The sequence below is a fragment of the Vibrio pacinii DSM 19139 genome (genome assembly GCF_000711795.1).
Classification (GTDB): domain Bacteria; phylum Pseudomonadota; class Gammaproteobacteria; order Enterobacterales; family Vibrionaceae; genus Vibrio; species Vibrio pacinii.
In genome coordinates this window covers 57672-114124 of the sequence record NZ_JONH01000014.1, presented here as the reverse complement: position 1 = coordinate 114124, position 56453 = coordinate 57672, and the positions used below count along the sequence as shown (strand labels likewise).

Here is a 56453-nt window from a genome sequence, read left to right as displayed (position 1 = left end):
GGACAGTGGTTAAGAGCCAATCGCAAGCACGCCCAATCTTTGATAAAGCCACCAAGAAACCGCTAGTTGACGCCGATGCGGAGATGGTAAAAGTACTTGAAGCAGACCACAAAGGCACGCGTGATTTTGTTAATCAACCGATTGGTAAAGCCAACGATGTGATGTACAGCTTCTTGGCCTTGGTGCAAGATGATCCAACGGTTCAGATCGTTAACTTAGCGCAAAAAGATTATGTCGAGCGCTTTATTCAGGGTGATCCTGACTTGGCCGATATCCCAGTGCTCTCCGCCGCCGCACCATTTAAAGCGGGCGGTCGTAAGAATGATCCAGGTAACTTTACCGAAGTTGAGTCTGGTCAGTTAACTTTCCGCAACGCTGCCGATCTTTACCTCTACCCGAACACGCTTGTGGCGATGAAGGTAACGGGTAAAGAAGTCAAAGAGTGGTTGGAATGCACCGCAGGTCAGTTCAAACAGATTGACGTGAACAGCAGCGCACCTCAACAACTGATTGATTGGGATGGTTTCCGTACGTACAACTTTGATGTTATCGATGGAGTCAACTATCAGATTGATGTCACTAAGCCTGCTAAGTACGATGGTAACTGTAAAGTCATCAACCAAGATGCCGAGCGTATTGTTGATCTGACTTACCAAGGTAAACCTATCGATATCAAGCAAGACTTCATTATTGCAACCAACAACTACCGCGCTTACAGCAACAAGTTCCCAGGAACTGGCTCTGACTTTGTCGCGTTCGACTCACCAGATGAAAACCGCTCCGTTATCGCAGCTTACATTAGTCGTGTTAGCCAAGAGAAAGGCCAAGTCACACCAAGTGCGGATAACAATTGGTCATTTGCACCGATCCAATCAGATAAGGCTCTCGATATTCGCTTTGAAACCTCACCGAGCGACAAAGCAGCACAATTTATCGAGCAAAAAGGCCAATATCCAATGAAGCGCGTCGCCACTGACGATGTCGGCTTTGCGGTCTACCAAATTGACTTACAAAAATAGTCTTTAAGTACGCCAAAAGCCGCGACTCTGTTCGCGGCTTTTTTATCTTTCTGCTGGCATAAAATCGGTTAGAATCAGTTCACCTTCCTCCAATCAGACTGCAACCATGTTAGACGGCTTTAAGCAGCAACTCTCAGAATACGGTTTTAACTCATGTGAAATAAACCAACTGTGCCAATCTGCCCAGCTTATTGAGCTCCCCACTCGCCACATTTTGCTTCATCAGGGACAAATGGCCCAAGAGATCTATTTCTTACTTGATGGAATTTGTCACTCCGCTTACCTGACCGAGAAAGGCAAAGAGTTCAGCAAAGAGTTCTATTGGGAAAACGATTGGATAATTGGTTTCGAAAGCTTAATCAAACAGCAGCCCTCCCCCTATTTACTTGAGTCTTTAACGCCCTGCTCGATGATCGCTTTACCACTTGAAACGTTACGAATTTGGCGCGCTGAAAAACAGAGCCTTTATCTTAAGTTACTCGAAACTCAATTAATGCATAAAGAGAACAAAGAACGCTTTATGTTGCTTTACAGTCCAGAGGAACGTTATGCACTGTTTTGTCAGCACTTTCCTCATCTACTCACTCGGCTCAATGACTATCAAATTGCCGCTTACTTGGGAATTACATCGATCAGCTTGAGTCGTATCAAAAAGCGCGCTCAAAGTTAACAATTGTTAATGTCGAACTTGAAGTGAGTTGCTACATTCGCGCTAAACACAGCAGTAAGGCAAAGCAAACATGATCGATTGGCAACTCATTCCTTTTTCACAGCTTGACACCACTCAGCTCTATCAGCTGCTAAAACTCAGGGTCGATGTTTTCGTCGTTGAGCAGACGTGCGCCTACCCTGAGCTTGATGATAAAGATCATCAAGCAGGGGTTTACCATCTTCTTGGCTACCAAAATCAACAATTAGTCGCATGTGCGCGTTTACTACCTAAAGGCGTTAGTTACCCTAGCAGCAGTATTGGTCGTGTCGCGACACTGGCGAGCAAACGCGGCGGCGGTTTAGGTCACCAACTCATCAAACAAGCCATCGCAAGCTGCCAAACACTGTGGCCAAATGAGAGCATTGAAATCGGCGCACAACAACACCTCGCTAACTTTTATCAACGGCATGGTTTTGTCCAAACGTCACAGATGTACCTTGAAGATGATATCCCCCACATCGACATGAAGCTTGAGAAATAGCGTGGTTGCCTCAGCGACTTATAGCGCCATTCTGCTATTGGTGGTGGGAAACTTGGCTGCATCACTGTCAGATGTAGCCGTTAAGTTGCTTGATGGCCAAGTCTCTACGTTTCAATATGTGTTTCTGCGCCAATTGATTTCCACAGCAGTGATTTTTCCTTTGTGGTGGCGACAAACACCAAGCAACAAGCGACTGCATAGCCCCAAACTTAATCTATTCCGCGCCCACCTGATCATCATCGGTAGCGCTTGTATGGTGGTGGCGATTACTCATCTAACGTTAGCGACCGCCAATGCAGTGTTCTATGCAGCGCCGCTATTGATGTTGCCGTTGGCCGTATTGCTACTGGATGAAAAAACGTCGCTAAAACGCTGGGTCGCCTCCATCTTTGGCTTTATCGGTGTGATTGTGGTCTTGCGTCCTTCAGAGTTCCATTGGGCCGCCCTATTTGCTTTGGGCACAACGCTGACGCTAGCACTGTTTAACCTGACCGCACGTAAACTACCCAGCGATCAGGGCGTGATCAGTACCCTTTTCTGGACATCGCTACTTTCATTGCCTGTGTCAGCCCTGCTGGCTTTTATCTATTGGACACCGATTTCACTCACTCATTTGACACTTATCGTCGCCAGTGCGAGCTTAATATTAGTTTACAACGGTCTGGCTGTAATGGCTTATCGAAAGGCGCCTGCTGGCCAGATTGCGATAGCAGAAAACTCAGGGCTAATCTTCATCGTGTTATTTGGCGTGATTGGGTTTGATGAGATTCCAGACTGGATGACGGCACTAGGGATAACAATGATCATTCTCCCCCTAATGCCTTGGCAATTTCTGCGTTACTTGCTGCGACCAAAACCGCCGTCTGACAAGCGGAAAAACATCACTGACTGATTGTTTTTTTCAAGCTGCAGAATATCGAGCTGACCATCATCCGCCAACTTAAATCGCACCAGCTGGCCTTGTTTGATGTAGCTTAACGGTTTATCAGAACCTTCAACTTTAACCAGTGCGTTTAAGTCTGCCATTGCTAATCCATTACTACGGAAAACCTGCGCTAAGGTATCGCCATTTTGCACTTGATACTCTTTCCACGTATCAGCTGAAGCCTGTGACTTTTTTTGATCACTGTTTTGCTCGCTCAAACTGCGGGTGTTGATATCCACATTGACACGCTGAGTCGCTAATGGCTCAGGAGAATTACTGGCAGCACCAGGTGTAGGTGCAGGAATTATCAGTAAAATAACCAATATCGGTATCAGAACCATTAATGCACGCTGATGAAGTTTTGGTAGTGTCTGCCACTTCTCTATGACACGCTGCTTGGTAGTTGACCAGTCAACTGAGTTGAGCTTTGCCTTTACCATCTCAACGTAATCCACTTTCTGTTGTCTGTTCTTCTTTCTGCGGTTCATCGCACCTTGTCTCCAAATGGGCGTTGTTCTAAGTATAAAAACCAAGCCGCTATCAGTATAGGAATTTTATTGATTGATAGTGATAGCGCGGTCAAATTTGGCCGAAACATGGTTAAAAAGAGAGACGGATCTCAGCCTGTAACACCCCACTCGAATGCCCAACGACCATTTCATCATAAGCCCATAACTGGTATCCTTGACACTTTATACACCATAAATAGAGAGACACCATGTCTGAAGTAAAATTTGACACTGTAGAGCAAAAAGCAAGCTACGGTATCGGTCTACAAATGGGTCAGCAACTGGCTGGTTCTGGTCTAGAAGGTCTTAACGTTGACGCTATCGCAGCAGGTATCGCAACCGCACTTGTTGGTGAACAGCCAGCAATTGAAGTGGATGAAATCAACGCTGCACTTCAAGAACTTCACACTCGTATGGAATCATCACGTCAAGAAGCCGCTAAAGTTGCAGCAGCTGACGGTGAAGCGTTCCTAAAAGACAATGCTCTACGTCCAGAAGTAACGGTTCTTGAGTCTGGCCTACAGTACGAAATGATCACTGAAGGTACTGGTGAAATCCCAACTTCAGACAAGCAAGTTCGCGTTCACTACCACGGCGAACTAACAGACGGCACTGTATTCGACAGCTCTGTTTCACGTGGTCAACCTGCTGAGTTCCCTGTAACAGGTGTTATCAAAGGTTGGGTTGAAGCACTTCAACTAATGCCTGTAGGTTCTAAATGGAAACTCTACATCCCGCAAGATCTTGCTTACGGTGAGCGCGGCGCAGGTGCAGCAATCCCTCCATTTGCAGCTCTTGTTTTCGAAGTAGAGCTACTAGACATTCTTTAATTTACTGATTAATTAAAGCAATAATCAACGGCGATACTTTTGTATCGCCGTTTTTTGTCTATGATACTCACAGATGTTGATAAAACGATAGGGACGAATAATGAATAAACGCATTTTACTGGGCAGTTGCCTCACTTTAGCTCTGCTCGGTTGTCAAAGCACTGGCACGCAAGGTGATACCACGCAAGCGAGCAACACTAACTACAATCAATTGGCAACAGCAGCGCTCACGGGTGCTTTACAAGTTTGGGGGCAACAGTCAGGGGCCGCTAGCACTGACTTAGCGTCGACGGTACAACAAGCGTCTGGCGTTACCTCAGAGCAAGCCGTTGGAGGGATTGGTTCGATGCTGGCGCTGGCACAAAGCTCATTAGGAAGTAGTCAAAGTAGCGAGCTCGCAAATCTTATACCAGGCTATGAGTTGCTTGAAAGCAGTGGACTCTCTTCAATGATAACCAATAGTGGCGCAGTAGACAGTGCCTTCGCAGCACTGGGAATGGATCCAGCAATGGTGAGTACCTTCGCACCACTGATCATCAACGCCCTTCAAAGCCAAGGAGCAAGCTCTGCGTTAATGCAGGGGCTATCGAGCATTTGGCAATAGTACATACGCTGTAATCGTGTAATAACGATGTTGCACTTTTCTACAGGCACAAAAAAACCGAGCTAATGCTCGGTTTTTTCGTTCATACGAACCTGATTACTCAGCAGCTTCTTCAGCAGCTGGGCGATCTACAAGCTCAATGTAAGCCATTGGAGCTTTATCGCCAGTACGGAAACCAGCTTTTAGGATACGAGTGTAACCGCCCTGACGAGCAGCAAAACGTGGACCTAGTTCGTTAAATAGTTTTGCAACTACTTCGTTGTCACGAGTACGTGCAAATGCTAGACGACGGTTAGCAACGCTGTCAGTCTTAGCTAGTGTAATCAAAGGCTCAACTACGCGACGTAGCTCTTTTGCTTTTGGCAATGTAGTCTTGATAACTTCATGACGTACTAGAGAGCTAGCCATGTTGCTAAACATCGCTTTACGATGTGAGCTGTTGCGGTTGAGTTGACGACCACTCTTACGATGGCGCATGACCTAATCCTTCTAACTATTATCGATTAATCTTCAGCGATAGACGCTGGTGGCCAGTTTTCTAGGCGCATACCCAGAGACAGACCACGTGATGCAAGTACGTCTTTAATCTCTGTAAGAGATTTTTTACCAAGGTTAGGCGTTTTAAGTAGCTCAACCTCAGTACGCTGTACAAGATCACCGATGTAGTGAATCGCTTCTGCTTTCAGACAGTTAGCAGAGCGAACTGTTAGTTCAAGATCGTCTACAGGACGCAGTAGGATCGGATCGAATTCTGGCTTCTCTTCCTTCTCCTCAGGTACACGTACATCACGAAGATCTACGAACGCATCCAATTGTTCAGCTAGGATAGTAGCTGCACGACGGATTGCTTCCTCAGGGTCTAGCGTACCGTTCGTTTCCATATCGATGACAAGCTTGTCTAAGTCTGTACGCTGCTCTACACGAGCCGCTTCAACAGAATAAGCAATTTTATCCACTGGGCTGTACGTAGCGTCAACCAGTAGGCGACCAATAGGACGCTCATCTTCTTCAGTATGGATACGAGCTGAAGCCGGAACATAACCACGACCACGTTCAACTTTGATACGCATTGCGATCTCAGCGTTGTCATTAGTTAGATGACAAATAACGTGTTCAGGGTTAGCGATCTCTACATCACCATCATGGGTGATGTCACCTGCAACCACAGGGCCCGAGCCTGATTTATTCAAAGTAATGAACACTTCATCTTTGCCTTCGGCAACGTGTACAGCCAAACCTTTAAGGTTTAGTAGGATTTCAAGAATATCTTCTTGAACGCCTTCTTTAGTGCTGTACTCATGAAGTACGCCTTCAATTTCTACTTCTGTTACAGCACAACCTGGCATAGAAGATAGAAGAATACGGCGAAGTGCATTACCAAGAGTATGGCCAAAACCACGCTCTAATGGCTCAAGAGTTACTTTTGCGTGAGTCGTGCTGACTTGTTCGATGTCAACAAGACGCGGCTTAAGAAATTCTGTTACAGAACCCTGCATTGTGTCCTCTCTTTAGTTTAACCTTACTTAGAGTAAAGCTCGACGATCAATTGTTCGTTGATGTCAGCAGACAGATCTGAACGCTCAGGCATACGCTTGAATGTTCCTTCCATCTTACTACCATCTACTTCAATCCAAGTTGGTTTTTCACGTTGTTCAGCAACTTCTAGAGCAGCCTTAATACGAGATTGCTGTTTAGCTTTCTCGCGGATAGAAACAACGTCATTAGCCGCAACTTTGAAAGAAGGAATGTTTACAACTTTACCGTTAACTAGGATAGCTTTATGGCTAACTAGCTGACGTGCTTCTGCGCGAGTTGCGCCAAAGCCCATGCGGTAAACCACGTTATCAAGACGACCTTCAAGAAGCTGAAGTAGGTTCTCACCCGTGTTGCCTTTAAGGCGCGCAGCATCTTTGTAGTAGTTACGGAATTGTTTTTCTAGAACGCCGTACATACGACGTACTTTTTGCTTCTCACGAAGCTGAACGCCATACTCAGATAGACGACCGCGACGAGCGCCGTGTACACCTGGTGCGTTATCAATTTTACACTTGGTATCGATCGCGCGTACACCAGACTTAAGGAATAAGTCAGTACCTTCGCGACGGCTAAGCTTCAGCTTAGGACCCAAATATCTTGCCATGATCTTTCTCCAGTGTTCTAAAAAACGTTATACGCGACGTTTCTTAGGTGGACGACAACCGTTATGAGGGATTGGTGTAGCATCAACGATGTTAGTGATGCGGAAACCAGCAGCGTTCAGTGCACGAACTGTAGATTCGCGACCTGGACCTGGACCCTTAACCATAACTTCCAAGTTCTTTAGACCGTATTCTTTAGCCATTTCAGCACAACGTTCAGCAGCAACCTGTGCAGCGAACGGAGTAGACTTACGAGAACCACGGAAACCTGAACCACCGGCAGTAGCCCATGCAAGAGCATTACCTTGACGGTCAGTGATGGTTACGATTGTGTTATTGAAAGAAGCATGGATGTGCGCTACGCCATCTGCTACTTGCTTGCGTACGCGCTTACGAGCGCGAGTTGGTTGTTTAGCCATTGTACTCTATACCTTCCCGATTATTTCTTGATCGGCTTACGCGGACCCTTGCGGGTGCGAGCATTGGTTTTAGTACGCTGTCCACGTAGTGGTAGACTGCGACGATGACGAAGACCACGGTAACAACCAAGGTCCATAAGGCGCTTGATGTTCATTGATACTTCACGACGTAGATCACCTTCTACAGTGTATTTAGCTACACCATCACGCAGTTGATCGATCTGCTCTTCAGTTAGTTCACTGATCTTAACATCTTCAGCAATACCCACTTCAGCTAGAATAGCTTGAGAGCGAGTTTTACCGATGCCGTAGATTGACGTTAGTGCAATCACAGCATGTTTTTGATCAGGAATGTTAATGCCTGCTATACGGGCCATTATTCACTCCATAGTGTTTCATAAAAGAATTAGCCGCAGCAAAGCCCGTTTAGGATACGCTGCGGAGTACTACTTCTTTTGCACGCAAAAGGTAGGCCGGGGAATATACTCGACACTACCTTATATTTCAAGTAAAAATTTCTGCTTATTAGCCTTGGCGCTGTTTATGCTTTGGCTCACTGCAAATCACGCGAACGACACCGTTACGCTTGATAACTTTACAGTTACGGCAGATTTTTTTAACGGAAGCACGAACTTTCATTGCTAAACTCCGTAGATGAAATCTGAGACTACTGTCGGATTAACGACCGTACCCTTTCAGATTTGCCTTCTTCAACACAGAATCATACTGTTGGGACATCAGATGAGTCTGTACCTGTGCCATAAAGTCCATAATAACAACCACTACGATAAGTAGTGATGTACCGCCGAAGTAGAAACGTACGTTCCACGCGACCATCATGAACTCAGGAATCAGACAGATAAAGGTAATGTAAAGCGCACCCGCTAGGGTTAAACGCGTCATTACTTTATCAATATACCTAGCTGTCTGTTCACCTGGGCGGATGCCGGGTACGAATGCACCTGACTTCTTCAAGTTATCTGCTGTTTCACGCGGGTTGAATACCAACGCCGTGTAAAAGAAACAGAAGAAAATAATCGCTGCTGCATAAAGCATTACATACAGAGGTTGACCTGGGCTAAGAGCCAAAGACACGTCAGTTAACCAACCGAACGCGCTGCTCTCACCATTTTGACCAAACCACTGCGCCAGTGTTCCTGGGAACAGGATAATGCTTGATGCAAAGATTGCTGGAATAACACCTGCCATATTAATTTTAAGTGGCAAGTGAGTGCTTTGCGCAGCAAATACTTTACGACCTTGTTGACGCTTTGCGTAGTTAACGACGATTCGACGTTGACCGCGCTCCATGAACACAACGAAGTAAATAACTGCAAAAGCAAGTACACCAATCAACAACAGAAGAAGTACATGCAATTCACCTTGACGCGCTTGCTCGATTGTTTGACCGATTGCAGATGGCAATCCAGCAACAATACCTGCAAAAATGAGTATCGAAATACCATTACCGATTCCGCGCTCTGTAATTTGTTCACCTAGCCACATTAGGAACATGGTACCGGTTACTAAACTTACGGTTGCAATAAGCGTAAACATGGTTTGGTTGATAACAACCAGATTATCGACCATGTTTGGTAGGCCTGTTGCAATACCAATCGCTTGGAATGTTGCAAGTACAAGCGTGCCGTAGCGTGTATATTGGCTTATCTTACGACGGCCTGCTTCACCCTCTTTTTTGAGTTCAGCTAACGCTGGATGAACTACAGTTAGCAGTTGGACAACAATAGATGCCGAAATATACGGCATGATGCCCAACGCTAATATAGATGCACGCTCAAGAGCACCACCGGAGAACATGTTAAACATTTCTACGATGGTACCTTTTTGCTGTTCGAACAAATCGGCAAGTACAGCTGCGTCAATACCAGGAATCGGCACGAAAGAGCCTGCTCGGAATACTAAAAGTGCACCAATTACGAATAATAAGCGCGACTTTAGCTCACTTAAGCCGCTCTGAGCACTACGAAAATCTTGTCCTGGTTTCTTAGCCATCTGTACCTCGTTCCTCGAGATTATTCCTCGATTTTGCCGCCTGCAGCTTCGATTGCAGCTTTAGCGCCTTTAGTCACACGTAGACCTTTAACAGTCACTGCTTTGTTAATTTCACCAGATAGAACAACTTTTGCAAATTCAATGTTCTTAGTGATAACGTTCGCAGCTTTAAGGCTGTTTAGATCTACAACGTCACCTGTTACTTTCGCTAGCTCAGCTAGACGAACTTCAGCAGACACTAGGCTCTTACGAGAAGTGAAACCGAATTTAGGTAGACGTTGTTTTAGAGGCATCTGACCGCCTTCAAAACCTGGACGGACAGAACCGCCAGAACGTGACTTTTGACCTTTGTGACCGCGGCCACCAGTTTTACCTAGGCCAGAGCCGATACCACGACCTACACGCTTAGCGGTAGTTTTAGCACCAGCTGCTGGTGATAGAGTATTCAAACGCATTCTGATTACTCCTCAACTTTAACCATGTAGTAAACCTTGTTGATCATGCCGCGTACACACGGAGTATCTTCAAGTTCTACTGTATGATTGATTTTACGAAGGCCTAAACCGCGCAAAGTAGCTTTGTGCTTAGGTAGGCGACCAATTGAGCTTTTAGTCTGAGTTACTTTAATAGTTGCCATGGTGTTCTTACTCCGAAATAGATTCAACAGTTAGACCACGTTTAGCAGCAACCATGTCAGGTGACTTCATGCTACCTAGAGCATCGATCGTAGCACGAACGATGTTGATAGGGTTCGTAGAACCGTATGCTTTAGATAGTACGTTGTGTACACCAGCAACTTCTAGTACTGCACGCATCGCACCACCTGCGATAACACCAGTACCTTCAGCAGCAGGCTGCATGTAAACTTTAGAGCCCGAATGGCGACCTTTCACTGGGTGGTGAAGGGTACCTTCGTTAAGCGCGATCGTAGTCATGTTACGACGTGCTTTTTCCATTGCTTTTTGGATCGCTGCAGGTACTTCACGAGCTTTGCCGTAACCGAAACCTACACGACCATTACCGTCACCAACTACTGTTAGTGCAGTGAAGCTCATGATTCGACCACCTTTAACCGTTTTAGAAACGCGGTTAACGGCGATTAGCTTTTCTTGCAAATCATTCGCTTGAACTTGTTGTTCTTTAGCCATCTTCCAACCCTACCTTAGAATTTCAGACCAGCTTCGCGAGCAGATTCTGCTAGCGCCGCCACTCGACCGTGGTATTGGAAACCAGAACGATCAAATGCAACTGCTTCTACGCCTTTTTCAAGAGCGCGCTCAGCAACGGCTTTACCCACTGCTTTAGCTGCATCGATGTTACCAGTGTTCTTAACTTGCTCACGGATCGCTTTTTCTACAGTAGAAGCTGCTGCGATAACCTCAGAGCCATTAGCTGCAATAACCTGAGCGTACACGTGACGAGGAGTACGGTGTACTACTAGGCGAGTTGCACCCAGTTCTGCAATCTTACGACGTGCGCGTGTAGCACGACGGATGCGAGATGCTTTCTTATCCATAGTGTTACCTTACTTCTTCTTAGCTTCTTTAGTACGCACATTTTCATCTGCGTAACGAACACCTTTACCTTTATAAGGCTCAGGCTCACGGTAAGAACGAATGTCAGCCGCAACCTGACCAACAAGTTGTTTGTCACAACCAGTGATCACGATTTCAGTTTGGCTTGGACATTCAGCTTTAATACCCGCTGGCAACTCGTGCTCAACTGGGTGTGAGAAGCCTAAAGTTAGGCCTACAGCGTTGCCTTTGATAGCAGCACGGTAACCAACACCCTTTAGGGTTAGCTTCTTAGTAAAGCCTTCAGTAACGCCAACAACCATGTTATTAACTAGAGCGCGAGCAGTACCTGCTTGTGCCCATGCGTTAGCAACACCTTCGCGTGGACCGAAAGTAAGATTGTTTTCTTCCTGAGCAACAACTACTGCGTCGTTAAGAACGCGAGATAGTTCGCCTTTAGCACCTTTTACAGTAACTTCTTGGCCGTTTAGTTTCACCTCTACGCCAGCTGGAATAGCGACAGGTGCTTTAGCAACACGAGACATAGTCTACTCCTTATTAAGCTACGTAACAGATGATTTCACCGCCAAGACCTGCTTTGCGTGCAGCTCGGTCTGACATCAGACCCTTGGAAGTTGAAACGACGGCAACACCAAGACCACCCATTACAGAAGGAAGTTGATCTTTCTTCTTGTAAACACGTAGACCTGGACGAGAAACACGTTTGATTTGCTCAATTACCGGTTTAGCTTGGAAGTACTTAAGAGTAACTTCTAGCTCAGGTTTTGCTTCGCCTTCAACAGCGAAGTCAACGATGTAACCTTCAGCTTTTAGTAGTGCAGCAATTGCAACTTTAAGCTTTGAAGAAGGCATTTTAACAGAGACTTTGTCTGCTGCTTGACCGTTACGAATGCGGGTCAGCATATCCGAAATCGGATCTTGCATGCTCATATGATTTACTCCAAATGATTAAGTGGCAATTACCAGCTAGCCTTACGAAGTCCAGGAATCTCGCCTTTCATGCAAGCTTCACGAACTTTAATACGGCTTAGACCGAACTTACGTAGGTAACCGTGTGGACGACCAGTTTGGTTGCAACGGTTGCGCTGACGTGATGCACTTGAATCACGTGGAAGAGATTGCAATTTAAGCACTGCATTCCAACGATCTTCTTCAGATGCGTTTACATCGCTAATGATAACTTTAAGCGCAGCACGCTTTTCAGCGAACTTAGCTACAAGTTTCGCGCGTTTTACTTCGCGCGCTTTCATTGAATTTTTAGCCATAACAGTAACCCTTCACCTTACTTACGGAATGGGAAGTTAAAGGCAGCCAGCAGAGCTCGGCCTTCCTCATCAGTACCAGCAGACGTCGTAATAGTGATGTCTAGACCGCGTACTTTATCAACTTTATCAAAGTCGATTTCCGGGAAGATGATTTGCTCGCGAACGCCCATGCTGTAGTTACCGCGACCGTCAAAAGACTTAGCGCTAACGCCACGGAAGTCACGTACTCGTGGAAGAGCGATATTAATTAAACGCTCAAGAAAATCCCACATACGTTCGCCACGCAAGGTTACTTTACAACCGATAGGGTAGCCTTCGCGGATTTTGAAACCTGCAACAGATTTACGCGCTTTAGTGATAAGTGGCTTTTGACCTGAGATCGTTGCCATATCACTTGCTGCGTTTTCTAGCAGTTTCTTGTCGTTGATTGCTTCACCAACACCCATGTTTAGGGTGATTTTCTCGATTCTAGGGACTTGCATGACGCTTGTGTAGCCGAACTCTTTGGCAAGTTCAGCGACTACAGACGACTTGTAGTAATCATGCAGTTTCGCCATAGTAGAACTCCAAATTACTTCTATTAGTTAGAAACGATTTCGTCGTTAGACTTAAAGAAACGAACTTTCTTACCATCTTCGAAACGGAAACCGATACGGTCAGCTTTACCAGTAGCTGCGTTGAAAATAGCAATGTTAGAAACGTCAATTGCTGCTTCCTGCTCAACGATACCGCCTTGGATACCTAGAGCTGGAACAGGTTTTTGATGTTTCTTAACAAGGTTAATACCTTCAACGATAACTTTACCGGTTGCTAGAACCTTAGTTACTTTACCTTTCTTGCCTTTATCTTTACCAGCAAGAACGATTACTTCGTCATTACGACGGATTTTAGCTGCCATCTTACGTGCTCCTTACAGAACTTCTGGAGCCAGTGAAACGATCTTCATGAACTTATCGCCACGAAGTTCGCGAGTCACAGGACCAAAGATACGTGTACCGATTGGTTGCTCAGTATTGTCATTCAACAATACGCAAGCATTACGGTCGAAGCGAATGACAGAACCGTCTGGACGACGTACGCCTTTACGGGTGCGAACTACCACCGCCTTCAGAACGTCACCTTTTTTAACTTTACCGCGAGGAATTGCTTCCTTAACAGTAACTTTAATGACGTCACCGATATGTGCATAACGGCGGTGAGAGCCACCCAGAACCTTAATACACATTACGCTGCGAGCGCCTGAGTTATCAGCTGCGTCCAGCATACTTTGCATTTGGATCATGTTAGTGCTCCGCTAATATATAAAAAAACTAGACCCTCACGGGTCGGGCTGCCTCTTTAAAAGGGACGCGAATTGTACCACCCTTTTTTATGATTGGGTAGTCAAAAAATAAACGGCCCCAAAAATATTTTTTGGAGCCGTTCTAGCTATAGAATAGAGAAGATTACATCTTCGCTTTTTCTAAAACTTTTACCAAAGTCCAAGACTTAGTCTTAGACAGTGGACGACACTCTGCGATTTCAACTTTGTCGCCTAGGCCACATTCGTTGTTCTCATCGTGTGCGTGTACTTTAGTCGTGCGTTTTACGAACTTACCGTAAATTGGGTGTTTTACGAAACGCTCGATAGCAACAGTGATAGACTTATCCATCTTGTCGCTAATAACACGACCTTGTTGAGTACGTTTTACTTCGCTCATTATGCGCCTGCCTTTTCAGTCAAAACAGTTTTCACACGTGCGATATCACGGCGTACAGCTTTCAGAGTATGAGTTTGCTGTAGTTGACCAGTCGCAGCTTGCATACGCAAGTTGAACTGTTCACGCAACAAATTCAATAGCTCAGAGTTAAGCTCTTCAACGCTCTTCTCGCGTAGATCTTGTGCTTTCATCACATCACCTGCTTAGTTACAAATGTAGTTTTGAATGGCAGTTTACGAGCCGCAAGGCGGAACGCTTCACGCGCCAATTCTTCAGGTACACCACCCATTTCGTACATTACCTTTCCAGGTTGGATTTGGGCTACCCAGTACTCAACGTTACCTTTACCCTTACCCTGACGAACTTCAAGTGGTTTTTCTGTGATAGGCTTATCTGGGAACACACGGATCCAGATTTTACCTTGACGCTTAACGTGGCGTGTCATTGCACGACGTGCCGCTTCGATTTGACGAGCAGTCAGACGACCACGGCCAATAGCTTTAAGACCGAATTCGCCGAAGCTTACATCAGTACCTTTAGCTAGACCACGGTTACGACCAGTCATAACCTTACGGAACTTAGTACGTTTAGGTTGTAGCATCTGTCGACTCCTTACTTACGGCCTTTGCGCTGCTTCTTAGGCTTGTCGCCTTTAGGCTCTACAGCGTTAGCTGCTGGCATGCCGCCTAGAATCTCACCTTTGAAGATCCAAACTTTAATGCCGATTACACCGTATTGGGTGTGAGCCGAAGAAGTTGCGTAATCAATGTCAGCACGTAGAGTGTGTAGAGGCACACGGCCTTCACGATACCACTCAGCACGTGCAATTTCAGCGCCGCCTAAACGACCACTTACTTGTACTTTGATACCCTTAGCACCTAGACGCATTGCGTTTTGTACCGCGCGCTTCATAGCACGACGGAACATCACACGACGTTCTAGTTGAGACGCGATGCTGTCGCCAACAAGCTGAGCATCTAGCTCTGGCTTGCGTACTTCAGCGATGTTGATCTGTGCTGGTACACCTGCAATTTTAGCTACAGCTGCGCGTAGTTTCTCTACGTCTTCACCTTTCTTACCGATAACAACACCTGGGCGAGCAGTGTGAATAGTCACACGGATGCTCTTAGCAGGACGCTCGATAATGATACGTGAAAGAGATGCTTTTTTCAGTTCGCTTGTAAGGAACTGACGTACCTTGAAGTCGCCGTCTAGGTTGTCAGCGAAATCTTTGGTGTTAGCAAACCATGTAGCATTCCAAGGCTTAACGATGCCTAGACGAATACCATTAGGATGTACTTTTTGACCCATTGCTTACTCTCCTAGTCTCAAGCGTCTGCTACAACAACAGTGATGTGGCTTGAACGCTTCAAGATACGATCCGCACGACCTTTAGCACGAGGCATAATACGCTTCATGATAGGGCCTTCATCTACGAAGATTTTTGCGACATTTAGATCGTCAATATCTGCACCTTCATTGTGCTCCGCGTTAGCGATAGCAGACTCTAGAACTTTCTTGATCAGGTCAGCAGCTTTTTTGTTGCTGAATGTCAGGATTTCTAGAGCTTGGTCTACAGATTTTCCACGAATTTGGTCCGCAACTAAGCGAGCTTTCTGAGGCGAAATGCGAGCAAAGTTATGTTTAGCTAGTGCTTCCATCATCTACTCCCTAACGCTTCTTAGCTTTCTTATCCACGACATGGCCGCGGTAAGTACGTGTTGGTGCGAATTCGCCCAGTTTGTGGCCGATCATTTCTTCGGTTACAAAAACTGGTACGTGCTGACGACCATTATGGACAGCGATGGTCAAACCGATCATCGTAGGGATGATCATTGAACGACGGGACCAAGTCTTAATAGGCTTTTTGTCTCCGCTTTCCACCGCTTTCTCTACCTTCTTCAGCAAGTGTAGGTCAATAAATGGACCTTTCTTGAGAGAACGTGGCATGGCGATTCCTCTTTATATAGATTACTTATTACGACGACGTACGATGTACTTGTCGGTGCGTTTGTTCTTACGAGTCTTGAAGCCTTTAGTAGGCTGACCCCAAGGTGATACTGGGTGACGACCACCAGAAGTGCGGCCTTCACCACCACCGTGTGGGTGATCTACTGGGTTCATTACCACACCGCGAACGGTAGGACGAACACCACGCCAGCGGTTTGCGCCAGCTTTACCAAGTTCACGTAGCATGTGCTCAGAGTTACCAACTTCGCCGATTGTTGCACGGCCTTCAGATAGAACTTTGCGCATTTCACCAGAACGTAGACGGATAGTTACGTATGAACCGTCGCGAGCAACGATTTGAGCATACGCACCAGCCGAACGGGCTAGCTGACCACCTTTACCAGGCTTAAGTTCAACGTTATGTACAGTTGAACCTACTGGGATGTTACGCATTGGAAGTGCGTTACCAGCTTTAATCGGTGCATCAGCACCTGACTGGATAGCATCACCCGCGTTAACACCTTTAGGTGCTAGGATGTAACGACGCTCACCGTCTGCGTACAGAACTAGAGCGATGTTAGCACTACGGTTTGGATCGTATTCTAGACGCTCAACTTTCGCTGGAACACCGTCTTTAGTACGTTTGAAGTCAATGACACGGTAGTGGTGCTTATGACCACCGCCGATGTGACGTACTGTAATACGACCGTTGTTGTTACGACCACCATTCTTAGAGTTTTTCTCTAGAAGAGGTGCGTATGGCTTACCCTTGTGTAGGTCAGCGTTAACAACTTTAACAACGTGACGACGACCAGGGGAAGTCGGCTTACATTTAACAATAGCCATTTCTCAACTACTCCTGTTATTCCGCGCCGCCAACGAAGTCAAGATCTTGACCTTCTTTCAAAGTAACGTACGCTTTCTTAACGTCGCTGCGGCGACCTTGGCGTAGACCTTGACGTTTGGTCTTACCCTTAGTGATAAGGGTATTTACTGACTTAACTTCAACTTCAAATAGCTTTTCTACAGCTGCTTTGATCTCTTTTTTAGTAGCATCTTGAGCTACTTTGAAAACGATAGTGTTCGCTTTCTCAGCGGCCATAGTCGCTTTTTCAGAGATGTGCGGTGCACGTAGAACTTTTAGGATACGCTCTTCAGTGATCATGCTAGCATCTCCTCAACTTGTTTAACTGCATCAGCAGTCATTACAATTTTGTCGAACGCGATTAGTGAAACTGGATCAATACCAGCTACGTCACGAGCGTCAACTTTGTATAGGTTACGAGCTGCTAGGAATAGATTCTCATCTACTTCGCTAGTCACGATAAGCGCATCAGTTAGCTCAAGCTCTTTCAGCTTAGCTACAAGCTCTTTCGTTTTTGGTCCTTCTACTGAGAAGTTATCAACAACGATTAAACGCTCTTGACGAACTAGCTCAGACAGAATGCTCTTCATAGCACCACGGTACATTTTTTTGTTTACTTTTTGGCTGTGATCTTGTGGTTTCGCAGCAAAAGTAACACCACCTGTACGCCAGATTGGGCTACGGATTGTACCAGCGCGCGCACGGCCAGTACCTTTTTGACGCCATGGCTTAGCGCCACCGCCAGAAACTTCTGAACGTGTTTTCTGAGCACGAGTACCTTGACGAGCACCTGCAGCAAACGCTACAACTACTTGGTGTACAAGAGCTTCGTTAAACTCACGTCCGAAAGTAGTTTCGGAAACAGTTAGTGCATCAGCACCTTTAACCATTAGTTCCATTACTTACTCCTGAGACGTTATGCTTTAACAGCTGGTTTAACGATCACGTTGCCACCTGTTGAGCCTGGTACTGCACCTTTAATAAGAAGCAGATTGCGCTCAGCGTCAACACGTACGATCTCTAGGTTTTGAGTCGTTACACGCTCAGCACCCATGTGACCTGCCATTTTCTTGCCTTTAAATACGCGACCTGGAGTTTGACATTGGCCAATTGAACCCGGAGCACGGTGAGACAATGAGTTACCGTGAGTCATATCTTGAGTACTGAAGTTCCAACGCTTGATAGCGCCTTGGAAACCCTTACCTTTAGATGTACCAGTAACGTCTACTTTCTTAGTTTCGTTGAATAGTTCTACTGTTAGTTCAGCACCAACTTCGAACTCTTCGCCGTTTTCCAAACGGAATTCCCAAAGACCGCGACCAGCTTCAACACCTGCTTTAGCAAAGTGACCTGCTTCTGGCTTAGTTACGCGGTTAGCTTTCTTAGCACCAGTAGTTACCTGGATTGCTGCGTAGCCGTCTGTATCAAGTGTTTTAACTTGAGAAACACGGTTAGCTTCAACCTCAACAACAGTTACTGGGATAGAAACGCCTTCTTCAGTAAATACGCGGGTCATGCCCACTTTACGACCGATTAGACCAATCATTCTTCTAATCTCCCTTAACCTAGGCTAATTTGAACGTCAACGCCCGCAGCAAGGTCTAGACGCATTAGAGCATCAACAGTTTTGTCTGTTGGCTCAACGATGTCGATTAGACGCTTGTGAGTACGAATTTCGTACTGGTCACGTGCTTTCTTGTTAACGTGCGGAGAGATAAGAACTGTGAAACGCTCTTTACGAGTAGGTAGTGGGATTGGACCACGAACCTGTGCGCCAGTGCGCTTAGCTGTTTCAACGATTTCCGCGGTAGAAGCATCGATTAGTTTGTAATCGAAAGCTTTTAGGCGGATACGGATACGTTGGTTCTGCATGAGACAGAGCTCCAAAATTAAATATTACACAAACAATATCGCCACTCAAACTCGTCAAGACGAGAGAATGCCGATTGATTTATGTGAAACCGTAGCATCCAAGATTAGGACGCATTGTCAGTTAATTTTCGATCAACTACCCCTATGTGGCAGAGTCACCTCTGGGAATAGTTATTCCGAAGAATAAGTAGCTAATTGTATTAACCGCGAACATAAGCTGAGTTTACATTACCTGAAAAATCAAAAAGATAATTCAGCTCCTCGTTACTCATTGGTTCACAACTGGCTTAACCAGTGCGCTGCATTATACAGATCACAGTTTTACTTGCAAGGGGCGGATGAAAAATAAACGGCGCGACTTTTGACGATAAACGCCGAAAAGCGGTAAGAAGTTGGCAACTTGAACTCGATATACTTTAAGTTGTCAGTTGCGATTGATTAAATTGATACTAGAAATTGTGCTGCTATTACAAAAAATAAAACGCAGATTGAGTCAGCAACCTGCGTTTTATTTTACGTTATCAAAGTGCAGTCGCGTTCGATTACGCCATACGCTGACGTACCGCTTCGAACAAACACACGCCCGATGCGACAGAAACATTCAAACTTGAAACTGAACCTGACATCGGGATCTTAATCAAATCATCACAGGTTTCGCGAGTAAGACGGCGCATACCATCGCCTTCTGCACCCATGACAATCGCCAGCGGTCCTGTCAGCTTAGCTTGATAAATATCGTGCGTTGCTTCGCCAGCCGTTCCGACAAACCAAATCCCCTGCTCTTGCAATGCGCGCATAGTACGAGCCAGATTAGTCACACGCACCAATGGAACGGTTTCCGCCGCGCCACAAGCCACTTTACTCACTGTGGCAGTAATATTGGCTGACTTATCTTTGGGTACGATTACCGCCGCGACTCCCGCCGCATCAGCATTTCGTAAACACGCACCGAGATTGTGTGGGTCTGTCACCCCGTCTAACACCAACAAAAGTGGTGATTCTTGTTGGGCAATGATGTCGTCTAGATCGTTTTCGTTAAGCTGCTTGGCCGGTTTAACTCGCGCCATGATCCCCTGATGATTAGCACCACGTGCTTTGTCGTCGAGAGTTTTGCGCGTCATCTGTTGAATCGACACACCACACGTTTGCAGATCATTTAAAATCGGCATTAAGCGGTCATCTTGACGACCTTTAAGTACGAACGCTTCAATAAAGCGTTCAGGTTCGCGTTCTAATACCGCTTTCACAGCGTGAATGCCGTAGATAAATTCGTTACTCATTAATCAAAACCTATTGGTTGTTCGCTACCGCTAATTACGCGTCGTCCGGACTGCGTTTGCTTGTTTTTGGCTTACTGTGCGGTTTCTTCTTGCGCGCTTTTTTGACCTTGGGCTTTTTCGCTTCACCTTGACCTGCGACTTTATCCGGTCGTTTAGTCGGTTCCACTTCCGGCGTAGCTCTTAAGGCCGCTTTGCCTCCTTTGCTCGCCGTACGCTTTTTTTCCTTGGCTTTGAGTTGCGCTTCTACCGCTCGTTTTTTGGCTGTTTTGCCTTTGCCGCGTAGCTTACGGCTTGTTCCAACTAATTCAAAGTCAATTTGACGATCATCTAAGTTGACGGACAGCACTTTAACTTTGACCGCATCGCCAAGACGATAGATAGCACCAAAGCTTTCGCCAATCAGTCTTTGTCCAATCGGATCAAACTGGTAGTAATCATTGTCTAACGCAGAGATATGCACTAAGCCATCAATGTGCAGTTCACTTAGACGAACAAAGAAACCAAAACCGGTGACATTGGCAATCACACCATCAAGCTCTTCACCGACATGATCTTGCATGTATTCACATTTAAGCCAATCCGACACTTCACGTGTTGCATCATCAGCACGGCGCTCAGTCATCGAACATTGCTCGCCGTAGAAGTCCATATCATCAAATGAGTAGTGGTAACCTCCGGTTGGCGTCCAACGATCTTGGTTACGCCCCTGCTCTTTTGCAATCAAATATTTAATTGCACGGTGAAGCAACAAGTCTGGATAACGACGAATCGGTGATGTGAAGTGGGCGTAGCGTTTCAGTGCCAAACCAAAGTGACCACAGTTATCTGCATTATACACCGCTTGTTTCATCGAACGCAGTAGCATGGTTTGGATCAGCTCTTTGTCTGCACGCTCACCAATCTGTTTAATGAGGTCGGCATAGTCAGTTGGTGAAGGCTCTAAACCACCATTGAGGTGCAGACCCAGCTCGCCTAAGAAGTCACGGAAACCTTGTAAACGCAGTTCACCGGGTGATTCATGAATACGGAACAGTGCTGGTTCTTTGGCTTTCTCGACCAAAGATGCCGACGCAATATTGGCTAAGATCATGCATTCTTCAATCAGCTTATGCGCATCGTTACGAATCACAGGTTCAATACTGTCGATTTTACGCTCAGCATTAAAGATAAACTTAGTTTCGATGGTTTCAAACTCAATTGCACCTCGATGTGCACGTGCTTTTTTCAGCACCTTGTACATATTGTGCAACTCTTCTAGGTGCGGTACCACGGGTTCATAACGGCTACGCAGTTCTTCATCCCCTTCAAGGATGTCATGCACCTTGTTATAAGTGAGTCGAGCATGCGAATTCATTACCGCTTCATAGTGCTTATAACCCGAGAGCTTGCCGCTGTCTGAGATGGTCATTTCACATACCATACACAGACGATCAACTTGTGGGTTTAACGAACACAGGCCATTCGACAATACTTCTGGCAGCATAGGGACAACCTGTGATGGGAAGTAAACCGAGTTACCACGGTTGATGGCTTCTTTATCGAGCGCTGTACCTGGGCGGACATAGTAGCTTACATCAGCAATCGCGACCCAAAGGCGCCAGCCGCCGCCTTTCTTCGCTTCACAGTAGACCGCATCATCAAAGTCGCGCGCATCTTCGCCATCAATAGTCACCAACGGCAATTGGCGTAAATCAACGCGGTCCACTTTAGCTTCTTCAGGAACTTCCTCGCCCAAATCGGCAATCTGCTTAGTCACTTCTTCCGGCCAATGATGCGGAATTTGGTGAGTACGGATCGCAATCTGCGTCTCCATACCAGGGGCCATGTTTTCCCCTAACACCTCGATAACCTTACCCATCATGCCACGTGAGCGTGAACCACGGTCGGTAATTTCAATCACCACCACATTGCCCATACGCGCACCGGCGCGGAGATCGTTCGGGATCAAAATATCTTGGTGAATACGCGAGTCATCTGGCACAACATACGAGTAGCCGTATTCCATAAAGAAGCGGCCAACGATTTGTGTTTGACGCTCTTCTAAAACGCGCACCAGTCGACCTTCCTTACGGCCACGCTTAGAATTATCAGTCGGTTGTACTAAAACAAAATCACCATGGATAATGTTTTTCATCTGGTGGTGTGGCAAAACAATATCGTTATCTTTGCCGACACTTCCTTCTGGACGAACCCAGCCATGACCATCTTTATGACCAATCACGTAGCCTTTAACCATCTCTAGTTTTTCTGGCAAGGCGTAACACTGACGACGAGTAAAGACTAATTGACCATCTCGCTCCATGGCGCGTAGACGACGGCGCAGACCTTCGTAGTGTTCCTCTCCTTCAAGCTTTAATGCTTCGAAGATATCGTTACGATTCATCGGTACGCCAGCTTGGTTTAGAAATTCTAAGATAAATTCTCGGCTCGGGATCGGATTTTCATAATTTTCCGATTCACGAGCGGCAAATGGGTCATTATGGGTATTGTCTGACATAGGCACGCCTATTAGTAGAAGGAAGGTAGTTAAAACTAGTATATCTGACTCATAGAGTAAGCTACAGGTAAGTCGAGTTAAAAACGAAATTTTTAATCGTTTTCATCACTTAGCATAATTCTATTGGTAGAAAAGTGTGTTAATAGAAAAGCAAAAATGCCCAGCATTCGCGTTGGGCATTAAGTCGAGTCGCTAATCAGAGTGCAGTATGGTTAGCGAAAGGTGTTACCAGAAAGTGTCGCGTTTTTTAGCGCGCGCAATGATGTTTTGCGGCATTCGGCGCTCTAAACCTTGGCGTAATACATTGATTCGTTTGTGCGTGCGTTGATCAGCCGTCACCGAATTATAAAGCCAACGATAGGCGTCTTCGTAATCAAGTGGACTACCATAGTCACGCAACAAAAGTTCGGCAAGATGAATGCGAGCATTGAGGTTACCCATTGCGGCGGCTTCGCGCAGATAAGGAATCGCGCGTTCTTTGTCTTGTTGGACTAACGTTCCGCGTGAATAATAACGACCAATTTGCTCAAGCGCTGCTGGCAAACCTTGGTGCGCAGCATTCTCCATATAATAGAGCCCGAGTTCGACATCTTGATCGACACACACGCCCCAAGCAAGCATATCACCGTAAAGAAACTCATACGCTGGCAAGCTGATGCGTGTCGCACGGGCAACAATGTCTTCGATCAACTGGCAATTGTCCGCTTTTACGCGTTCAAGATGTTGATTGTCATTAATCAGTTTAATTAGTTCGGCTTCGGTATAGATAGGTACAGGCTCACCGATTTCAGGCAAGGTATTCGCCTGTACCACTGAGGCACTCAACGCCAGTACCATCGAAGCTGCTAACTGTCTTAGCTTCATGTTCTGCACTCTTAACTTCGACTAAAGATACCTCGATACCACTCTCAATAAACGCTTAAACGTATCAGCCCTTATTGAGAGTAATATTGAGCAGCATCCTGATTTGCCACTAAAGCGGCAAGCTTGATACTAGTATCGGCAACGGCTGCTAACTCTTTAATCAAAATTGCCGTCACATGGCAAATTGTTGCCGTAACCGCATGAGATTTCAAGAAAAATGGTCATAAAAAAACCAGCGACTTAGCGCTGGCTTTATAACTATTTGAAATCAATCAGAGATTAAGATTCGAATGGATGAACCTTGATGATTGTTTCATTACGATCTGGGCCCGTTGAGATGATATCAACAGGTACACCCGTCAGATCTTCAATACGCTTGATGTAGTCAAGTGCCGCTTTTGGTAGCGCATCAATTGACGTCGCACCGAAGGTGTTTTCAGACCAACCAGGCATGGTTTCGTAAATTGGCGTCGCTTCTTCAAAGGCTTCAGCAGCCATTGGTGACACTTCTAGAATTGAGCCATCTTTCATCTTGTAACCAGTACAGATTTTTAGCTCTTCTAGACCGTCGAGAACGTCAAGTTTGGTCAGACAGAAACCAGAAAGCGAGTTGATTTGAATTGCACGACGCATCGCTACGGCATCAAACCAACCAGTACGGCGTAGACGACCTGTTGTCGCACCAAACTCATGACCAACAGTACCTAAGTGCTTACCTACTGGGTCTTGCTTGTCTAGACCATCGTAGAGTTCTGTCGGGAATGGACCTGAACCAACACGAGTACAGTAAGCTTTGGCAATGCCAAGGATGTAACCGATATGACGAGGACCAAAACCAGAACCTGCTGCAACACCACCTGCGGTAGTGTTAGAAGAAGTTACATACGGGTAAGTACCGTGGTCAATGTCAAGAAGCGTACCTTGTGCGCCTTCAAACATGATTTTATCGCCACGCTTACGTGCTGAATCTAGCTCGTCGGTCACGTCAATAACCATTGAAGTCAACAGTTCAGCATAACCTTTGGCTTGCTCTAGAACGTCATCGTAACTTACTGGCTCAGTTTTGTAGAAGTGCACTAGTTGGAAGTTATGGTATTCCATCACTTCTTTAAGTTTCTCAGCGAACGCTTCCATATCGAATAAGTCACCAACGCGTAGACCGCGACGAGCAACTTTATCTTCATAAGCAGGACCGATACCGCGACCAGTCGTACCAATTGCTTTGCTACCACGAGCAAGTTCGCGCGCTTGGTCCATCGCAATGTGGTATGGAAGAATCAGTGGACATGCTTCAGAAATGAAAAGACGCTCACGTACTGGAATGCCGCGCTCTTCAAGAGGCTTCATTTCTTTCATTAACGCTTCAGGTGAAAGTACAACACCGTTACCGATAATACATTTGATATTATCGCGCAGGATACCTGATGGAATTAAATGAAGAACGGTTTTTTCACCGTCAATGACTAGAGTGTGACCTGCGTTGTGACCGCCTTGGTAGCGAACCACATACTTTGCATCTTCAGTTAAAAGGTCAACAATTTTACCTTTACCTTCGTCACCCCATTGGGTGCCTAGAACGACTACGTTATTTCCCATCTTTCCAGTTCTGATTGCTAATTAAAAATGGATTCTAGCACTGAATCACACTTCTTGCAGTCATTTTTTAAACACACCAACCCTAGTCAAGACTAAATTATTGACTTAGCATAATTTAAGCGCAATTTTTCTACGATTATTCTATTCGTCGGCGTAAATTTTAATGCTTAGCTTGCCAGCAATATCGATACAGGCGCGATACATTCCAGAACTGTTCATCGCAAAGTGAACCTCACCTTGGCTATCAATCGCGATTAAACCGCCTTCGCCACCCATTGCTTTAAGCTCACCCTGGATAACACTTTCACTTGCTACATGAACATCTTGCTGTAAATAGCGCATCCGCGCAGCCACATCGCTCGCCACCGTTTTTCGAATAAAGAATTCGCCCATGCCTGTGGTCGACACCGCCACATTGCCATTTTCGGCATAAGTGCCAGCACCGATAATGGCTGAGTCACCGACACGGCCATATTGCTTATTGGTAATGCCACCAGTACTGGTCGCCGCAGCAAGGTTACCATCTTGGTCAAGAGCTACCGCACCGACAGTACCAAACTTTTTGTCGTCGGGGTATTTCGATTCAGAGAGCGCAAACAACCCCTTTTGTTTCATCGATTGCAGTTGCTCATAACGTCGGTCAGTAAAGAAATAGTCTTGCTCTGTAAATGCATGACCGTGCTCGAAAGCAAACGCCTCGGCACCTTCGCCAATCAGTAGCACATGATGACTTTGGTTCATCACATCACGGGCCAGTTCAATCGGGTTCTTAATATGGCGTACGCCAGCAACCGCACCGGCATCAAGCACTTTGCCATGCATCACAGAGGCATCCATCTCAACCATCTCTTTGTTGGTCAAAACGGAACCTTTACCGGCATTAAAATTGGGCGAGTCTTCTAGCACTTTTACTGCGGCAACCACCGCATCTAACGCATCACCGCCCTGCTCTAACACCTGATGACCACGACGAACCGACTGCTCTAAGTCATCTAAAATAGCGGCTTTCAGCTCGTCGCTCATCTGCTCACGTAAAATTGTCCCTGCGCCGCCATGAATTGCGATGGCAAAAGGTTGCGTCATAGTGTCTATCTCGATAGGAAAACGTCACCCATAAATAACAAAAAAGGCGCCCCTCGCATAGCAGGAAGCGCCTTTTTCAGTCACTCACTAAGCGATTAGTGAGAGCCGCAGCTACCGCCACCGCAGCAGCCTTCTTTTTTCTCTTCACCATGGTCGTGGCCTTCGCCACCACAACAGCCACCTTCGTGGTCATGGTCATGATCGTGACCACAGCCGCCTGCTTGATGCACATGGCCGTGTTCGATCTCTTCTGCTGTTGCTTCACGAAGCGCAATCACTTCAACATCAAACGTCAACGTTTGGCCTGCTAGCATGTGGTTACCATCGACAACCACTTCATCGCCGTCTACTTCTGTTACTTCAACAGGGATCGGACCTTGGTCAGTATCCGCAAGGAAACGCATGCCAACTTCGATTTCTTCAACGCCTTGGAATACTTCAGCAGGAACGCGCTGTACTAGAGCATCGTTGTGCTCACCGTACGCTTCTTCAGGAGAAACAGTCACAGAGAACTTCTCGCCCGCCTCTTTGCCTTCAAGTGCGGTTTCAAGACCTGTGATTAGGTTGTCGTTGCCGTGCAAGTAATCAAGTGGCGCGTCCACTGTCGATTGATCAACAACCGCACCGTCTTCAAGTTTTACTTGGTAAGCAAGACTTACAACTACGTTCTTTTCAATTTTCATATTAACTCCAAGGAGAATTAGGACCCTACTTGATTAAGGTCTGTAAACTTTCTATCGGGGTATTATGGGGATGATTTATAGAAACACAATCAATCTGGTTTAAAAATCCCGATCATTGTTTGTCCGCTGTGTTCGGTTTTATCGACAGTTTGCGGTGTGCGTTGGTCTTGGTGATGACACTCAACACACTCAACTAATTCAATATTATTCTCTATCCACCAACGTAAGGTGTCTTGTGCTGCACATTTAGGGCAACGTGCTCCGGCAATAAATCTTTTTTTCATGTTACAACTCTATTATTGGACTAATCCCAGAAGTTTTTAGCTTGTCGATCGCTTTCTAATTCACGACCGAAAATCTCTTCTAGTTCTTTACGGGCTTCTTTGGCTCTTGAGGCCAATTGTTTATCATCATTATGCTGAGGAAGTAACTCTTTAAGCATCGCATTATCTAATTTTCTGAAGTGCGCTTCTGCACGCTTAGCTTGATAAGGGTGCATGCCCATACTGACTAATGCCTGACGACCTAAGTCGAGCGCGCCTAAGAAGGTTTCTCTTGAGTAATTATCTACCCCATGGCTTAACAGCTGATACGCTTCTACGCGACTGCGTGCACGAGCGAGCAATTTAAGTTGCGGAAAGTGCGTTTGACACAGTTCGATGATTTTCATGATTTCATCTGGTGAGTCGGTACAAATCACCATGGCTTCGGCTTTATCAGCACCCGCCGCACGCAGCAAGTCTAATTGAGTCGCATCACCATAAAAAACCTTGTAGCCGTATTTACGTAACAGCTTAATCTGGCTGGCATCACTCTCTAATACCGTGACCTTGATTTTGTTGGCGTACATTAAACGGCCAATGATCTGACCGAAGCGACCGAAACCGGCAATAATCACGCGTGGCTGCTTGTTGATAACATCACTTTTCAGTTGTGTTTCTGTCTCAATGTTCAGCCGTCTTGCATACCATTTACTTTGCGCCATTAACAGCAGTGGCGTCGTCACCATCGACAAGCTGACCACAACCAATAAAAACGCCGTTTGTTGCTCATCAAGCAGACCTTCGCTGCTTGCGGCGGTAAAGATCACAAAGGCAAATTCCCCGCCTTGACTCAAAATCGCCGCCATTTTGCTACGAGCTTTGTCTCGACTACCGGCGAGCCTTGCCAACACATAAAGAATAAAGCCTTTCACTGCGACCAAAGCAAAGACCGCTGACAGTACCGCGACTGGCTGCAACGCCAGTAACCCTAAGTTGACCGCCATACCAACAGCAATAAAAAACAGCCCAAGCAATAACCCTTTGAACGGTTCGATCGCAATTTCAAGCTCGTGTCGATATTCACTTTCCGCCAGCAGCACACCCGCAAGGAAGGTCCCTAAAGCCATTGATAAACCGATGCGCTCCATCACCAGAGCGATACCAATCACCAATAACAGCGCCGCCACGGTAAACAACTCACGTACACCGCTCAGCACCACATAGCGAAACAGCGGGCGCAGTAAAAAGTGACCACCGAACAGTAAACCGACAACCCCAGCTAGCATCCACAATGCATCTAACCAATCGCCCGCGGTATTCCCCGCCAGTACGGGCAATACCGCCAACATTGGGATCACCGCGATGTCTTGGAACAGCAACACCGCAAAGCCTGACTGACCCGTTTCACTGCCGGCCAAGCCTTGTTCATCAATCACACGTAAAGCAATCGCCGTTGACGAGAGCGCCAACCCCATACCAATCACTAAGCTGGTTTGCCACGATGTCCCGACGGCATAAGCAATGCTCGCGAGGACTAACGTGGTGATCACCACTTGGGCGCCACCTAAACCTAAAATAGGCCCCTTCATTTGCAGCAGTTTTTTCGGGTTAAGCTCCAAACCAATCAAGAACAGCAGCAGCACCACGCCAAACTCAGCAAAATGGAGAATCGCCTCCACATCGCGAATTAAACCCAGCCCCCACGGGCCGATTGCGATGCCAGCTAATAAATAACCGAGCACCGAGCCCAAACCGAGACGCTGAGCTATCGGTACAGCAACGACTGCTGCAGTGAGAAAAATAACACTACTTTGGAGAAAATTACTTTCCACTACCATGAGCTTCTCCTTGTGCCGATTCAAATACCGCCAATGGGTCAAGCAACCAGTGCCGATAAGCCTCCGCGTGTTGATAACGTTCCACTTCATCAACATTGCGCGCCCAATAGAGCACCAGAGGTTCAATCCAATGCATCTGACATAGCGCTGCAGTCAATTCGAAAGGTTGCAGAATTTCGGCCAAGGGATAGCGGTTATAACCACTGCGGCCAAACGCCTCTTGTTTGCCACCGGTAGTAATGACACTACGCCAGTATTTGCCTTTTAGTGCTTCCCCTTTACCAAAGGCGAACCCTTTGCCAAGCACTCTGTCGAGCCACTCTTTCAACAGCGCGGGGCAGGAATACATATAGAGAGGGTGATGAAAAACTATCACGTCATGGCCATCAAGCAACTTTTGCTCGGCGACAACATCGATAAAAAAATCGGGGTAATGCGCATAGAGGTCATGCACAGTAACATGCTCAAGAGACTCTATTTTCTTGATCATCATCTGGTTAGCAACCGACGCCTGTGGCTCAGGGTGAGCGTAAAGCACTAGCACTTTCGGTTTATTTGCGGCTGTCGTCTCCATTCCTTCGACTGCAATCCTTATCTTACTTATATGACTAAGATGATTTTCATCGTTATCAGATTGTTATACGTGGTTCACCAGAATAACGCAATAATCGACATAGTGAGCCAACTGCCCTACTATTCGACCCATCACGAGCAAAGATATAGCAAACATTATGATAACCTTCTCTGGCATCCAACTGCTGCGTGGCGGAAAACCTCTGCTTGAACAGGCCTCAGCAACTATTCAACCGGGCGATAAAGTTGGCCTGGTCGGGAAAAACGGCTGTGGTAAGTCGACCTTATTCGCCCTAATTAAAGATCAACTCTCCATTGATGCTGGCCATTTTTCTAAGCCCGCTCATTGGGAACTGGCTTGGGTCGCGCAAGAGACCCCGGCAATAGAGCGTAGCGCGATTGAATACGTCATAGATGGTGATCGTGAGTACCGTGGCCTCGAAGCGGATCTTGCCAAGGCAGAACAGCAAGACAACGGCACTTTAGTCGCAGAAATTCATGGCAAAATAGAAACCATTGGCGGCTATAGCATTCGTGCCCGTGCGGCAGAACTGCTTGATGGTTTAGGTTTCAGTCAACAGCAAATGAGCTGGAGCTTAACTCAGTTCTCTGGGGGGTGGCGTATGCGTCTCAACCTAGCTCAGGCTCTACTGTGTCGCTCCGACTTATTGCTGCTCGACGAACCTACCAACCACTTGGATTTAGACGCGGTAATGTGGCTTGAACGTTGGCTACAGAACTACCCGGGCACGCTTATCTTGATCTCGCATGACCGTGATTTCCTTGACCCGGTCGTCAACCGTATCATCCATGTTGAAAACCAGCTCCTCAATGAGTACACCGGCAACTACTCGTCTTTTGAAGATCAACGCGCCCAGAAACTGATGCTGCAACAAGCAACGTTTCAGAAGCAGCAAAAGCAAATGGCGCACATGCAAAGCTACATTGACCGCTTTCGCTACAAAGCATCCAAAGCACGCCAGGCGCAAAGTCGCATTAAAGCGCTCGAACGGATGGAAAAAGTGCTACCTGCGCAATTTGATAATCCATTTAGCTTTGAGTTTCGCAAGCCCGATGCGTTGCCAAACCCGATCATTATGATGGATGAAGTCAGCGCTGGTTACGATGACACCCTGATCTTAGAAAAGATCCGCCTTAACTTGGTGCCCGGCAGTCGCATTGGTCTACTTGGTCGCAATGGCGCTGGTAAATCAACCTTAATCAAAATGCTCTCACGCGATCTCAAACCACAAGGTGGCGATCTCACTTATTCGCAAGGGGTTAAGATTGGTTACTTTGCTCAGCATCAACTTGAGACACTGCATCCAGAAGAGACGCCGTTGCAACATATGATGCAAATCGCCCCCGATAAGAATGAGCTGGAATTACGCAACTATCTAGGCAGTTTTGGGTTCCAAGGTGAAAAAGCACTTGAGAAAGTCGCGCCATTCTCGGGCGGCGAAAAAGCGCGCTTGGTTCTGGCACTGATCGTGTGGCAAAAACCGAACCTATTACTGCTCGATGAGCCAACCAACCACCTTGATCTCGACATGCGTCAAGCGCTGACTTTCGCTCTGCAAACCTTTGAAGGGGCAATGGTTATCGTCTCGCACGATCGCTATTTACTGCGAGCCACTACCGACGACCTCTACCTAGTCCATGACCGTCAAGTCGCGCCCTTTGATGGTGACCTTAACGACTACTATAAATGGCTAACTGAGCAGCAAAAGCAAGAGCGTCGCGACGCCCAAGCCGATCTACCTGAAAAAGACTCAACCAATAGCGCGGCGGCGAAAAAAGAGCAAAAACGCCGTGAAGCTGAGTTTCGTAAACAAACGGCACCAATTCGCAAGAACCTGACAAAACTGGAAGCGAAAATGGATAAGTTAGGGGCAACATTGGCCGAGGCTGAAACTCAGCTCTCTGACAACTCACTTTATCAAGCCGAAAATAAAGCTAAACTTAATCAAGTACTCGCTAGTCAAGCCAACAGTAAAAGCGCGCTTGAAGAAGTCGAGATGGAATGGATGGCAATCCAAGAGCAACTAGAACAGATGGAACTGGAGTTCGATAATCAATGAGTTCAGAGCACGTTAAAATTTCTCTAACACTAGAAAGGCTATGGCAATTCAGCTTGCAATACTACAGTGTGCGAGAAGTAAAATCAGCGTGCTTAACTTTACAAAATCAGTACAAAGGTAACGTCAATCTGCTGCTCCTTCTAAAATGGCTTGATGAGCAGCAGGTGAGTTTTTCAGAGCAAGATTGGCACCATATTGAAGAGTGTCTTGGGCGCAGTGAAGCGTTATTGCTCAACTATCGTGAACTGAGGCGAAAGCTTAAATTCCACCTCCCTGATACTCTCTACCGCGAATCACTTCAATTTGAGTTGCAACTCGAAAAGCAGCAGCAATCTGATCTGGTCGATTGCGTTAACAGTATCACACTGCAGGTTAATCACAGTGAACCGTTAGCCCTGCGCTACTGTCGTCAACTTGGCGGAGAACCGCTCTATTCAGTGTTCGCTCAACCTGTCGATAAACGAGCTAACCCCTAGAGAAACCACATGACTCAATTTGTTGCGGCTAAAGGATTAGCCAACCCGCACCTGCAAACACTCGTCCCGCGCTTTATTCGTAAAAAGGCGTTGTTTGAGCCCGTGTGGCAAACCTTAGATACTCCAGATGGGGACTTTCTTGATATCGCTTGGAGCGAACCGATGACCTCACAAGCGTCCCAACACAAACCTCTGTTTGTGTTGTTTCACGGTTTGGAAGGATGTTTCTACAGTCCGTACACTAACGGCTTAATGAACGCCTTTGCCCAGCAGGGTTGGCGTGCGGTCATGATGCACTTTCGCGGCTGCGGTGGTAAACCCAATAAGCTTGCACGCGCCTACCATTCGGGCGAGATAGAAGACGCGCGTTTCTTCCTCGAATACCTTGATGAGCTTTTCCCGCACCAGACTAAAATAGCCGTGGGCATCTCTTTGGGCGGCAATATGTTGGCCAACTATCTGGCTCAATATCGAGATGAACCACTGCTTGATGCGGCAACCATCGTCTCAGCACCATTAGATTTATCCTCTTGTTCAAAGCGCATAGAGCAAGGCTTTTCTAAGCTGTACAAAAACTACTTACTCGCTTCGCTGAAAAAGAGCGCGCTACAAAAACATCATCTGTTAAAAGGCGAGCTTGGTCTTAGTTACCAACATATCAAGCGAGTCACTAAACTGTATGAGTTTGATGACCTGATCACCGCACCACTGCACGGATTTAAAGATGCTCAAGACTACTACCAGCAGTGTTCAGGTATTCATCGCCTCAAACAGATTCAACTGCCAACCCAGATTATTCATGCCAAAGACGATCCGTTTATGACCGAGGCGGTCATTCCTAAATACGTGCTGCCAGAAAACATCGACTATCGGCTTTTTGACCAAGGCGGACATGTCGGATTTGTCAGCGGCAGCGCACTCAAACCGCGCTTTTGGCTTGAAGAGGCTCTGCCCGCCTACTATCAAAGTTTGGCAGTTTCAGCATAATCGCGCCTTATTCCATTTCCGAGCATAAAGTAACGAGGTATTTATGATCGTTCCATGGCAACAAATCGATCCACAAACGCTAGACAATCTTATCCGTGAGTTCATCTTGCGTGAAGGCACGGATTACGGCGATGTGGAAATTTCTCTGCAAGACAAAATCGACCAAATCAAAACCCAGCTTGAATCCGGCGAGGCCGTTGTGGTTTTTTCAGAGCTGCATGAAACGGTTGATATTCAACTCAGACGCCAACTTTAGCTTTTAAAGCACATCATACCGTGACGCTAAGTTAAAGCATGGTATAGTGGTAAGCGTATACAGGATAGTTATTTACAGACAAGGTTTGTCATGTCAGCAAAACACCCAATTATTGCCGTAACTGGTTCCTCCGGAGCTGGAACGACAACAACATCAGAAGCGTTCCGTAAAATGTTCAACATGATGAGCATTAAACCCGCTTGGATTGAAGGGGATAGCTTCCACCGTTTTACCCGTCCAGAGATGGACGTCGAAATACGCAAAGCACGTGAACAAGGTCGCCACATCAGTTACTTTGGCCCACAAGCGAATGATTTTGGTGCCATCGCCGAGTTCTTTCGTAAGTATGGCCAAGAAGGGATAGGCCAGATGCGTCGTTACCTGCATACCTTCGATGAAGCAGTGCCTTATAATCAAATGCCCGGCACCTTCACCCCTTGGCAAGATCTTCCGGAAAATTCAGACGTTCTCTTTTATGAAGGTTTGCACGGTGGCGTGGTCGATGGTGAAGTCAACGTCGCGCAACATGTCGATTTCCTAATTGGAATGGTGCCGATCGTCAACTTAGAGTGGATTCAAAAGTTTGTTCGTGATACTCGCGATCGCGGCCACTCACGAGAAGCGGTGATGGATTCGATTGTTCGTTCAATGGACGACTATCTGAACTACATTACTCCGCAGTTTTCGCGCACCCACATTAACTTTCAACGTGTCCCTACGGTCGACACCTCCAACCCGCTCAACGCTAAAGGCATTCCAAGTTTAGATGAGAGTTTTGTCGTCATTCGATTACGTGGTATCAAGAATGTCGACTTCCCTTATTTACTCGCCATGATCGATGGCTCATTTATGTCACGCCATAACACACTGGTTGTGCCAGGCGGTAAAATGAGTTTCGCCATGGAGCTAATTGTCAGGCCGATCCTGCAACAATTAATTGAAACTGGAAAAATTGGCTAGAGCTCACAGCTAAAACACGATTACTTTTCATACCGTGATCATGTGCACATTTTTGTATAGTAAAACCTTATCCGGAACCGATTAAAATCAAGAAATCGTTTTCGAAAAAGGATACTATTTGTTACCGAAACACAAGTTGGCTTGCAGCATTTATAAAGTGCTCTTATCCTAGCAAGTCTTAATCTAAGGCTTAGCTACAACATGGAAAGCAGCAAGCATACCCTGCAGAGGAAGTGAGATATTATGGTTCTAGGTAAACCTCAAACCGATCCAACATTAGAATGGTTTCTTTCACATTGTCATATTCATAAGTACCCATCAAAAAGCACGCTGATCCATGCGGGCGAAAAAGCAGAAACTTTGTACTACATCGTAAAAGGTTCTGTGGCGGTACTTATCAAGGATGAAGAAGGTAAAGAAATGATTCTTTCTTACCTCAACCAAGGCGACTTTATTGGCGAACTTGGCTTGTTCGAAGAAGATCAAGAACGTACCGCATGGGTTCGAGCAAAATCTCCTTGTGAAGTCGCGGAGATTTCATTCAAGAAATTCCGTCAGCTAATTCAAGTTAACCCAGACATCTTAATGCGTCTGTCAGCGCAAATGGCAAGTCGTCTACAAGTGACAAGCCAAAAAGTCGGTGACCTTGCGTTCCTAGACGTTACTGGCCGTATCGCGCAAACGCTACTTAACCTTGCAAAACAACCTGATGCGATGACTCACCCAGACGGTATGCAAATCAAGATCACTCGTCAGGAAATCGGCCAAATTGTTGGTTGTTCTCGTGAGACTGTAGGTCGTATCTTGAAGATGCTTGAAGAGCAAAACTTAATTTCTGCCCACGGCAAAACTATTGTTGTGTACGGCACACGTTAATCTCAATTAACGTTTAGAAATGTTAAAAGCCATCAATGTTTCCATTGATGGCTTTTTATTTTTTTGGACTCATGTCATTCCAGAAGTAACGGACAAGCTCTACGGAATGTGGGCTTTGAGTGTGTGGTGATTAGATTCTGAATCACGCTCGTGCCTCGCTGTTTAGAATGACACTGGCTATCACGACTTATTGATAGCAGAATGACTAGCCATTCGTACTCTCGAAAATCTTATCAGCTGATGCCGCAACAAACCCCGGGTAAAGTTCACCATTGCTCATCGGATAGCGCTTAGCAAACTCATAGAAACCGCCCGGTATAACTTGAGCACCATCGGCAAAATCGACCGACACTTTGTCAGCCATGGTCGACGATTGCTCAAGCAGTACTTCTGGAGAGCCTTTCACTTCACCGCCAAATTCATTGATAGTGAAGCCCGATTGACGCAAATGGTCATTGACCGCCGTCACTTCATCAAATGCCTTCAACTGATTAACGCTGACAGTAAAGTGATTGGCACCATATCCATGCGCGGCCAGCCATGAGGCATACTCACTCTCAGTCGCAAGCGTTTGATAATCGGCAAAACTTAAATCCCATAAACGCCCACCATACAAGAACTCATGACCTTTTAGCTTACTGTGATCCAATTGCTCAACCAGCTTAGCCACGATCGTTTGCAGCGACTCAGAACACTCTTCTACTTTCAGCTCACTGATAAAGACCTTAGGCTGTTTTGGGTCGGGGTGTTCAAAGTGTTTAGCCACCAGCTTTTTACTTTCAAACAGGTAGTCACCACACGGCGTATAACCGATATCCAAAAATGGCTGCGCTAGCGTTGCAATGCCCAAAGGCGCAACATTAAACGTTCGCAGCGCAATATGATCGTTGATCAATGCTTCGTCTTCTTGCAGCAATTGATGCACTTTTTCAGCAGATGGACACAAGCGTTGAATATAGTCATTCCATAACGATTGGAATAAAACATCTGGCGTCATAACGCCTCCTTGTTGGGGTTGTTTACGTTGTGAGTATCAATAAAAAAAGGCTATCGGACCGACATGTCCAGCGAGTCAATCCGATAGCCTTGAGCCTGTGACGTTGTAGGCCCCGATATCGGGGCAACAAGGGAATCCCTTATTATTAATATTATTATGGAGTTACAGTTCAACACCTGGGCTCAACGTCGCGGGAAGCACGGTCGCCTCCCCTTCCATTGAAGCCATAGGGTAAGCGCAGTAATCCGCGGCGTAAAAAGCACTAGGGCGCAAATTACCTGACGCACCCGGACCGCCAAATGGCGCGTCACCGCTTGCTCCCGTAAGTTGACGATTACGGTTAACAATCCCGGCACGAATATGATCGACAAAATAATCCCACTCGCTATCTTGGGTTGAGACTAAGCCTGCAGACAGACCAAAACGGGTATCGTTGGCAAGCTCGACCGCTTGTTCAAGCGTCTGATAACGAACCAGTTGCAGAAGTGGACCAAAGTACTCTTCATCTGGCAGTTGCTCAATCGCCGTCGCGTCAATGATGCCAGGAGAAACAAACGCCGCTTCGCCCGCTTTCGCTTCCACTAAGCTTACGCCACCAAGCTGTTGTAAATTCGCTTGGGCATTGAGAATAAAGTCTGCGGCCGCTTTAGAAATTTGTGGACCCATAAAAGGGGCAGGTTCAGCGAATGGTTGATCAACACGAATTTTCTGCGTAGCTTCGACCAACTTGCTAACCAGGATATCGCCTTTTTCACCAACCGGAACATACAGTCGACGAGCACAGGTACAGCGTTGACCAGCACTGATGAAAGCTGACTGGATAATGGTGTAAACCGTCGCATCAACCTCACCATAATGTTCAGAGATCACCATCGGGTTGTTGCCGCCCATCTCTAGTGCCAACATCTTATCCGGTTGACCAGCAAATTGGCGATGCAAGATATGCCCCGTATTAGCACTGCCGGTAAACAGCACGCCATCGATACCTTTGGCGTCAGCAAGCGCAATACCGGTCTCTTTGGCACCTTGAACTAGGTTGATAACCCCTTTAGGCAGGCCGGCTTGCTCCCAAAGCTTCATGGCAAACTCACCGGTTAACGGCGTTTGCTCAGAAGGTTTAAATACCACGGTATTACCCGCGAGCAACGCTGGGACAATGTGACCATTAGGTAAGTGGCCTGGAAAATTATACGGACCAAATACCGCCATCACCCCCAGTGGACGGTGGCGCAGTACAATTTGATTGCCCGCCGCTTCACGCTGTGACTCACCAGTACGCTCGTGGTAAGCACGGATAGAAATCGCAATTTTTCCGGCCATTGCTGCCGCTTCAGTGCGCGTTTCCCAAATCGGTTTACCGGTTTCTTTGGCAATGATTTCAGCGATATGTTCGCTGTTGTTTTTTACTTGTTGTGCAAAGGCCAGTACCACGGCTTCACGTTCTGCGAAGCTGAGTTTTTTCCAACTCAAAAACGCTGTGCGCGCAGCACTGACTGCGGCATCAACTTGAGCCGGAGTGGCGCTGTCGCCTTGCCAAACCACCTCATTGTTGTATGGGCTTAGTGAATCGATTGGCTCGCCTTGTCCTGCGACCCACTCTCCTGCAATCCAATGTGTCATTACTCTATCCTTTGTTTACTGAGGCAACATACGCACGAAATCACCATCACTGACGTGCAGCGCTTGAGCTACCGCTGGTGAGATAATCACAGAGCCAGACTCTTTGTCATACGCGGCTTTGGCTGCGGTGGCGCGGAAGTTTTCAAATGAAGTGTTTGAGATCAGGCAGTCTTGCGAGCTACTGTGCTCAGCCACGGTGACTTTAGCGCGGATCGAGTGACGCACCGACTCGATATGACGCACGTCACACTCAACCGTTGGGCCACCATCGAAGATGTCGACGTAGTTACGACAGGTGAAGCCTTCTTTTTCTAACAGTCTCAGTGCTGGTTTGGTGTTGTCATGTACTTGACCAATCACCGCTTGCGCCTCTTTGCTCAGCAAGTTGATGTAAATCGGTAGTTTTGGCATCAAATCAGCAATAAAGCCTTTCTTACCAATTCCGGTCAAATAGTCGGCCATGGTGAAATCAATCGAGAAGAAGTGCTCTTGCAGCCACTGCCAAAATGGTGAGTTTCCGTCTTCATCAGAGACACCACGCATCTCCGCAAACACCGTTTTCGAGAAACGATGCGGGTGCTCTGCCATCATCAGGAAGCGACATTTCGACATCAAACGGCCATTTAGCCCCTGACGAAATGAAGGGCGTAAAAACAGGGTGCAGATTTCACTGCAACCTGTGTAGTTGTTACCAAAAGTCAGTAGCTTGACCGTGTTATTAACACCCAATTTGGCTGACGAGTGCACGATGGTGCTAATGTGGTACGAATAGAAAGGGACGTCCCAGCCTATTGATGCTTCAATGCCAGTACAGCCAGCCACCTCATCGGTTTCGCTGTCATAACCGACCATAAGGTAACCTTCGTCCCCTGGTTGACTCACGTTCGGCTTGGCGAAACTGTATTCTGAATGAGTAATACGATTGGTTAACAGTTCTTCGTTAACCGGTAGAGATGTGAATCCGTGACCAGATTCAACGGCACATGTGTGCAGCGCGTCGTAATCCGACAGTGCGATAGGGCGAACAACCAGCATCTATACTTCCCTCCTGATGCAGGATACCAATGCGACCGTTCATCTGCTCGTCCTTGCTGAACACATGAACGGTAGCACTGGTATAGGGAGGCTTATTAAATTATAAGCCTCCGATATTGTTATTAATTATTCAACTAGCGTTGCTAGAGCTTTATCTAGACGAGCTAATCCTTGTTGGATTTCTTCTTTGGTGATCACCAGTGATGGTGTGAAACGAACCACGTTTGCACCGGCAACCAGTACCATCAAACCTTCTTTGCCCGCCGCGACTAATACATCACGGGCGCGGCCTTGCCATTGTTCGTTGAGCGCGGCGCCTAATAGCAGGCCTTTACCACGGATTTCAGCAAACATGTTGTATTTATCATTAAGCTTAGCCAGACCTTCGCGGAACAGAGCTTCACGCTCAGCAACGCCCGCCAGCGTCTCTGGGGCGCTAACGATATCGACGACAGCTTCAGCCACAGCACAAGCCAGTGGGTTCCCGCCATAAGTCGAGCCATGCGTGCCTACTTTTAGGTGCTCAGCCAGTTTCTCTGTCGTTAGCATAGCGCCAATCGGGAAACCGCCGCCAAGCGATTTTGCTGTGCTTAGGATATCTGGCGTGATGCCAAGACCTTGATAGGCATAGAAATGCCCCGTACGGCCGTTACCGGTTTGCACTTCATCAAAAATAAGCAGTGCATTGTGTTTGTCACATAACTCACGCACGGTTTGCACGAATTCATCCGTCGGGGCAATGATGCCACCTTCGCCTTGCAGCGGTTCCATCATAATGGCACAAGTGCGATCAGAGATGTGCTCACGCAGCGCATCAACATCGTTGTAAGGCAAGTGAGTCACGTCACCCGGTTTCGGGCCAAAACCATCAGAGTAAGTCGACTGACCACCAACCGTTACAGTAAAGAATGTGCGGCCATGGAAACCTTGTTGAAAGGCGATAATTTCTGATTTTTCAGGGCCAAATTTGTCAACCGCATAACGGCGAGCCAGTTTCAAAGCGGCTTCGTTCGCTTCAGCGCCAGAGTTCGCAAAGAACACTTTCTCGGCAAAGCTGATTTCAGTAAGTTTTTTCGCAAGACGCAGCGCAGGCTCGTTAGTCATGACGTTACTAAGGTGCCAAAGTTTGTTGCCTTGCTCAGTTAAAGCGTTAACCATCGCAGGGTGACAATGACCCAAGCAGCTCACGGCAATACCACCAGCAAAATCGATGTATTCGTTACCTTGCTGGTCCCAAACGCGAGCACCCTCGCCTTTTACTGGGATCATTTCCATTGGGTTATAACAAGGTACCATTACCTCATCAAACAAACCGCGTTCTACATTCATTTCTACAGTCATTGCACATTCCCTCTCGATACCGCATGCATAGCGAATATGGTGTCCTTACTTCGATTCAATGAAATAAGATATTGTTTTGCTTGTTAGCAATTACGGCATTGTATTTACATTTAATTAACCATTTCAATAGTGATTTGTTCTTTTTGGCAACCGCTATGAAGCCGAATAACCACCACCGTTGAGTATTTATGCATCATGCCATCGCTTTTATGAAGCAATATATTCTTATAACAAAGATAAGCTTAGGTTAATCATAGTCTCAATAAGGGCTTGAGCGTAGGCGTCACAAACTCTGCGCATACTTTTTCACAAAATATCCGCCAGCTGAATTATGAAAGAAATGTTAAGAAAGGTGATCTTGCTCAGGCTTTGTCGCCCACCGAAAACTTACAAATGCTGTTTTAAAGCGCGCTTCGAGCGATAAAGTTGGCAAGGATTTGGTGACCCTGCTCTGTTTTAATCGACTCTGGATGAAACTGAACCGCATCAATGGGTAAGGTTTTATGTTGGTAACCCATAATTTCATCCATCGAGCCATCAGCCAGTTCCGTCCAAGCCGTCAGTTCGAAGCAATCGGGTAACGTGCCATTTTTTACCACCAGTGAGTGGTAACGGGTGACCGTCAGCGGATTATTCAGACCAGCAAAGACACTGCGATTGTTATGGCGAATCGGTGAGGTTTTACCATGCATCACTTGGCGCGCTCGCACCACTTGACCACCAAACACCTGTGCAATCGCCTGATGGCCCAAACAGACGCCAAGAATCGGCAATTTACCGGCAAAATGTTCAATCGCGGAGAGTGAAATACCAGCTTCGTTAGGCGTACACGGCCCAGGAGAGATCACTAAGTGACTGGGCTTAAGTTGGCTGATGCCGGCAATATCGATCTCATCGTTGCGCACCACTTTGACCTCTGCGCCTAACTCACAGAAGTACTGATAAAGGTTGTAAGTAAACGAATCGTAGTTATCGATGATTAACAGCATGACATCACAACAGGTGTTGATAAATTTCCATATAGGGACGGTATTGTGCCGCACCCGCTTGGAAAGGCAAGTGGAAAGTCAGTAATTGACCCTGTGCATACCATCAATGAATCTTTCGTTACTTTATAAGCCGGATGTAAGCAGCGTTGTTACAATCTGATCCTTGGTAGTTATGAACCCAGATTTTAGCTCCAGTAGTAAACGCCGTTAGTGCTGTCGCGTAGGCACGTTTGTGAATCTCGTTAGAGGAGGTCGCACTGCGAGGAAAAGTAATAACATTGGGACATACACCTTCACCGCCTTCAATCCAAATAGTAAAAATATCCTGATTAGAACTGGTGTTAGCAATCGATGTTATGGTTGCGCCTTTGACTAGATATGTGCCTGCTGCATTGGCAGAAAACGCAAAAAGCATCAACAGAAAACCAATATATTTCATCCCGCGAACTACCTGTAATTGATTGCGTATAATTTACACCAATGACCGCGGCTTCCCTTCCATTTCTCACTTTGTGCAGGTAAGCCGGAAATCACAACCGGACTTTTTGCTTGATAAGCCGCGATGATCATACTTAAGTTGGCTTCAAACCCGGGGTCTCCCTTATTGATCCAATAGCCATAGCATTCTTTAATTGGCTTCTCGATACGAAAAGTCACATCCCCTGCGCCATATTGATTGTAGGAAATGACAGAAGAGATATAAGTTACCTCTGACCCGATATAGCTTGCGGCCATAACAGGCATAGCCAGTAAAAGTATCAGAGCGAGTAGGTTGCATCGTTTAAAGTTCATACTAATTTCTCAAAATATGTAAGTAACTGGCTTTGCACTTAGTATCTGACTCATCAAAATAAAGGTTGATCCTATTCTGCGAGCTTAGTGCTGCCAATAAAGTGGCGTAGACGGCCTTATTGTTTTCTTCGTTCTTTGACCATTGAATCCAAGTCCCTGCAGGGCATTGAGACGTGCTTTTATCTATTTGGAAAGTGATTTTTCCCGGCAAATATGTTGACTCTAATACGGTGACTCGGGCTGTAACAAGCTCTAGAGCCTGGCTGTGAAAAGAAGCACCGAATAAAAGAAACAATCCCAAAACATATTTTGTCATCGTTAATTGAGCCTTAGTGTGTTGACATCTTCACCATCACCCCAGCGAGAGCAAGTGTTCATTCCCGTCACCGTCACTGGCCGACCAGAGTTGTGCGCACTCAATAACATTGAATACTGCAACATACCGGATGTGGAATTTTCGTCTTTTATCATCCAATAGCTATGCGTGGCACACTCAGGTTTTCCTGTCGCTTTCTGACCATCGACACTGAAATAGACCAAGCCATCGCTCGCTCTAACGATAACCCAATCTACGGTCCCAACTTGCGTACCCGCGAAAGAAGGGAGCGCACATAATGCCAAGAGCATCATTAATATCTTCATTTATTCAAACCTTATTGCATCGATCTGGCACAAGTTATTACTAGAACCTGTCCAAATTCTGTCGTTATATACTTGGAATTTTACCCTCTGCTTGGTGGTATAGGCCGTCAGCAAAAATGACACTAAGGTCTGATACCCCGGCGCGCTAGGCGTGAGCCATACACCTGCACTGCATTCACTGAGCCCGGTTTTAAACCAAACGGCAACATCTGCTCCTTCAAAACGATCTTGAGCGCCAAAATCATCGTAGGCATACATTCCATCAATCATTCCGACTGAACTATTCACAACAGCCGCAAACGAGGCGAGAGGCATGAAGAGTAGTAGCGTGAATATGGATATCGATTTCAGTGTGTTAATCATTAGCAATACCCACATAAACAGGGCCTGGTGCTGAGCCATAGTATGGCAACGTCTGGCAGGTATACTGATCGCCCGAATAATACGTCGCGATTCGCTTACCTGTCGATTGCGCGGTTAACAATACGCTAAGCATACCTTTACAAGACTCTGGGCTTACGCCTTTCCAATGGTCTTTAACACTGCACATCACGGTGTAATCTCCACGATAGCTGGTGAGTACATTGACCGTTCCATTGGCGTATTGAAGTACATTTTTGACCTGTCCAGTACAGGAAATATCTGCAAATACATGGCTGCTCATCAGCAGGATTATAGAAATAAGTAGTTTTTTCATAACGTCATTTAACCCTTGTGACCAATCGTTTAATACATCATTTAAGTGGGGGCGGGTTGCCGAGTGTAATATATCGAGCGATACACCAATGCTGATTGAAGACCAAAGAATCATCGTAAGCGACGGCGACTGGCTTCCCTGCCATATAAGCACTTAATAGCATTGAATAAGCGGCGCTATCTTTGGAAACAAAACGAAGGGTATCGCTATACCAAGTTGGACACGAACCGGCCTTAGTAACACCCTTTAAAGAGAACCAAAAATTGGGCGGCCGCCAAGTTGGATGAGCATCACCATCGTGGGTACGAATAAACTCCACTTCACCGCTGACGAAACGAATCTCTGCCAGCGCCGGTGCGGCAAAAAAGCAACTCACAACTAAATAACGCCAAAACCATTTCATAACTCACCTCGGCAATACTCAACCCAAACCTGACTGCTGCCACAGCCACTTTTCACCACACAGTCGATGGGTTTGTTTTCTTTGGACATATGTAAAAACCATGAGTACATGGCATAAAAATGAGGAGAGTCCATATCTACTCGGAAGTAGCGCGGTTTAACACCAGCACATGTTCCATGCTGAGAACCTGCTGCAGGGCCATTAACATGAAAATCCCCATCCGTTCCCATATGAAAGTAAGAAGGCACGCCCATCGAAATCCAATCGCCATCTTTTTCGGCATTTACTGCTAGAGCTTGAAAAGAAATAAAGAGTAATGCGCAAAAAGCCAAGATCTTGTTCATAGTGAAATTGCTCTTATAACTGGAGCCCGGTGGGTTCCTGATGCCTCACACGCATCCCAATAATTGATACTAACGGGCTGTTTGGCCACTCGGGCAGCCAATACCAAACTCAATACGTGATTAAACATCGGGTTTCTTGAATCAATAATAAATCGGTTGGCGTGAGCGGCGCATTTTGGCTTCTCAGGCATATCCTCCGGGATATAAATGAGTAACTCCGTATAAGATACGCCCGTAGGGGAAGTATTTGATTGTGGGTAAATGAGCACATTAGAGATCTCACTATTGAAATTAAAACTTTGAGTGGCAAAAACACTTTGACTTAATACCCACAAGCTAAGCATAGCCACCGCTTTGACTATTAAATACTTCACTATTTCGCTTCCATTTGAACGACATAATCTAGACGGAAGTGGTTGCTGTCACTACACTCCCCTCGCGCCTTAATCGCTTTACCTGTTGATTGTGATGCCAGCACTAAACTGAGCACGGCATCAGCAGCCACCGCTTCATTTTTTCGCAAAAAGATGTAAGGCGCTTTTTTACAACTTTCGGCGCCCCATCCATCCGCGACTTTAAAGTAGTAGGTACCGTTTGACGTTATGTGAATTCGTTCGACTAAATGCGGTTCTGTCCACTCGGCAGAATAAGCGACAGGGCACATTAGTATCGAGATAATAGCCATTAGTTTCTTCATCGTAATTCCTTTAATAAATAACCGCATAGTCGACTTGACAATCTTTTGAACCAAGAACAATTCGGATAAAAACTTCTTTATTAGCCGAGTGAGCAGTCAACAGCATGCTATAAATATTTTTAAAGTGAGGGTGCGATTGTTTAAGCGTGAAATAAACTCCCTCGCCCAACTTACAATCTAAGTCACCGGTAGGTTCCTTGACGACTTTACCCGGTGGAGGGAACTTAATGCTGCCATCTCGGTGCAAGTAAATATTATCAATGACGCCCACGCAGCCTTTGCTTATGCATCCTTCAAATGGTGGGGTACCCGCACTGGTAACAAAAGACAGTAAAGCTGATGTAGCAAGTAGCATTAATCGAAAAGTGATGTTTGTTTTTGTATTCATTATTAGAAGCCTAAATGGATATTTATCTACTTATCAAGAGGCAAGGCCTTAACTACAAAATAGTTAGGTATTGAATTTTACAGTAGCTGTTAGCAGGGAAAACCACAGTATCATCTACTGTCACCATTACTTTTGAACCACTCATTTTTGCTGACAGAAGCATAGAGAGAGCCGTCTCATTCCCGTCAGGTATTGTAATTGCATAACTGGTTGATGAATAAGCACTGCAATTAATTTTTGAGTCAGCATCGGTATTAATTATTTCAAACCATGAGTGCCTGCTCCATCGAGGAGCAAAAGAGTTAGTAGCTCCGTGATATCTTATTTTTCCTACATCACCAATAATGTCAAAACGAGCAGCATAGGTTGAAACAGAAAATAAGGTACACAACAACAAAAGGAAACTAGCAATTTTCATAAACAAACTCTCGTCACTATTGATTTGATTTTTATAAGTTAACTGATTTTACGTGCACTAAGACTGGGATTTGCTTCCTTCCCTCAATACACTTAACTAATCCCCGCAGGAAAAATAAAACCTGACACTGTCAACTTGTAATCATAAAAACCGGAGTAAATAACTATTCATTTGGCAAAAGGCAAGACCTGACCCCGTTAATTTCATTCTGTTCACATAAATAAAATCGTCAAAAACAAGATAATTATTGGTTTTCTTTTATTTTTCGCATACCTTTAAGATACACTTCATAATTATATACATCACCTTCATCACCAGTTTCTGCAAAGAATTTAAACACCTCCCCCGCTAATTCCAACTCTTTCATATCCGTTGACCTGGCTAATATATAGGATAATTCTCTTGTAACGTAAGCCTTATCCAACTCATATGATTTTTTGAGGTATTCTTTAGCTTTCAAACACCAATCTACTGGAGGTTTCTTTGACATCGTAAATTTCAAATAATAACTCCGACCAAGAATAATCATCTGGTTAGGGTCACTCTCATTATAAAAAGGGCTAGATTCTATGATCTCTATTGCTTTATCTACGTTTTGCTCAACCACCCCTCCATTGAAGTAAATACTCGCTTCAATTAAAAAAGCAAAGTTTTTATTTTTCTTAGAGATAACCGCCAGTTCATTCAAGAATTTTTCCTTACTATAATAGTTACTTAGATAATCTATATTATCTAAGTAGAGAAATATTCCATCGACAACCGCCGCATCATCTTCTGACGAAAAATCATCCAAGAAACATGTCTCTAACTCCTTTGCACAATAGTATTTATTTTCTGGTTTAAGCCAGTTGGTATCTCCCTCGGAGAATACTTGTGGTGACATAAATAGTACTAACAAAAAAGCTAACATTTGATACATAAGTTATCCAAGTAAACTACGGGGTCAGGTCTTGCGTTTTGACACAATGCAGTTGCCCCGTGAATCACGCGATGTCACATGATATAACGTATTAGCAATACTCGCCCCTTAATCATCGGCTCATTTTCTCTCCCTGAAAACACCACACCAAATACCTAAACTAAACCACCCACCTAACAAACCAAAAAAGGCAAAAAGCAAGACCTGACCCCATTAATTTTCACACTCGAAAATATCTAAGTGGTATTCTCCTGTATCTTCCCAAGCATAAGGATATAAAGCTTTTTCACCTTCACTTATAATTAAATTAACTGCTTTGACTATATTAAAACTATAACTAGCTCTTGTATTCTTAGTGTCTATTAGCTTCATTAATTCTTCAACCAAAATTTCAAACAATTTACTTTCGGGTTCTGAACTAGAAAATAAAATTCCATTTTCATAGATGGAAAGCAAGTTAAAAACAGATGTACAATTTTCAGAGGTTAGTTTAACTACACCATAGAATATAACTTCATCACTACTTATAACTTCTTTTTCAAACTCGAAATTTAATAAGCCTACATTATAATCTTTTTGCAACGCCTTGCTTAAAGCAAAGTGACGAACTAAACGTGTATTTTTTTTCCAGCAAGGGCTAACAATAAAGCAATAAACGTCTTTTCCGCTTGAAGAAAACTTATCGCTGATTGAATCAAAAATAATATCAGAAACACCTTTCCAATGTGAAAAACTAGCTGATGCAACCATTAGTTCAGTTACACTAACCTCTCCCTGAAAATTAGCGGCCCCATACCGATTAAATTCGTAGTCACTACTATTTATATCTGCAATATATCGTGTGGTTAAGGTATTCATATTTCTAATACTCATAATGTCCTTTGGTACCACCTTTTCCATGATTGTTAAAATGTGCTTTATCGTATGATCCGCCGTCTGGGAAATTATGTCCAGCAGGATGATCCTGCACTTTCTTGCCTCCACCAAAATCATACTCAGTTGCTGTTCTTCTGGTATCTAGCCCATCCGCTTTCAAATTCTTCGTATGAGTATTGTGTGTTTGACTTGTTGGGATACCTGCTTCTCGTTTAGCAGCCCTCATTGCAGCCCTTTTAGATTTAAACTTTTGAACATTTTTGGGTTCTATACTCTTTGTAACAGCATCCTTAAGTTTATTAGCCGCTTTAATCTTTTTGCTAGCAATCTTACCCGGAATACCGCCAACCGCAGCAGCCGCTTTGACTAAATCGCCTTCGCTAGCTGCATCTAGCGCTTCTTTAACTCCATTAAAAGTATCGGCTGCCGCACTAATAGCGCCTCCCCACGGAGTCATTTCCGCTACAGCTCGCGTTACCTCTGGATCTGGCCCAGGAAGTCTATTAGCAAAGTCCTCATTGCCCCATTGATGTTTTTGCGGTGGAGCATCTGTCGGTTCTACCTTAGGCTCTTCTTCCTCCTTTTTTTTAGGTGGAGTACGAGGTGGGGTGGCTGGCGTATGACGATTTCTATCTCTATTGTTTCGTCCATCCCATCGTCCCGTTCTTCTTCCTCGTAAATCTCGCGTTGTACCGTCCGTATTACATGTACCGCTCCCTTCCCAGAAATAACCCGTCGGATCCGTATACTTGAGCGGATTATTCATCACATACGCATAACGGTTAAAGCTGTTGGTCACGTACGGAGCCTGAACAATCGGATCCGGGCTAATAAATCTTGCCAACTCCTGATCGTAAACCCGACCATTCATATGCACTAAGCCAACTTCTGTGATCTCTTCGTGGCCGGTGTAACCGCGGTTAGTCATCGCTTGTTGCACCACCTCCAGTGGGCCATCTTCACGCCACGCCACTTTACGTTGCTTACCCCAAGTATCGTAACTGCGGCGCTCAACCACCAAACCATAACCATCGGTGATCATATCGACCGAATTCAAGGCATCGTAGTGCAGGTAGCGTACTTGTTTGTCTTTGAGCTTATTGTCTGTGTCTTTTACCTGAGTATTGAGCGCAATCAGCTTACCGTCGGCGTAAATAAAGTGCTTATGCTGCACAATGCCCGTATTAGTATCGGTTACGCGCTCATAACTCTTACCAAAGTAGAAGGTTTCAATCCTATCGCTGTTCTTCTTCAGATAGCGGTTATGGTTAGCATCGTAGAAGAACTCGACGGTTTTCCCATTACGGGTGATCTTGGTTGGCTTGTTAAACTCAGACCACTCCAACTCACGCTCACTATGCTGACTGCCATCCGCCCATGCGCGTAACATATTGCCATTGTCGTCGTACTGATAGTTGAGGCCATTAGCTTTGGTCACTGCATGCGGGCCTGCTTGCTGATTACTGTAGACGTAATCGCCAATGCCCGTCTTAAACATCAGGTTGCCCAGTTTGTCGTACTGGTAAGTAAATGGACCAGCGAAATCTGGGTTATTGACACCGTGCTGAGTTTTATCGGCCAGCGATACGCTATTGCTGATCACACGGTCTATGCCGTCATACTGCCAAGTATCGGTAATCCCCAACTGCTCATCGTAGCGATAAGTCACGTTGTTGTGGTTATCGTAACGATACTGAAGAAAACGAATATTGCGTCCGGCATTGGTGCTGCCGCTAATTCGCGAGTCAAACAATACATTGGCTTTGTGGGTCGTGATGTAGCTCGGCCTACCTGTGTTCGCATCATGCTGGTAGGTATTGACTAAACCATTACCCAGCGTTTCCGATAGCGTATGGTCATAGGCATCGGTTTCACGGCGTTGCCAATAGTAAATGTATGCAGGATTGTCGAGTGACGCCTCTAGCTCTGATTGGGTCAAAATCAGATTTAGATGATCCGCCTGGCTCGACTGCTGAGTATTGTCACACGCTTTGCGCTTATCGGTATTGAGCTGTTCACCACCCAGTTGGTTGGCGTATTCACAATACAAGCCACTCAAATCCGCCACTTTCTCCGACATGGTGATCAACTGATTGGCTAAGTCGGTGTAGAACTGGTAGCGCGTGCTTGCAATGGTCGCGGCCTGAGACAAATCGACGGCTGCAAACAGTAGCTCTGTACTGGTCTGGTTATCCGTTTGAGCAATATAGATGTCTTTATTACTCATCAAGTCTTTCTGACCATTATTGTCGTAATCGGTCAAGATAAAGTCGTGCGATTGAGTTAAGCTTTGCCCAGAAAACTCATCAACCGATACTGGATGAAGCGTCGCGTCATAAGAGCGAACCCCAGGCTTGGTGTTGTTTGCCAGTGATGTCGCTAAACGATAGATAGCCCCTTCTAAGGTAATATCGAGTGGAATAGAAACATCATCATGCAGAATCACCCACGTCGCCGGACGTAAATAGCATTCGCCTTGGTCGTTACACCACTGCTTATAACGGTAACCTTTTCCTAGTAACGCTTGAGAAGATGCATCTAAGTTATGCACGTTAACGGTTTTGCTGTTGTACTCCGCCGCTTTGTCGGTGAAGAAGCTCTCTTGCGTTGCGTAGCGTTCTGCTTTGGTCAAATACTCCGCCGCTTGAGCAATCGCTTGATCAAGCAACTGTTTTATATCTTCGCGGAAACTGGCGCTGGTAAATGCCTCGTCGGCGTAGCTCTTGGGGCTTCGCACCGCAGCAACATAACCATGAGGATTGTAGACATACTCTAGCGCGAGTCGGTCGGCACTGGTTGACTGACTGAGTAACTTGGCCGCTCCGGCTAAGGTGGTATCGACCCCATTCGGGCGTACTTCTCGAGCAACACGTTCAAACTTGTCGTAAAAATAGTAACTACTGAACTTCTCACCGTTAACTTTAACCGCCACTTCTTCGGTTAATCCGGCGTCATTGTAGTAGTAATCGGTCTCACTGCCGTTACCAGCAAAACCAGACAGTGTTCCCGTGGCGCCACGTTCATCATAGCGCCAGGTCGAGACCTTGCCGCCCTCAACTTGCTTCGTTTTACGGCCCAAACGATCATATTCGATGGTGGTGACGGTACCTTTCGCATCTCGCTTGTAGATGAGCTCACCCGCCGCGTTGTAAGTGTAAGACCACTGGCCCATATCCGGGTCATCTAGGAAGCTGCGGTGACCTAAATTATCGTAACGGATCTGAGTAATGTTGCCTGCTGAATCGGTACTGGCTTTCAGCTTACCATCTGGATAGTACTGATAGGTTTGATAGGCACCATGCAGCTCATCTTTACGTAAGATGTGGCCCATAACATTGGTTACCGTACTGTGGTCAAAACCACGCGCATCTTTAACTGTGGTTTTGTAACCTTGGTAAGTCGTTACAAAACTCGCAATCCCACCGCCATTGGCCGGTTCTTGCTTCTTAACCTCGCGGTTTAACGCATCATAATCAAACGTGACGATAGGCGCAGGAGCTTTAATGCCAACAAATTGCGGTCGAGTCACACTAAGTTTGCGACCGTTGCGGTCCCAACGGGTATCCACCACCACTAACTGCCCACTAAAGCCAGTGTGCAGTTTACGGATTTCCCGCCCCGCATAGTCGAAGTGTGTCGTCACCTGACCACCTGAAGCGGGGTTGGTGGTCACACAACTGACGGTTTGGCTGATAGCATATGGGCCACACTGACTGCCAAGCTGATACTGGGTGCTATTAGTATTGCCCGCTCCTGGCAGGGTTTCACTGGTTACGCGCCCAAAGGCATCATAAGCAAAGCGGCTTGTGCGCCCTTTCAGCGCACTGACTGATTGGGTTAACAAGCCTTGCGCATTAAACTCTGTCGAAGTTCGATGACCGAGCGCATTGGCTGAAGAGATGGCATACAAGCCTTGGCTGTCATACTGTGTGGTAGAGGTTCGTGCGGGTAGATCTGTCCCTTCGACGCTCTGTGAAATCACATTGCCCCATTGGTCATAGCGATAGCGGTTGGTGATGCTCTTTCCGCCCGAGGCAATATCACTGCTCGACTCATAATCAGAGCTCTCTACCGTGCTAGCCACCAAGAAGCCATGATTGTCATAGCTATAGGTGTTACTGATGGTACGCTCTAAGTTGGTGGTGTTATCGGTTAAGGTCGAAGTTGAGCTGGCAACAGCACCAATCTTCCAGAAATGATCTCCGGTTTCCGTTACCAATTCAGTACGGGTCAACTTAGAGGTGCTGAACTCCATGTTGCCATCGTTATCTGAATCACTAAATGAGTAGCTACCACATGACTTAGGCTTAGCATCACTGAACGCGCTGCTTGTCGTGCTAACGAGCTGCCCCGTGTAGACGGTGAGTCCGTCAAGATCGGTTTGCGAGCCTGTGCGTTGGTATTTGAAGTAGCTATTGTATCGTTGTAAAACGAGGGGAATATCAACGTCACTGTGAATCAACACTATGTGGTCGTTCGGCTTAAAATAGATATCGCCGTTGGAAGCGCAGTATCGGCCTAATCCCGCTTTAAATGTACTCAGTAATCCAGCCAGATTGTCGATGTTACTGACACTGGTAATATCATAAATGTGATGGTTGTTGTTTACGCCGGTTGATAGGTAATCAAATTGACTGCGACTCGTAAACTGCCCCGCGCCTTCAAGCTCGCTCGAGATCACCGAGGTTTCATCAAGCAAGTTACCAAAGCGATCCAAAACGCGAGTAATGGTCTCTTCCCTTTCGATCGCATCACTGTTTAAACCGTATTTACGTTTTACTATCTTATCTGCGTAAACTTGGTAGTACTTGGCTCCGTAACCTTGACGAGTGTGCTGCTTGTACTGATAAGCACTTTCAGAGACTTTCTTACCATTCTTTGTCACTACAATCGATAACGGTTTGCCCGCAACTGCAAGCCTGTCTTGTTCAAAAGTTGTTCTGGTTACGGTAACCACATCTGCGGTTTCGGTTTCGGTGATGGTTTTGAAGCCCAAGAAGCCGCCACCTTTCAGGTGCGTTTTCGCTCCTGCATATTTGTAGCTGTAGTTAGTGGCCTTATAGCCTTTGGGTGCTTTTGTTACGTTCGAAACTAGGTAACGTCTTGGGGTGACGACTTTGTATGGATAGGAACTAGTGGCTCCAGTAGTGGTATACACGCTATTATCCACCGCGGCTTTATAGCTCACCGTATAGTCAACACCCACTTCCGAAAAACGTGTAATTTTGTCTTGTACATGTTGCGATGATTGACGAATATGTGCTTTCGCATTATTCCCATCGGAACGTGTTAGTACATCTGTCCAGCCGTCACCATTAACGTCTTGTACTGAATATATTTTTGCTTGAGCATCAAGGAACACACCAGTAGAAAACTGATTATTCTTGCTATTCTGGTAAAAAGTTCGGCCATAACCTAATTCTGGGTAACCATCATTGTTTAAGTCAGCAAAATACACACTCTCTTCATGTGAGACCTTGTGATGGCTAATAGCAATCGGCGAATTAAAGGTTTTCCCATTAAACAGATGAACATACAGAAGACCTTTCGAGCTCGGTGAGCCCATAACCGCATCTAGATAACCATCGTTATTGATATCGGTGAAGGCCTTTAAAACACGGCCACCAGCCTTAGGAAGAGTCTGCCAACCTGAACCCGTCACTTTGTAGCGATAGCCATCGTTCGCGACATCAAACTTATGTCGATCATCAATCCCATCGCCGTTGATATCAATCACTAGATATCCAGATTGCGCTTCTTCCTTTCCATCACCATCGAAATCGCCGTAATTGGTGCCACTTGAACCGTATTTACAACTGGTACCAGAACAAGTGTTGAATTGACAGTAGTAGCCAAACTGTCCGTTGCCTTTGTTATATGAACTTGCTGCATTAACCTGACACTGGTTTACTTTAACTGAAGGCGCTATGACACTACCATTTAAACTAAATGACTTAACATTGGCGTGAGTTTTTCCATTCAATCCTTTGACCGACATAATATCATTGGAATCACGACTCAACTCACCATAAGCCGTCCCTTTACCATCGCCATTGGTATCGAAATATCTAGGACTATGGAAGCTAGTGTTTGACGCACCGCTTAGACTCAGATTACTACGCCCAACCCAAGTAAAACTAATATCGCTCGAACACAGACCATTAGCACAATAATTAATCTTAGTTAGCTGGCTTCGAGCGGTATAAGAAGACTTCTGATAAGTCAGGCCATAGGTGCCAATTTTGTTCCCGGTGCTGTCAAAGGTCTCAACCAGCTTTAAGCGTTCTGCCCTGTTAAGCAGTTTACCACCAAGATATTGCGAAGTGCTGTCTGGCCGATTTTCATAGACAAAGTTGACTTTCCCGCCAATGTAGTCGATTTGAGCAAGCTTATGCTTACCGGCACTATTGTTCTCGCTGTAGACGAAATTGATATGGTTGGCTTTGCTGGCATCGGTAATTTTGTTTAACGCCCACTTGTATACATGGGCTTGTGATGGGAGCTCTACACGTGAATCTTCAGTCACACCATACTCGTATACAGAACCATCTTTGTACCAAACTTTAAAGCTCGCCGGGCCATTACCCGCACGACCAAACGACACAACTTTAGCGTAGCCGTTATTCTCTACTCTGTACTCAGTGAGGTTCTCTCCATCGCGGCCAGAGATTGCGACTAGCCTTTGGCCATCAAGGCAAAAGCGATCATCTGCATTAAAGTTAACGCCTCCCCAGCGCCCATCTTTTTCAAGGTTTTTTCCACAACGAGCAATCGATGACATCCCACCTAAGCTCCACCCCATGCCCAACATGCCGTTGGGTGAGTCACTGCGATATTCTAGGCTAAGAGAAGGTTGATGGCCTGCGCGACCTGGCGCGACAGAAATAGGCAATGAGTAACTCGCTTGCCCACCAGAAACCGAAAACTCACCAGATAACTCTATGCGCTTACCAGCATCAACGGTGAGTGACAAAGCGGGTTGAGAGAAAAGCATCGATAATATTGATGCTAAAAATACGGCGAATGTGCGAGTGAAAATGGGTGATTTATTATTGGCCACTGAGGTTGTCCCGAATTTCATTATCAGCAACGAGAATTCCATATTCGATTGCTATTTTATTTATTGGTGTTGATTAATTGACTGCAATTGATTCAATCGCTGCTTTAAGTCTTTAAGCTCTGGGGGAGAGGGATACTCCTCTCGAATATTAGTTTGTGAGAACTCGGCAAGCTCTCCTTTCAATAAAGGCAAATCCGTTCTTTCGGCTTCAATTAATCCATGAGCAACCGTTTGTTGCAGTTGAATAACCGGTGTAGGGAAGTTGACGTCGCGACTTAATAGCTCTGGCGAAGCGGCTTCATTAAACGGCGCCTGCAGCGTGCTATCACCAGTAACCTGATGAGGCTTAAATAAGGGCGTTTTCTTAGGGAAGATCAAGAAAAATCCTAAGGCAACCAATACGGCGAGTGCGATACCCAGCTTTCTATGCATGACGGTTTAAAATGTGCGTATTTGCTTTTATTGTTTTACATAAATATGGATACGTCACACACCTTCAATAAAACCAGGAAATGTTACAACCATAAAAAATAGATTTTGATTATATATTGAACTTCATAGATATCAATAAGAATATCTATTTTTTAATATTGCCTAAGCCTTAAGTTTAATTAACATTCTTTAATATAAATGAACAACTCAATATAGATAAGGATATAATTATTAAGTACTTACTAATTAAGATTTTCGGCATTTATATGGTTATTGTTATTTACAATTCGATTATTTAAAAAGCCGCCGCAAGTGCGACGGCTTTTTTTCATCAACGCACTACTTACGACGGCGCCACAGCGCGAGGCCGAACAGTGACATCATAGCGCCAAAGCTAAATGAGCCAGCCATGTTCAGTTCAAGAACCGCCGGATCGTGGTCTGATGAACGGAAGTGGTCGTTGTACTTAGGCAGGTCACCTTTGTACTCATCGTTGTAATCAAACAGCGTCGATTCACCGCCATTGATGTGCCAGTCGGTGGCATCAACAAAGTGCTTCTCAAGACTTGGACTAATCAACAGATGATCCAGTGCGCCAACCTCATCGTTGAATGAGTAACTCCAACTGTTTGGATGCGCTTTCGCCACCGCGTTGATGTAGCCGTAGTTGTGATTAATCACCGCTCCTTCATCACCGTACTGAGCCTCGCCACTAATATAAGTGTTACGTGCTGCTTTGATGGTTTTGCCGTATTTCTCTTGGCTGTAATCCGTTAGCACCAGCATTGGGTCTTCCATGCCGTATGAGTTCATATCACCCAAGATCACTTTATGACCGTCGATCTCTTTTAATGCATCCCCCAGAGCCACTGCCGCGGCAACGCGGAAGTTCTCACACGAGCCTTGCTTATCGAGATCTTTGCCCCCTTGACCGCCTTGATCAATCGGTGCGGCGTCTTCCCAACACTTCGAACCTTTCGATTTAAAGTGATTAATCGCAACCGTGATGGTCTCTTTGCTGCCTTTGACTTTAAACGTTGGTGCCAGTGAATCACGTTGGTAGTTCTTACCGTCTTCGATCACTTTACCTTTGTCGTCTAGCACCTCAGGGGCTTGTTGGCTTGGCATCGCGATCACACGTGACTCTTTAAGCTTGACCACTTTAGGACGGTAGATCACACCAGTGGTGATCACGTCAGTACCGATAGAGTCATTTTCATCCGCCACTTTATCGCCATTACTGTCGACGCTGACAAACGCGTAGCGATCTTTCTTAGCATCAATCTGTTGGTTAAGCTGTTCAACCAGTTGGCGAATAGCGCCGCTGTCACCAAAACCGTTGTTCTCGATTTCCATCAAGCCAATGATATCCGCATCAAGACGCAAGATGGCGTTAACAATCTTAGCCTGCTGTACTTCAAATTCTTCAAAGCTATTGGCACCACGGTTATTACCATGTTGGTTAGCATCACCACCAAACGGCGAGTTGAAGTAGTTCAATACGTTGAAGGTTGCGATACGCAGATCGCCCTCTTTCATCTCGATCTCATCCGTACGAGGATCGTTGCGAACAAAACTTTCACTGGTCAACGTATTGGTTGGGATAAGACGATAATCACCGTAACTGTAGGTGATCACCCCTTCGAGGCCAAC

Annotated in this window: 70 protein-coding genes (2 of these 70 cut by a window edge); 12 read left to right on the top strand and 58 right to left on the bottom strand. The window is 45.9% G+C overall.

The annotated features are described in order from the left end of the window. The 4 genes from cpdB to BS19_RS10620 form a co-directional block, all read left to right on the top strand. Positions 1-1019, top strand: partial view of a 2',3'-cyclic-nucleotide 2'-phosphodiesterase gene (gene cpdB / locus BS19_RS10635; RefSeq protein WP_038175204.1) — the 3' portion only. The gene continues 943 nt to the left of window position 1, outside the view; the window shows 1019 of its 1962 coding nt (coding positions 944-1962); its start codon lies off the left edge, out of view; the stop codon is at positions 1017-1019. A 106-nt stretch (positions 1020-1125) separates the two neighbouring features. Further along, entirely contained in the window at positions 1126-1689 is a 564-nt protein-coding gene (locus tag BS19_RS10630; RefSeq protein WP_038175203.1) for a Crp/Fnr family transcriptional regulator, read from the top strand. Between the two features lie 70 nt (positions 1690-1759). Then, positions 1760-2212, top strand: a complete 453-nt coding sequence (locus tag BS19_RS10625) for a GNAT family N-acetyltransferase (protein WP_038175201.1) — start codon at positions 1760-1762, stop codon at positions 2210-2212. Next, complete coding sequence (locus BS19_RS10620; RefSeq protein WP_245609275.1) at positions 2202-3104, top strand: DMT family transporter; 903 nt, start codon at positions 2202-2204, stop codon at positions 3102-3104. The genes BS19_RS10625 and BS19_RS10620 overlap by 11 nt, the downstream gene beginning before the upstream one ends. Here the strand turns inward: BS19_RS10620 and BS19_RS10615 are convergent. Next, the gene (locus BS19_RS10615; protein ID WP_038175198.1) at positions 3050-3625 is read right to left on the bottom strand and encodes a LysM-like peptidoglycan-binding domain-containing protein; all 576 of its coding nucleotides are present in this window, start codon (positions 3623-3625) and stop codon (positions 3050-3052) included. The genes BS19_RS10620 and BS19_RS10615 overlap by 55 nt on opposite strands. 230 nt (positions 3626-3855) lie before the next feature. Between BS19_RS10615 and bamJ the strand changes: the two genes are divergently transcribed. After that, positions 3856-4476 carry a BamJ family beta-barrel-assembly machinery protein gene (gene bamJ, locus BS19_RS10610; RefSeq protein WP_038175196.1) on the top strand — a complete coding sequence of 207 codons (621 nt, stop codon included), beginning with the start codon at positions 3856-3858 and terminating at the stop codon, positions 4474-4476. Between the two features lie 100 nt (positions 4477-4576). Further along, entirely contained in the window at positions 4577-5080 is a 504-nt protein-coding gene (locus BS19_RS10605) for a DUF2780 domain-containing protein (protein ID WP_038175194.1), read from the top strand. Between the two features lie 96 nt (positions 5081-5176). Here BS19_RS10605 and rplQ read toward each other — a convergent pair whose 3' ends face one another. From rplQ to kefG, 37 genes are all read right to left on the bottom strand, one after another. Then, positions 5177-5557, bottom strand: coding sequence for a 50S ribosomal protein L17 (gene rplQ / locus BS19_RS10600; protein WP_004410405.1), 381 nt, complete (start codon positions 5555-5557; stop codon positions 5177-5179). A 26-nt stretch (positions 5558-5583) separates the two neighbouring features. Beyond that, positions 5584-6576, bottom strand: a complete 993-nt coding sequence (locus BS19_RS10595; RefSeq protein ID WP_038175193.1) for a DNA-directed RNA polymerase subunit alpha — start codon at positions 6574-6576, stop codon at positions 5584-5586. A 23-nt stretch (positions 6577-6599) separates the two neighbouring features. Continuing rightward, entirely contained in the window at positions 6600-7220 is a 621-nt protein-coding gene (gene rpsD, locus BS19_RS10590) for a 30S ribosomal protein S4 (RefSeq protein ID WP_038175192.1), read from the bottom strand. Between the two features lie 27 nt (positions 7221-7247). Then, positions 7248-7637, bottom strand: a complete 390-nt coding sequence (rpsK, locus tag BS19_RS10585) for a 30S ribosomal protein S11 (RefSeq protein ID WP_001118870.1) — start codon at positions 7635-7637, stop codon at positions 7248-7250. 20 nt (positions 7638-7657) lie between these two features. Continuing rightward, positions 7658-8014, bottom strand: a complete 357-nt coding sequence (gene rpsM / locus BS19_RS10580; protein ID WP_005435100.1) for a 30S ribosomal protein S13 — start codon at positions 8012-8014, stop codon at positions 7658-7660. 148 nt (positions 8015-8162) lie between these two features. Then, positions 8163-8276: a 50S ribosomal protein L36 gene (rpmJ, locus tag BS19_RS10575; RefSeq protein ID WP_000868186.1), complete on the bottom strand. Its 114-nt coding sequence runs from the start codon at positions 8274-8276 to the stop codon at positions 8163-8165. A 39-nt stretch (positions 8277-8315) separates the two neighbouring features. Next, a complete protein-coding gene (secY, locus tag BS19_RS10570) occupies positions 8316-9650 on the bottom strand; it encodes a preprotein translocase subunit SecY (RefSeq protein ID WP_038175190.1) in 1335 nt (444 codons plus the stop codon). A gap of 20 nt (positions 9651-9670) precedes the next feature. Then, positions 9671-10105, bottom strand: coding sequence for a 50S ribosomal protein L15 (rplO, locus tag BS19_RS10565; protein WP_038175188.1), 435 nt, complete (start codon positions 10103-10105; stop codon positions 9671-9673). A 5-nt stretch (positions 10106-10110) separates the two neighbouring features. Further along, entirely contained in the window at positions 10111-10287 is a 177-nt protein-coding gene (rpmD, locus tag BS19_RS10560; protein ID WP_000201159.1) for a 50S ribosomal protein L30, read from the bottom strand. A gap of 7 nt (positions 10288-10294) precedes the next feature. Next, positions 10295-10798 (bottom strand): 30S ribosomal protein S5, encoded by a 504-nt coding sequence (rpsE, locus tag BS19_RS10555; protein WP_038175186.1) that lies wholly within the window; start codon positions 10796-10798, stop codon positions 10295-10297. Positions 10799-10812: 14 nt separating this feature from the next. After that, the gene (gene rplR, locus BS19_RS10550; protein WP_038175185.1) at positions 10813-11166 is read right to left on the bottom strand and encodes a 50S ribosomal protein L18; all 354 of its coding nucleotides are present in this window, start codon (positions 11164-11166) and stop codon (positions 10813-10815) included. 9 nt (positions 11167-11175) lie between these two features. Further along, a complete protein-coding gene (gene rplF, locus BS19_RS10545; RefSeq protein ID WP_038175184.1) occupies positions 11176-11709 on the bottom strand; it encodes a 50S ribosomal protein L6 in 534 nt (177 codons plus the stop codon). A gap of 13 nt (positions 11710-11722) precedes the next feature. After that, positions 11723-12115, bottom strand: coding sequence for a 30S ribosomal protein S8 (gene rpsH, locus BS19_RS10540; RefSeq protein ID WP_038175182.1), 393 nt, complete (start codon positions 12113-12115; stop codon positions 11723-11725). 29 nt (positions 12116-12144) lie between these two features. After that, positions 12145-12450: a 30S ribosomal protein S14 gene (rpsN, locus tag BS19_RS10535; RefSeq protein WP_038175180.1), complete on the bottom strand. Its 306-nt coding sequence runs from the start codon at positions 12448-12450 to the stop codon at positions 12145-12147. A gap of 17 nt (positions 12451-12467) precedes the next feature. Continuing rightward, positions 12468-13007 (bottom strand): 50S ribosomal protein L5, encoded by a 540-nt coding sequence (gene rplE, locus BS19_RS10530; RefSeq protein WP_038175178.1) that lies wholly within the window; start codon positions 13005-13007, stop codon positions 12468-12470. A gap of 23 nt (positions 13008-13030) precedes the next feature. Next, a complete protein-coding gene (gene rplX, locus BS19_RS10525) occupies positions 13031-13348 on the bottom strand; it encodes a 50S ribosomal protein L24 (protein ID WP_038175177.1) in 318 nt (105 codons plus the stop codon). Between the two features lie 12 nt (positions 13349-13360). Then, on the bottom strand, positions 13361-13732 hold the full coding sequence (gene rplN, locus BS19_RS10520; protein WP_004410450.1) for a 50S ribosomal protein L14: 372 nt from the start codon (positions 13730-13732) through the stop codon (positions 13361-13363). 163 nt (positions 13733-13895) lie between these two features. After that, positions 13896-14150: a 30S ribosomal protein S17 gene (gene rpsQ, locus BS19_RS10515; RefSeq protein WP_038175176.1), complete on the bottom strand. Its 255-nt coding sequence runs from the start codon at positions 14148-14150 to the stop codon at positions 13896-13898. Continuing rightward, positions 14150-14341: a 50S ribosomal protein L29 gene (gene rpmC / locus BS19_RS10510; RefSeq protein ID WP_011078825.1), complete on the bottom strand. Its 192-nt coding sequence runs from the start codon at positions 14339-14341 to the stop codon at positions 14150-14152. The genes rpsQ and rpmC overlap by 1 nt, the downstream gene beginning before the upstream one ends. Continuing rightward, positions 14341-14751 carry a 50S ribosomal protein L16 gene (gene rplP / locus BS19_RS10505; protein ID WP_038175174.1) on the bottom strand — a complete coding sequence of 137 codons (411 nt, stop codon included), beginning with the start codon at positions 14749-14751 and terminating at the stop codon, positions 14341-14343. Before rplP ends, rpmC begins: the two co-directional genes overlap by 1 nt. 11 nt (positions 14752-14762) lie before the next feature. After that, a complete protein-coding gene (gene rpsC, locus BS19_RS10500) occupies positions 14763-15461 on the bottom strand; it encodes a 30S ribosomal protein S3 (RefSeq protein WP_038175172.1) in 699 nt (232 codons plus the stop codon). Positions 15462-15478: 17 nt separating this feature from the next. Next, positions 15479-15811 carry a 50S ribosomal protein L22 gene (rplV, locus tag BS19_RS10495; RefSeq protein ID WP_038175171.1) on the bottom strand — a complete coding sequence of 111 codons (333 nt, stop codon included), beginning with the start codon at positions 15809-15811 and terminating at the stop codon, positions 15479-15481. Between the two features lie 10 nt (positions 15812-15821). Beyond that, entirely contained in the window at positions 15822-16100 is a 279-nt protein-coding gene (gene rpsS, locus BS19_RS10490) for a 30S ribosomal protein S19 (RefSeq protein ID WP_004745876.1), read from the bottom strand. Between the two features lie 21 nt (positions 16101-16121). Continuing rightward, entirely contained in the window at positions 16122-16946 is an 825-nt protein-coding gene (rplB, locus tag BS19_RS10485) for a 50S ribosomal protein L2 (RefSeq protein ID WP_038175170.1), read from the bottom strand. 16 nt (positions 16947-16962) lie between these two features. Next, the gene (gene rplW, locus BS19_RS10480) at positions 16963-17265 is read right to left on the bottom strand and encodes a 50S ribosomal protein L23 (protein WP_038175168.1); all 303 of its coding nucleotides are present in this window, start codon (positions 17263-17265) and stop codon (positions 16963-16965) included. Further along, complete coding sequence (rplD, locus tag BS19_RS10475) at positions 17262-17864, bottom strand: 50S ribosomal protein L4 (RefSeq protein WP_038175167.1); 603 nt, start codon at positions 17862-17864, stop codon at positions 17262-17264. Before rplD ends, rplW begins: the two co-directional genes overlap by 4 nt. A 17-nt stretch (positions 17865-17881) precedes the next feature. Next, complete coding sequence (rplC, locus tag BS19_RS10470; protein ID WP_038175166.1) at positions 17882-18511, bottom strand: 50S ribosomal protein L3; 630 nt, start codon at positions 18509-18511, stop codon at positions 17882-17884. 14 nt (positions 18512-18525) lie between these two features. After that, entirely contained in the window at positions 18526-18837 is a 312-nt protein-coding gene (gene rpsJ / locus BS19_RS10465) for a 30S ribosomal protein S10 (protein ID WP_004410492.1), read from the bottom strand. 542 nt (positions 18838-19379) lie between these two features. Then, complete coding sequence (rlmB, locus tag BS19_RS10460) at positions 19380-20117, bottom strand: 23S rRNA (guanosine(2251)-2'-O)-methyltransferase RlmB (protein ID WP_038175165.1); 738 nt, start codon at positions 20115-20117, stop codon at positions 19380-19382. Between the two features lie 34 nt (positions 20118-20151). Continuing rightward, positions 20152-22614 carry a ribonuclease R gene (gene rnr, locus BS19_RS10455; protein WP_038175163.1) on the bottom strand — a complete coding sequence of 821 codons (2463 nt, stop codon included), beginning with the start codon at positions 22612-22614 and terminating at the stop codon, positions 20152-20154. 225 nt (positions 22615-22839) lie between these two features. After that, positions 22840-23478 (bottom strand): flagellar protein MotX, encoded by a 639-nt coding sequence (gene motX / locus BS19_RS10450; protein WP_038175162.1) that lies wholly within the window; start codon positions 23476-23478, stop codon positions 22840-22842. Between the two features lie 279 nt (positions 23479-23757). Then, a complete protein-coding gene (locus tag BS19_RS10445) occupies positions 23758-25074 on the bottom strand; it encodes an adenylosuccinate synthase (RefSeq protein ID WP_038175160.1) in 1317 nt (438 codons plus the stop codon). A gap of 141 nt (positions 25075-25215) precedes the next feature. After that, the gene (locus tag BS19_RS10440) at positions 25216-26157 is read right to left on the bottom strand and encodes an isoaspartyl peptidase/L-asparaginase family protein (protein ID WP_038175159.1); all 942 of its coding nucleotides are present in this window, start codon (positions 26155-26157) and stop codon (positions 25216-25218) included. A 95-nt stretch (positions 26158-26252) separates the two neighbouring features. Continuing rightward, positions 26253-26840 carry a peptidylprolyl isomerase gene (slyD, locus tag BS19_RS10435; RefSeq protein ID WP_038175157.1) on the bottom strand — a complete coding sequence of 196 codons (588 nt, stop codon included), beginning with the start codon at positions 26838-26840 and terminating at the stop codon, positions 26253-26255. An 89-nt stretch (positions 26841-26929) separates the two neighbouring features. Further along, positions 26930-27124 carry a YheV family putative zinc ribbon protein gene (locus tag BS19_RS10430; RefSeq protein WP_038175155.1) on the bottom strand — a complete coding sequence of 65 codons (195 nt, stop codon included), beginning with the start codon at positions 27122-27124 and terminating at the stop codon, positions 26930-26932. A gap of 20 nt (positions 27125-27144) precedes the next feature. Continuing rightward, positions 27145-28941: a glutathione-regulated potassium-efflux system protein KefB gene (gene kefB / locus BS19_RS10425; RefSeq protein ID WP_038175154.1), complete on the bottom strand. Its 1797-nt coding sequence runs from the start codon at positions 28939-28941 to the stop codon at positions 27145-27147. Continuing rightward, a complete protein-coding gene (gene kefG, locus BS19_RS10420; RefSeq protein WP_038175153.1) occupies positions 28925-29515 on the bottom strand; it encodes a glutathione-regulated potassium-efflux system ancillary protein KefG in 591 nt (196 codons plus the stop codon). The genes kefB and kefG overlap by 17 nt, the downstream gene beginning before the upstream one ends. Before the next feature lie 157 nt (positions 29516-29672). Here kefG and BS19_RS10415 point away from each other — a divergent pair, with 157 nt between their 5' ends. The 6 genes from BS19_RS10415 (at position 29673) to crp (ending at position 35150) form a co-directional block, all read left to right on the top strand. Then, entirely contained in the window at positions 29673-31595 is a 1923-nt protein-coding gene (locus BS19_RS10415) for an ABC transporter ATP-binding protein (RefSeq protein ID WP_038175151.1), read from the top strand. Next, entirely contained in the window at positions 31592-32071 is a 480-nt protein-coding gene (locus BS19_RS10410; protein WP_038175150.1) for a TIGR02444 family protein, read from the top strand. The genes BS19_RS10415 and BS19_RS10410 overlap by 4 nt, the downstream gene beginning before the upstream one ends. A 9-nt stretch (positions 32072-32080) precedes the next feature. Next, positions 32081-33058 (top strand): hydrolase, encoded by a 978-nt coding sequence (locus BS19_RS10405; protein ID WP_038175148.1) that lies wholly within the window; start codon positions 32081-32083, stop codon positions 33056-33058. 43 nt (positions 33059-33101) lie between these two features. Then, on the top strand, positions 33102-33314 hold the full coding sequence (locus tag BS19_RS10400; RefSeq protein WP_038175146.1) for a YheU family protein: 213 nt from the start codon (positions 33102-33104) through the stop codon (positions 33312-33314). A gap of 90 nt (positions 33315-33404) precedes the next feature. Continuing rightward, positions 33405-34274 carry a phosphoribulokinase gene (locus tag BS19_RS10395; RefSeq protein ID WP_038175145.1) on the top strand — a complete coding sequence of 290 codons (870 nt, stop codon included), beginning with the start codon at positions 33405-33407 and terminating at the stop codon, positions 34272-34274. Between the two features lie 243 nt (positions 34275-34517). Beyond that, positions 34518-35150, top strand: a complete 633-nt coding sequence (gene crp, locus BS19_RS10390; protein WP_004410522.1) for a cAMP-activated global transcriptional regulator CRP — start codon at positions 34518-34520, stop codon at positions 35148-35150. 205 nt (positions 35151-35355) lie between these two features. Here the strand turns inward: crp and BS19_RS10385 are convergent, their stop codons facing one another. The 20 genes from BS19_RS10385 to BS19_RS10285 all read right to left on the bottom strand — a co-directional run. After that, positions 35356-36147: a DUF1338 domain-containing protein gene (locus BS19_RS10385; RefSeq protein ID WP_038175143.1), complete on the bottom strand. Its 792-nt coding sequence runs from the start codon at positions 36145-36147 to the stop codon at positions 35356-35358. A gap of 162 nt (positions 36148-36309) precedes the next feature. Then, positions 36310-37767, bottom strand: a complete 1458-nt coding sequence (astD, locus tag BS19_RS10380; RefSeq protein ID WP_038175142.1) for a succinylglutamate-semialdehyde dehydrogenase — start codon at positions 37765-37767, stop codon at positions 36310-36312. 15 nt (positions 37768-37782) lie between these two features. Beyond that, a complete protein-coding gene (gene astA, locus BS19_RS10375) occupies positions 37783-38802 on the bottom strand; it encodes an arginine N-succinyltransferase (RefSeq protein WP_038175141.1) in 1020 nt (339 codons plus the stop codon). A 126-nt stretch (positions 38803-38928) separates the two neighbouring features. Continuing rightward, positions 38929-40143 carry an aspartate aminotransferase family protein gene (locus BS19_RS10370; protein ID WP_038175139.1) on the bottom strand — a complete coding sequence of 405 codons (1215 nt, stop codon included), beginning with the start codon at positions 40141-40143 and terminating at the stop codon, positions 38929-38931. 401 nt (positions 40144-40544) lie between these two features. Beyond that, complete coding sequence (locus BS19_RS10365) at positions 40545-41132, bottom strand: aminodeoxychorismate/anthranilate synthase component II (protein ID WP_038175138.1); 588 nt, start codon at positions 41130-41132, stop codon at positions 40545-40547. Between the two features lie 118 nt (positions 41133-41250). Then, positions 41251-41571 (bottom strand): DUF5992 family protein, encoded by a 321-nt coding sequence (locus BS19_RS10360; protein ID WP_038175137.1) that lies wholly within the window; start codon positions 41569-41571, stop codon positions 41251-41253. An 8-nt stretch (positions 41572-41579) separates the two neighbouring features. Continuing rightward, positions 41580-41924, bottom strand: a complete 345-nt coding sequence (locus BS19_RS10355; RefSeq protein ID WP_038175135.1) for a hypothetical protein — start codon at positions 41922-41924, stop codon at positions 41580-41582. Between the two features lie 318 nt (positions 41925-42242). Then, positions 42243-42566 (bottom strand): hypothetical protein, encoded by a 324-nt coding sequence (locus tag BS19_RS10345; protein WP_051686525.1) that lies wholly within the window; start codon positions 42564-42566, stop codon positions 42243-42245. After that, complete coding sequence (locus BS19_RS10340; RefSeq protein ID WP_245609274.1) at positions 42567-42929, bottom strand: hypothetical protein; 363 nt, start codon at positions 42927-42929, stop codon at positions 42567-42569. Next, entirely contained in the window at positions 42922-43263 is a 342-nt protein-coding gene (locus BS19_RS10335) for a hypothetical protein (protein ID WP_038175132.1), read from the bottom strand. Before BS19_RS10335 ends, BS19_RS10340 begins: the two co-directional genes overlap by 8 nt. 37 nt (positions 43264-43300) lie before the next feature. Further along, positions 43301-43666 carry a hypothetical protein gene (locus tag BS19_RS10330; protein ID WP_038175129.1) on the bottom strand — a complete coding sequence of 122 codons (366 nt, stop codon included), beginning with the start codon at positions 43664-43666 and terminating at the stop codon, positions 43301-43303. Further along, positions 43663-44010 (bottom strand): hypothetical protein, encoded by a 348-nt coding sequence (locus tag BS19_RS10325; protein WP_038175128.1) that lies wholly within the window; start codon positions 44008-44010, stop codon positions 43663-43665. The genes BS19_RS10330 and BS19_RS10325 overlap by 4 nt, the downstream gene beginning before the upstream one ends. 373 nt (positions 44011-44383) lie before the next feature. Beyond that, the gene (locus BS19_RS10315; RefSeq protein WP_038175126.1) at positions 44384-44707 is read right to left on the bottom strand and encodes a hypothetical protein; all 324 of its coding nucleotides are present in this window, start codon (positions 44705-44707) and stop codon (positions 44384-44386) included. A 10-nt stretch (positions 44708-44717) separates the two neighbouring features. Then, positions 44718-45095: a hypothetical protein gene (locus tag BS19_RS10310; RefSeq protein ID WP_038175125.1), complete on the bottom strand. Its 378-nt coding sequence runs from the start codon at positions 45093-45095 to the stop codon at positions 44718-44720. Positions 45096-45147: 52 nt separating this feature from the next. After that, entirely contained in the window at positions 45148-45513 is a 366-nt protein-coding gene (locus BS19_RS20190; protein ID WP_157631162.1) for a hypothetical protein, read from the bottom strand. Between the two features lie 244 nt (positions 45514-45757). Further along, positions 45758-46432 carry a hypothetical protein gene (locus BS19_RS10305; protein WP_038175123.1) on the bottom strand — a complete coding sequence of 225 codons (675 nt, stop codon included), beginning with the start codon at positions 46430-46432 and terminating at the stop codon, positions 45758-45760. A 213-nt stretch (positions 46433-46645) separates the two neighbouring features. Continuing rightward, positions 46646-47290 (bottom strand): hypothetical protein, encoded by a 645-nt coding sequence (locus tag BS19_RS10300; protein WP_157631161.1) that lies wholly within the window; start codon positions 47288-47290, stop codon positions 46646-46648. A gap of 4 nt (positions 47291-47294) precedes the next feature. After that, positions 47295-54389 (bottom strand): RHS repeat-associated core domain-containing protein, encoded by a 7095-nt coding sequence (locus BS19_RS10295; protein WP_051686524.1) that lies wholly within the window; start codon positions 54387-54389, stop codon positions 47295-47297. 39 nt (positions 54390-54428) lie between these two features. Continuing rightward, positions 54429-54800, bottom strand: coding sequence for a hypothetical protein (locus BS19_RS10290; RefSeq protein ID WP_038175121.1), 372 nt, complete (start codon positions 54798-54800; stop codon positions 54429-54431). 339 nt (positions 54801-55139) lie between these two features. Further along, positions 55140-56453, bottom strand: the 3' portion of a protein-coding gene (locus BS19_RS10285; protein WP_038175120.1) for an ExeM/NucH family extracellular endonuclease. The gene runs 1284 nt beyond the window's last position; the window shows 1314 of its 2598 coding nt (coding positions 1285-2598); its start codon lies off the right edge, out of view — the gene reads right to left on this strand; it ends in the stop codon at positions 55140-55142.

Bases quoted from the DNA above. Each gene is read 5' to 3' on its own strand.
- BS19_RS10630 (WP_038175203.1), top strand. From the start codon at position 1,126: ATGTTAGACGGCTTTAAGCAGCAACTCTCAGAATACGGTTTTAACTCA.
- BS19_RS10625 (WP_038175201.1), top strand. From the start codon at position 1,760: ATGATCGATTGGCAACTCATTCCTTTTTCACAGCTTGACACCACTCAG.
- BS19_RS10615 (WP_038175198.1), bottom strand. From the start codon at position 3,625: ATGAACCGCAGAAAGAAGAACAGACAACAGAAAGTGGATTACGTTGAG.
- bamJ (WP_038175196.1), top strand. From the start codon at position 3,856: ATGTCTGAAGTAAAATTTGACACTGTAGAGCAAAAAGCAAGCTACGGT.
- BS19_RS10605 (WP_038175194.1), top strand. From the start codon at position 4,577: ATGAATAAACGCATTTTACTGGGCAGTTGCCTCACTTTAGCTCTGCTC.
- rplQ (WP_004410405.1), bottom strand. From the start codon at position 5,557: ATGCGCCATCGTAAGAGTGGTCGTCAACTCAACCGCAACAGCTCACAT.
- BS19_RS10595 (WP_038175193.1), bottom strand. From the start codon at position 6,576: ATGCAGGGTTCTGTAACAGAATTTCTTAAGCCGCGTCTTGTTGACATC.
- rpsD (WP_038175192.1), bottom strand. From the start codon at position 7,220: ATGGCAAGATATTTGGGTCCTAAGCTGAAGCTTAGCCGTCGCGAAGGT.
- rpsK (WP_001118870.1), bottom strand. From the start codon at position 7,637: ATGGCTAAACAACCAACTCGCGCTCGTAAGCGCGTACGCAAGCAAGTA.
- rpsM (WP_005435100.1), bottom strand. From the start codon at position 8,014: ATGGCCCGTATAGCAGGCATTAACATTCCTGATCAAAAACATGCTGTG.
- rpmJ (WP_000868186.1), bottom strand. From the start codon at position 8,276: ATGAAAGTTCGTGCTTCCGTTAAAAAAATCTGCCGTAACTGTAAAGTT.
- secY (WP_038175190.1), bottom strand. From the start codon at position 9,650: ATGGCTAAGAAACCAGGACAAGATTTTCGTAGTGCTCAGAGCGGCTTA.
- rplO (WP_038175188.1), bottom strand. From the start codon at position 10,105: ATGCGTTTGAATACTCTATCACCAGCAGCTGGTGCTAAAACTACCGCT.
- rpmD (WP_000201159.1), bottom strand. From the start codon at position 10,287: ATGGCAACTATTAAAGTAACTCAGACTAAAAGCTCAATTGGTCGCCTA.
- rpsE (WP_038175186.1), bottom strand. From the start codon at position 10,798: ATGGCTAAAGAACAACAAGTTCAAGCGAATGATTTGCAAGAAAAGCTA.
- rplR (WP_038175185.1), bottom strand. From the start codon at position 11,166: ATGGATAAGAAAGCATCTCGCATCCGTCGTGCTACACGCGCACGTCGT.
- rplF (WP_038175184.1), bottom strand. From the start codon at position 11,709: ATGTCTCGTGTTGCTAAAGCACCTGTCGCTATTCCAGCTGGCGTAGAG.
- rpsH (WP_038175182.1), bottom strand. From the start codon at position 12,115: ATGAGCATGCAAGATCCGATTTCGGATATGCTGACCCGCATTCGTAAC.
- rpsN (WP_038175180.1), bottom strand. From the start codon at position 12,450: ATGGCTAAAAATTCAATGAAAGCGCGCGAAGTAAAACGCGCGAAACTT.
- rplE (WP_038175178.1), bottom strand. From the start codon at position 13,007: ATGGCGAAACTGCATGATTACTACAAGTCGTCTGTAGTCGCTGAACTT.
- rplX (WP_038175177.1), bottom strand. From the start codon at position 13,348: ATGGCAGCTAAAATCCGTCGTAATGACGAAGTAATCGTTCTTGCTGGT.
- rplN (WP_004410450.1), bottom strand. From the start codon at position 13,732: ATGATCCAAATGCAAAGTATGCTGGACGCAGCTGATAACTCAGGCGCT.
- rpsQ (WP_038175176.1), bottom strand. From the start codon at position 14,150: ATGAGCGAAGTAAAACGTACTCAACAAGGTCGTGTTATTAGCGACAAG.
- rpmC (WP_011078825.1), bottom strand. From the start codon at position 14,341: ATGAAAGCACAAGATCTACGCGAGAAGAGCGTTGAAGAGCTTAACTCT.
- rplP (WP_038175174.1), bottom strand. From the start codon at position 14,751: ATGCTACAACCTAAACGTACTAAGTTCCGTAAGGTTATGACTGGTCGT.
- rpsC (WP_038175172.1), bottom strand. From the start codon at position 15,461: ATGGGTCAAAAAGTACATCCTAATGGTATTCGTCTAGGCATCGTTAAG.
- rplV (WP_038175171.1), bottom strand. From the start codon at position 15,811: ATGGAAGCACTAGCTAAACATAACTTTGCTCGCATTTCGCCTCAGAAA.
- rpsS (WP_004745876.1), bottom strand. From the start codon at position 16,100: ATGCCACGTTCTCTCAAGAAAGGTCCATTTATTGACCTACACTTGCTG.
- rplB (WP_038175170.1), bottom strand. From the start codon at position 16,946: ATGGCTATTGTTAAATGTAAGCCGACTTCCCCTGGTCGTCGTCACGTT.
- rplW (WP_038175168.1), bottom strand. From the start codon at position 17,265: ATGATCACTGAAGAGCGTATCCTAAAAGTTCTACGTGCACCGCACATC.
- rplD (WP_038175167.1), bottom strand. From the start codon at position 17,864: ATGGAACTAATGGTTAAAGGTGCTGATGCACTAACTGTTTCCGAAACT.
- rplC (WP_038175166.1), bottom strand. From the start codon at position 18,511: ATGATTGGTCTAATCGGTCGTAAAGTGGGCATGACCCGCGTATTTACT.
- rpsJ (WP_004410492.1), bottom strand. From the start codon at position 18,837: ATGCAGAACCAACGTATCCGTATCCGCCTAAAAGCTTTCGATTACAAA.
- rlmB (WP_038175165.1), bottom strand. From the start codon at position 20,117: ATGAGTAACGAATTTATCTACGGCATTCACGCTGTGAAAGCGGTATTA.
- rnr (WP_038175163.1), bottom strand. From the start codon at position 22,614: ATGTCAGACAATACCCATAATGACCCATTTGCCGCTCGTGAATCGGAA.
- motX (WP_038175162.1), bottom strand. From the start codon at position 23,478: ATGAAGCTAAGACAGTTAGCAGCTTCGATGGTACTGGCGTTGAGTGCC.
- BS19_RS10445 (WP_038175160.1), bottom strand. From the start codon at position 25,074: ATGGGAAATAACGTAGTCGTTCTAGGCACCCAATGGGGTGACGAAGGT.
- BS19_RS10440 (WP_038175159.1), bottom strand. From the start codon at position 26,157: ATGACGCAACCTTTTGCCATCGCAATTCATGGCGGCGCAGGGACAATT.
- slyD (WP_038175157.1), bottom strand. From the start codon at position 26,840: ATGAAAATTGAAAAGAACGTAGTTGTAAGTCTTGCTTACCAAGTAAAA.
- BS19_RS10430 (WP_038175155.1), bottom strand. From the start codon at position 27,124: ATGAAAAAAAGATTTATTGCCGGAGCACGTTGCCCTAAATGTGCAGCA.
- kefB (WP_038175154.1), bottom strand. From the start codon at position 28,941: ATGGTAGTGGAAAGTAATTTTCTCCAAAGTAGTGTTATTTTTCTCACT.
- kefG (WP_038175153.1), bottom strand. From the start codon at position 29,515: ATGGAGACGACAGCCGCAAATAAACCGAAAGTGCTAGTGCTTTACGCT.
- BS19_RS10415 (WP_038175151.1), top strand. From the start codon at position 29,673: ATGATAACCTTCTCTGGCATCCAACTGCTGCGTGGCGGAAAACCTCTG.
- BS19_RS10410 (WP_038175150.1), top strand. From the start codon at position 31,592: ATGAGTTCAGAGCACGTTAAAATTTCTCTAACACTAGAAAGGCTATGG.
- BS19_RS10405 (WP_038175148.1), top strand. From the start codon at position 32,081: ATGACTCAATTTGTTGCGGCTAAAGGATTAGCCAACCCGCACCTGCAA.
- BS19_RS10400 (WP_038175146.1), top strand. From the start codon at position 33,102: ATGATCGTTCCATGGCAACAAATCGATCCACAAACGCTAGACAATCTT.
- BS19_RS10395 (WP_038175145.1), top strand. From the start codon at position 33,405: ATGTCAGCAAAACACCCAATTATTGCCGTAACTGGTTCCTCCGGAGCT.
- crp (WP_004410522.1), top strand. From the start codon at position 34,518: ATGGTTCTAGGTAAACCTCAAACCGATCCAACATTAGAATGGTTTCTT.
- BS19_RS10385 (WP_038175143.1), bottom strand. From the start codon at position 36,147: ATGACGCCAGATGTTTTATTCCAATCGTTATGGAATGACTATATTCAA.
- astD (WP_038175142.1), bottom strand. From the start codon at position 37,767: ATGACACATTGGATTGCAGGAGAGTGGGTCGCAGGACAAGGCGAGCCA.
- astA (WP_038175141.1), bottom strand. From the start codon at position 38,802: ATGCTGGTTGTTCGCCCTATCGCACTGTCGGATTACGACGCGCTGCAC.
- BS19_RS10370 (WP_038175139.1), bottom strand. From the start codon at position 40,143: ATGACTGTAGAAATGAATGTAGAACGCGGTTTGTTTGATGAGGTAATG.
- BS19_RS10365 (WP_038175138.1), bottom strand. From the start codon at position 41,132: ATGCTGTTAATCATCGATAACTACGATTCGTTTACTTACAACCTTTAT.
- BS19_RS10360 (WP_038175137.1), bottom strand. From the start codon at position 41,571: ATGAAATATATTGGTTTTCTGTTGATGCTTTTTGCGTTTTCTGCCAAT.
- BS19_RS10355 (WP_038175135.1), bottom strand. From the start codon at position 41,924: ATGAACTTTAAACGATGCAACCTACTCGCTCTGATACTTTTACTGGCT.
- BS19_RS10345 (WP_051686525.1), bottom strand. From the start codon at position 42,566: ATGAAGATATTAATGATGCTCTTGGCATTATGTGCGCTCCCTTCTTTC.
- BS19_RS10340 (WP_245609274.1), bottom strand. From the start codon at position 42,929: ATGATTAACACACTGAAATCGATATCCATATTCACGCTACTACTCTTC.
- BS19_RS10335 (WP_038175132.1), bottom strand. From the start codon at position 43,263: ATGAAAAAACTACTTATTTCTATAATCCTGCTGATGAGCAGCCATGTA.
- BS19_RS10330 (WP_038175129.1), bottom strand. From the start codon at position 43,666: ATGAAATGGTTTTGGCGTTATTTAGTTGTGAGTTGCTTTTTTGCCGCA.
- BS19_RS10325 (WP_038175128.1), bottom strand. From the start codon at position 44,010: ATGAACAAGATCTTGGCTTTTTGCGCATTACTCTTTATTTCTTTTCAA.
- BS19_RS10315 (WP_038175126.1), bottom strand. From the start codon at position 44,707: ATGAAGAAACTAATGGCTATTATCTCGATACTAATGTGCCCTGTCGCT.
- BS19_RS10310 (WP_038175125.1), bottom strand. From the start codon at position 45,095: ATGAATACAAAAACAAACATCACTTTTCGATTAATGCTACTTGCTACA.
- BS19_RS20190 (WP_157631162.1), bottom strand. From the start codon at position 45,513: ATGAAAATTGCTAGTTTCCTTTTGTTGTTGTGTACCTTATTTTCTGTT.
- BS19_RS10305 (WP_038175123.1), bottom strand. From the start codon at position 46,432: ATGTATCAAATGTTAGCTTTTTTGTTAGTACTATTTATGTCACCACAA.
- BS19_RS10300 (WP_157631161.1), bottom strand. From the start codon at position 47,290: ATGAATACCTTAACCACACGATATATTGCAGATATAAATAGTAGTGAC.
- BS19_RS10295 (WP_051686524.1), bottom strand. From the start codon at position 54,389: ATGAAATTCGGGACAACCTCAGTGGCCAATAATAAATCACCCATTTTC.
- BS19_RS10290 (WP_038175121.1), bottom strand. From the start codon at position 54,800: ATGCATAGAAAGCTGGGTATCGCACTCGCCGTATTGGTTGCCTTAGGA.